Origin of the sequence: Limnobacter sp. UBA7229 (assembly GCF_002473065.1) — a bacterium.
Classification (GTDB): Bacteria; Pseudomonadota; Gammaproteobacteria; order Burkholderiales; family Burkholderiaceae_B; genus Limnobacter; species Limnobacter profundi.
In genome coordinates this window covers 1-42,687 of record NZ_DKTN01000021.1, presented here as the reverse complement: position 1 = coordinate 42,687, position 42,687 = coordinate 1, and the positions used below count along the sequence as shown (strand labels likewise).

At 52.4% G+C, this 42,687-nt stretch carries 35 protein-coding genes; 14 read left to right on the top strand and 21 right to left on the bottom strand.

The features are described 5' to 3' along the window. Positions 1 to 83: 83 nt before the first annotated feature. From B4C79_RS11745 to B4C79_RS11710, 8 genes are all read right to left on the bottom strand, one after another. The gene (locus B4C79_RS11745) at positions 84 to 2,312 is read right to left on the bottom strand and encodes a RelA/SpoT family protein (RefSeq protein WP_171098301.1); all 2,229 of its coding nucleotides are present in this window, start codon (positions 2,310 to 2,312) and stop codon (positions 84 to 86) included. Positions 2,313 to 2,371: 59 nt separating this feature from the next. Continuing rightward, a complete protein-coding gene (gene minE, locus B4C79_RS11740; protein WP_008251787.1) occupies positions 2,372 to 2,626 on the bottom strand; it encodes a cell division topological specificity factor MinE in 255 nt (84 codons plus the stop codon). A gap of 4 nt (positions 2,627 to 2,630) precedes the next feature. Next, complete coding sequence (gene minD, locus B4C79_RS11735; protein WP_008251789.1) at positions 2,631 to 3,443, bottom strand: septum site-determining protein MinD; 813 nt, start codon at positions 3,441 to 3,443, stop codon at positions 2,631 to 2,633. 10 nt (positions 3,444 to 3,453) lie between these two features. Further along, a complete protein-coding gene (gene minC, locus B4C79_RS11730; RefSeq protein WP_291741814.1) occupies positions 3,454 to 4,275 on the bottom strand; it encodes a septum site-determining protein MinC in 822 nt (273 codons plus the stop codon). 118 nt (positions 4,276 to 4,393) lie between these two features. Further along, positions 4,394 to 4,600 (bottom strand): DNA-directed RNA polymerase subunit omega, encoded by a 207-nt coding sequence (gene rpoZ / locus B4C79_RS11725; RefSeq protein ID WP_008251793.1) that lies wholly within the window; start codon positions 4,598 to 4,600, stop codon positions 4,394 to 4,396. 9 nt (positions 4,601 to 4,609) lie between these two features. Next, positions 4,610 to 5,257, bottom strand: a complete 648-nt coding sequence (gene gmk, locus B4C79_RS11720; protein ID WP_291741821.1) for a guanylate kinase — start codon at positions 5,255 to 5,257, stop codon at positions 4,610 to 4,612. 70 nt (positions 5,258 to 5,327) lie between these two features. Then, positions 5,328 to 6,230, bottom strand: coding sequence for a hypothetical protein (locus B4C79_RS11715; protein ID WP_291741824.1), 903 nt, complete (start codon positions 6,228 to 6,230; stop codon positions 5,328 to 5,330). 82 nt (positions 6,231 to 6,312) lie between these two features. Next, positions 6,313 to 7,242: a YicC/YloC family endoribonuclease gene (locus B4C79_RS11710; protein WP_291741827.1), complete on the bottom strand. Its 930-nt coding sequence runs from the start codon at positions 7,240 to 7,242 to the stop codon at positions 6,313 to 6,315. A 71-nt stretch (positions 7,243 to 7,313) separates the two neighbouring features. Between B4C79_RS11710 and dinB the strand changes: the two genes are divergently transcribed. The 4 genes from dinB to hemW are packed head-to-tail and all read left to right on the top strand — an operon-like array spanning position 7,314 to position 11,289. Continuing rightward, positions 7,314 to 8,522, top strand: a complete 1,209-nt coding sequence (gene dinB, locus B4C79_RS11705; RefSeq protein WP_291741837.1) for a DNA polymerase IV — start codon at positions 7,314 to 7,316, stop codon at positions 8,520 to 8,522. A 38-nt stretch (positions 8,523 to 8,560) separates the two neighbouring features. Continuing rightward, on the top strand, positions 8,561 to 9,292 hold the full coding sequence (rph, locus tag B4C79_RS11700) for a ribonuclease PH (protein WP_171098314.1): 732 nt from the start codon (positions 8,561 to 8,563) through the stop codon (positions 9,290 to 9,292). Positions 9,293 to 9,315: 23 nt separating this feature from the next. Then, positions 9,316 to 9,945, top strand: coding sequence for an RdgB/HAM1 family non-canonical purine NTP pyrophosphatase (rdgB, locus tag B4C79_RS11695; RefSeq protein WP_291751495.1), 630 nt, complete (start codon positions 9,316 to 9,318; stop codon positions 9,943 to 9,945). 39 nt (positions 9,946 to 9,984) lie between these two features. Further along, positions 9,985 to 11,289 (top strand): radical SAM family heme chaperone HemW, encoded by a 1,305-nt coding sequence (gene hemW / locus B4C79_RS11690; protein WP_291741147.1) that lies wholly within the window; start codon positions 9,985 to 9,987, stop codon positions 11,287 to 11,289. Between the two features lie 16 nt (positions 11,290 to 11,305). Here the strand turns inward: hemW and B4C79_RS11685 are convergent, their stop codons facing one another. Beyond that, positions 11,306 to 11,830, bottom strand: coding sequence for a hypothetical protein (locus B4C79_RS11685; RefSeq protein WP_008251809.1), 525 nt, complete (start codon positions 11,828 to 11,830; stop codon positions 11,306 to 11,308). Positions 11,831 to 11,953: 123 nt separating this feature from the next. Here B4C79_RS11685 and clpB point away from each other — a divergent pair, with 123 nt between their 5' ends. Further along, on the top strand, positions 11,954 to 14,542 hold the full coding sequence (clpB, locus tag B4C79_RS11680) for an ATP-dependent chaperone ClpB (protein WP_171098319.1): 2,589 nt from the start codon (positions 11,954 to 11,956) through the stop codon (positions 14,540 to 14,542). 368 nt (positions 14,543 to 14,910) lie between these two features. On the opposite strand, the gene B4C79_RS11675 is transcribed toward clpB, so the two are convergent. After that, positions 14,911 to 15,789: a metal-dependent hydrolase gene (locus B4C79_RS11675; RefSeq protein WP_171098321.1), complete on the bottom strand. Its 879-nt coding sequence runs from the start codon at positions 15,787 to 15,789 to the stop codon at positions 14,911 to 14,913. Between the two features lie 125 nt (positions 15,790 to 15,914). Here B4C79_RS11675 and B4C79_RS11670 point away from each other — a divergent pair, with 125 nt between their 5' ends. Both B4C79_RS11670 and rraA read left to right on the top strand, forming a co-directional pair. Then, positions 15,915 to 16,919, top strand: coding sequence for an AraC family transcriptional regulator (locus B4C79_RS11670; RefSeq protein WP_171098324.1), 1,005 nt, complete (start codon positions 15,915 to 15,917; stop codon positions 16,917 to 16,919). Positions 16,920 to 16,997: 78 nt separating this feature from the next. After that, positions 16,998 to 17,489 (top strand): ribonuclease E activity regulator RraA, encoded by a 492-nt coding sequence (rraA, locus tag B4C79_RS11665; protein ID WP_171098327.1) that lies wholly within the window; start codon positions 16,998 to 17,000, stop codon positions 17,487 to 17,489. A 5-nt stretch (positions 17,490 to 17,494) separates the two neighbouring features. On the opposite strand, the gene B4C79_RS11660 is transcribed toward rraA, so the two are convergent. Further along, the gene (locus tag B4C79_RS11660) at positions 17,495 to 17,944 is read right to left on the bottom strand and encodes a hypothetical protein (protein WP_171098329.1); all 450 of its coding nucleotides are present in this window, start codon (positions 17,942 to 17,944) and stop codon (positions 17,495 to 17,497) included. A 360-nt stretch (positions 17,945 to 18,304) separates the two neighbouring features. On the opposite strand from B4C79_RS11660, the gene aceA reads away from it, so the two are divergent. Beyond that, complete coding sequence (aceA, locus tag B4C79_RS11655) at positions 18,305 to 19,621, top strand: isocitrate lyase (RefSeq protein WP_008251824.1); 1,317 nt, start codon at positions 18,305 to 18,307, stop codon at positions 19,619 to 19,621. 192 nt (positions 19,622 to 19,813) lie between these two features. Here the strand turns inward: aceA and B4C79_RS11650 are convergent, their stop codons facing one another. The 5 genes from B4C79_RS11650 to B4C79_RS11630 form a co-directional block, all read right to left on the bottom strand. Beyond that, the gene (locus B4C79_RS11650; protein WP_291741052.1) at positions 19,814 to 21,436 is read right to left on the bottom strand and encodes a methyl-accepting chemotaxis protein; all 1,623 of its coding nucleotides are present in this window, start codon (positions 21,434 to 21,436) and stop codon (positions 19,814 to 19,816) included. A gap of 133 nt (positions 21,437 to 21,569) precedes the next feature. After that, complete coding sequence (locus B4C79_RS11645) at positions 21,570 to 23,267, bottom strand: cation:proton antiporter (protein WP_291741051.1); 1,698 nt, start codon at positions 23,265 to 23,267, stop codon at positions 21,570 to 21,572. Positions 23,268 to 23,374: 107 nt separating this feature from the next. Then, complete coding sequence (locus B4C79_RS11640) at positions 23,375 to 25,003, bottom strand: methyl-accepting chemotaxis protein (protein WP_291741050.1); 1,629 nt, start codon at positions 25,001 to 25,003, stop codon at positions 23,375 to 23,377. A 109-nt stretch (positions 25,004 to 25,112) separates the two neighbouring features. Then, positions 25,113 to 28,439, bottom strand: coding sequence for a PAS domain S-box protein (locus tag B4C79_RS11635; protein WP_171098337.1), 3,327 nt, complete (start codon positions 28,437 to 28,439; stop codon positions 25,113 to 25,115). A gap of 137 nt (positions 28,440 to 28,576) precedes the next feature. Then, positions 28,577 to 29,479 carry a LysR family transcriptional regulator gene (locus B4C79_RS11630; RefSeq protein ID WP_105028643.1) on the bottom strand — a complete coding sequence of 301 codons (903 nt, stop codon included), beginning with the start codon at positions 29,477 to 29,479 and terminating at the stop codon, positions 28,577 to 28,579. 103 nt (positions 29,480 to 29,582) lie between these two features. Between B4C79_RS11630 and B4C79_RS11625 the strand changes: the two genes are divergently transcribed. Both B4C79_RS11625 and B4C79_RS11620 read left to right on the top strand, forming a co-directional pair. Next, complete coding sequence (locus B4C79_RS11625; protein WP_105028644.1) at positions 29,583 to 30,251, top strand: haloacid dehalogenase type II; 669 nt, start codon at positions 29,583 to 29,585, stop codon at positions 30,249 to 30,251. Between the two features lie 101 nt (positions 30,252 to 30,352). Further along, entirely contained in the window at positions 30,353 to 32,221 is a 1,869-nt protein-coding gene (locus B4C79_RS11620) for a hypothetical protein (protein ID WP_291741046.1), read from the top strand. 42 nt (positions 32,222 to 32,263) lie between these two features. Here the strand turns inward: B4C79_RS11620 and B4C79_RS11615 are convergent, their stop codons facing one another. Continuing rightward, positions 32,264 to 32,473, bottom strand: a complete 210-nt coding sequence (locus tag B4C79_RS11615) for a cold-shock protein (RefSeq protein ID WP_008251850.1) — start codon at positions 32,471 to 32,473, stop codon at positions 32,264 to 32,266. A gap of 254 nt (positions 32,474 to 32,727) precedes the next feature. On the opposite strand from B4C79_RS11615, the gene B4C79_RS11610 reads away from it, so the two are divergent. Further along, complete coding sequence (locus tag B4C79_RS11610) at positions 32,728 to 33,528, top strand: GNAT family N-acetyltransferase (RefSeq protein WP_008251854.1); 801 nt, start codon at positions 32,728 to 32,730, stop codon at positions 33,526 to 33,528. 20 nt (positions 33,529 to 33,548) lie between these two features. Here the strand turns inward: B4C79_RS11610 and ppx are convergent, their stop codons facing one another. Beyond that, complete coding sequence (gene ppx, locus B4C79_RS11605) at positions 33,549 to 35,048, bottom strand: exopolyphosphatase (RefSeq protein ID WP_291741191.1); 1,500 nt, start codon at positions 35,046 to 35,048, stop codon at positions 33,549 to 33,551. Between the two features lie 144 nt (positions 35,049 to 35,192). Between ppx and ppk1 the strand changes: the two genes are divergently transcribed. Next, positions 35,193 to 37,331: a polyphosphate kinase 1 gene (gene ppk1, locus B4C79_RS11600; RefSeq protein WP_240965906.1), complete on the top strand. Its 2,139-nt coding sequence runs from the start codon at positions 35,193 to 35,195 to the stop codon at positions 37,329 to 37,331. Positions 37,332 to 37,408: 77 nt separating this feature from the next. Next, a complete protein-coding gene (locus tag B4C79_RS11595) occupies positions 37,409 to 38,077 on the top strand; it encodes a hypothetical protein (protein WP_291741189.1) in 669 nt (222 codons plus the stop codon). A gap of 27 nt (positions 38,078 to 38,104) precedes the next feature. Here B4C79_RS11595 and B4C79_RS11590 read toward each other — a convergent pair whose 3' ends face one another. Then, positions 38,105 to 40,399, bottom strand: coding sequence for a RelA/SpoT family protein (locus B4C79_RS11590; protein ID WP_291741188.1), 2,295 nt, complete (start codon positions 40,397 to 40,399; stop codon positions 38,105 to 38,107). Positions 40,400 to 40,429: 30 nt separating this feature from the next. Next, positions 40,430 to 41,290, bottom strand: coding sequence for an alpha/beta fold hydrolase (locus tag B4C79_RS11585; RefSeq protein WP_291741187.1), 861 nt, complete (start codon positions 41,288 to 41,290; stop codon positions 40,430 to 40,432). An 84-nt stretch (positions 41,291 to 41,374) separates the two neighbouring features. On the opposite strand from B4C79_RS11585, the gene B4C79_RS11580 reads away from it, so the two are divergent. Further along, positions 41,375 to 42,142: a 3-hydroxybutyrate dehydrogenase gene (locus B4C79_RS11580; protein WP_291741185.1), complete on the top strand. Its 768-nt coding sequence runs from the start codon at positions 41,375 to 41,377 to the stop codon at positions 42,140 to 42,142. A 352-nt stretch (positions 42,143 to 42,494) separates the two neighbouring features. On the opposite strand, the gene B4C79_RS11575 is transcribed toward B4C79_RS11580, so the two are convergent. Further along, positions 42,495 to 42,687, bottom strand: a 193-nt coding sequence (locus B4C79_RS11575) for a hypothetical protein (RefSeq protein WP_291762625.1), incomplete at its 5' end; no start/stop codon positions are given.

Genomic DNA, 42,687 nt, shown 5'->3' with positions numbered 1-42,687 from the left:
ATCAACAGGTTTTCTGGCGAGAGAGCGAAATCCAAGCCGAGTGGGCTACCAAGAAAGCGGCGAGAGATCGGAACCCAAGCCGATTAGTGTGTCGCCGTGTCTGCCACGGGCAAACGCACTTTCGCAAAAGCCCGGCCCTTCACACGGGTCACACGCTCCACGTATTCAAGCCTGCGCAGCGCCATCAAAATGCGCGCCAAGTGCACACGGTCAGTCACCTGAATGGTGAAATGCAACAGTTTGCGGTAAGCCGTTTCATCACTCATCGTCAGGTTGGTAATGTTGGCTCCGGCATCTGACAAAGTGGCCGCAATCGTGGCCAGTGCGCCTTTCTCGTTCACCGCCTGCAAATCTACATTCACATCGAAGGGGCGGGTAATTTCAGGCGACCACTGAACATCGGTCCAGCGCTCAGGTTCCTTGCGAATCTGCTTGCGGGCTGTTTCGCATTCGTCGGTGTGAATGATCAAGCCTGAGCCCTTGCGCACGTAGCCAATAATATTGTCGCCAGGAATTGGCAAGCAGCAGGGCGCGCGTTGAACCGACATGCCTTCACCACCGTGAATCATGATAGGCGCACGGGCTTCACCCACGTTGCCTGAAGGTGCATCCACCCTCGCATCAGCACGGCCCATGGCGATCAGTACACGGCGCGCCACAACTGGCGCCACACGGCGGCCTGCGCCAATGTCGGCCAGCAATTCGTCTCGGGTGCTCACTTGCGAGTCTTTTTGTAAACGGTCCCACACCTCGTTGGTGAGGTGCTCAAGCTTGATCTGGTCGGCTTCAAGCGCCTGTTCCAGCAATCTGCTGCCCAAGCGCACGGTTTCCTCAAGATTCATGGACTTCAAATAGTGCCGAATCTCGGAGCGTGCCTTTCCTGAGCGCACAAAACCAAGCCAAACCGGATTGGGGCGGCTGTGGGGTGCAGTAATAATTTCAACCACATCGCCACTTTTCAAAATGGTGCGCAGGGGTTCAATCACCTGATTCACACGTGCAGCCACACAGTGATTGCCCACATCTGTGTGCACTGCATAAGCAAAGTCGACTACGGTTGCGCCACGGGGCAGGCTCATGATCTTGCCGTTCGGGGTGAACACGTACACGGCATCCGGGAACAGGTCCACCTTGATGTGTTCCAGAAACTCGGCCGAGTCGCCGGTTTGGTTTTGAATGTCAAGCAGGCTTTGCAGCAGGCGGTGGGTTTGCGTTTGAATGGTGTTCAGCGCTTCGCCTTCGCCTTTGTACAGCCAATGCGATGCCACACCTTTTTCGGCCACCTGGTGCATTTCTTCGGTACGAATTTGAAACTCGACTGGCGTACCGTACGGACCCAGCAAGGTGGTGTGCAGGCTTTGGTAACCGTTCAGTTTTGGAATGGCGATGTAGTCTTTGAACTTGCCTGGAACTGGTTTGAATAACTGGTGCAGCATACCCATGGCCATGTAACAACCAGGCATGTCTTTCACCACCACGCGGAAACCATACACATCCAGCACCTGAGAAAAGCTCAGGCGCTTTTCAATCATTTTGCGGTAAATGCCGTACAAGGCTTTTTCGCGGCCATACACCTGGCATTCAATGTTCGCGTCGCTCAGGCACTTTTCAACAGCTTCCAGAATTTTGCCCACCACTTCACGGCGGTTGCCTCGTGCTGCCAACACCGCTTTTTTCAGCACTTCATAACGCATGGGGTAAGCATGCTGGAAGCTCAGTTCTTGTAGTTCGCGGAAAATTTCATTCAAGCCCAGTCGGTGGGCAATGGGGGCGTAAATTTCGAGGGTTTCAAGTGCAATGCGGCGTTTTTTGGCGGGGCTCATAATGTCGAGCGTTCGCATATTGTGCAAACGGTCAGCCAATTTCACCAAAATAACCCGCAGGTCTCGGGCCATGGCCAGCAGCATTTTTCGGAAGTTTTCAGCCTGGGCTTCTTCCCGGGAAGAAAACTCCATTTTGTCGAGCTTCGAAAGCCCGTCGACCAAATCGGCCACCGAGCCACCAAAGCGCTCAATCAGGTCTTCTTTGGTGGTGCCCGAGTCCTCCATCACATCGTGAAGCAGGGCGGCTTGAATGGCCTGGCTGTCCAGGCGCCAGCTGGCGCAGAGTTCAGCCACCGCGATGGGGTGGGTTACGTAGGGTTCACCCGTGGCGCGAAACTGCCCCAGGTGCGCAACGTCAGAAAACTTGTAAGCCTCGCGAACGCGCCGAATCTCAGCCTCGGGCAGATAAGTCGAGGCTAGTCCGATAAGCTGTGCGATAGAGACCACATCGGGTCGGTTTGGCTCAGGTTGAAGTTCTCTGGCTTGCATTGCCCCCCGCATTTTGTACCACTGTTACAACTAAAACTACGATCTTCTATTGTGCAGTCTTACTTCTGGTCCGGCAAGACGATATTGACTTCCAACATCTCCATATTGCCTTGTTTTTGAAGGTTAAACTTCACGTCTTCCTGATCAATCTTGACGTATTTTGCGATCACCTGCATCAATTCGTCCCGCATTTGGGGCAAAAAGTCGGGTCCATCCTGGTCTATACGCTCGCGCGCAATGATCAAGGAAAGTCGTTCTTTTGCAACATTGGCCGATTTTTTCTTTTCGCCAAACAACATGCTCAGTAGTGACATGGCCTTAACCTCCGAACAAACGCTTCAGCAGACTTGGCTTTTCATAGTCTACGAATCGCAAGGGTTTGGTTTCACCGAGGAAGCGTGAAATGCAATCTTGGTAGGCCAAGGCTGCGTCGTTTTCCTCGGCATGGATCACCGGCATGCCCTGGTTGGACGCCTGCAACACGGTCTCACTTTCAGGAATTACGCCCAGCAAGGGCACGCGAAGCAGATCCGCCACATCGGTGTAGCTCAGCATTTCGCCATCTGCGGCGCGCTTGGCTGAGTAACGCGTAATCAACAAGTGTTCTTTCACAGGCTCGCCGCCTTCCTTGGCGCGTTTGCTTTTTGCTTGCAAAATGCCAATGATCCGGTCGGAATCGCGAACCGAGGACACTTCCGGGTTGGTCACCACAATGGCTTCGTCGGCGAAGGTCAGTGCCATCACGGCGCCACGCTCAATGCCAGCCGGGCTGTCGCACACAATGTACTCGAAACCCATCTCGATCAGGTCTTTGATCACCTTTTCCACGCCTTCCTCGGTCAAAGCGTCTTTGTCGCGTGTTTGCGAGGCGGGAAGGATGGACAGCATCGGGCAGTGTTTGTCTTTGATCAAGGTTTGCTGCAGGCTCGCTTCGCCATTGATCACGTTGACCAGGTCGTAGACCACCCGGCGTTCGCAACCCATGATCAGGTCCAGGTTTCGCAAACCCACGTCAAAGTCGATGACCACTGTTTTAAAACCACGCAGGGCCAGGCCTGCGGAAAAACTTGCGCTGGTGGTAGTTTTACCAACGCCACCCTTACCGGATGTAACAACAATGACTCGACTCACAAATGGTCTCCTAGCGGATGTTGATGGCTTTGAGTCGCAATACTGCCGGCTCAGTGCCATGGTCAAGATGAATTAATGTGGGTTTGGAGCGGTTTTCCTCGGGAAAGCCGCCTTCGAAAGTTAAGTAGTAACCAGCAACGGCCACCAGTTCCGCTTCGAAACAAGTGGAGATGATTCTGGCTTGGGTATCGCCTGCGGCGCCCGCCAAGGCGCGACCACGCAACACTCCGTAAACGTGCACATTGCCATCGGCGATGACTTCGGCGCCGGCTGACACCTGACCCATCACGATCAAGTCAGCCCCTTGGGCATAAATTTTCTGTCCACTGCGAACTGATTGATCAATCACCATGGTTCGGCGGGGGTTGTCAAAACTGGGTACAGCCGGGTGGCTGACCGGTGTGCAATCGGTCTCAGCCGCCGTTTGTGTCTCGGTGATTGCTGCTTCAGGTGTTTCAGGCTGTGGTGCCGATTTCAATTCCGCTTCGGGTTCAGGCTGATCAGCATCTGCGGTTTCGAAACGAACCCCCAGTTCTTCTGCCTGCGCTTCAAGGGCTTCGCTTTGGCCACGCACCTCAGCCAACAGCACGCCAGCAGCCCTCAGCATTTCTGCGTAGGTTTTCAATTCGATGCCATGCTCGGCCAGTTCGGTATCGTTCCAGCCAGAAAAGTCGAGCACCGCAGGCTCGGCGGAATACACACCGGGCGTTGGGCCCAAGCGCTTCTTCAATGCCTCAATACTTTCTTGCAGCGGAGCGGGGCGCAAAGCGAATGTCACTGCCTTGATTTTGGCAAATTTGATGTCCAGCAATGCTGAGGAAGGTTTGTTCAAGGTAATCGAGGTCCGGGAATTCTGAGTTTTCAGCCAGCTGAGTTTTCAGTCAATTTTACGAACAAAGCCCGAGCCGTGTGCCGGTCTCGGGCTTTTTGAGATGCGCAATTGCCCGATATTAGATGGGCACGCGTTTCAGCATTTCAATACCAATTTCCCCAGCTGCTATTTCACGCAGTGCGGTCACGGTGGGCTTGTCTTTGTCAGATTTGACTTTGGGTGTATGGCCTTGGGCCAGCATGCGGGCGCGGTAAGTGGCGCACAGGGCCATGTCGAAACGGTTAGGGATCTTTTTCAAGCAATCTTCAACGGTGATGCGGGCCATCTGGTGTCCTTAAAGTCCAATACTTTTGAGTTGCGCCCCGTGGCGCGCCATTTGCTGATTGAAACGGCAACGGGATGCGAAGACGATTGATTTCAGCTCCAAAAGAGCCTGTGTGAAATCATCGTTAAGGATAACATAATCAAAGCGTCTCGCTTGCTCGATCTCGAGTTGTGCGGCACCCATTCGCTTCAAAATGACGTCTTCGCTGTCTGTGCCACGCCCACGCAGCCTTTTTTCGAGTTCTTCCATGCTGGGTGGAAGAATAAAGATGGACACCACGTTGTCCACCTTGCGCACCACTTGCTCGGCACCTTGCCAGTCGATTTCCAGAAGTACATCGCGGTCAATGGCCATTTGCCCTTCAACCCAGGCGCGGGATGTGCCGTAGTAATTGCCGTGTACATGGGCCCATTCAAGGAAGCCGTCCTGATCGCGAATGGCTTCGAACTCGGGTTGGGAGATGAAATGATAGTCCTTGCCGTCTACCTCGCCGGGGCGGGCATTGCGGGTGGTGTTTGAAATGGACAGCCCAATGCCCTGAACTTCAGCCAGAAGCGCTTTCACCAGAGACGACTTGCCCGCGCCAGAAGGTGCACTGACGATAAACAGGCTGCCGGAATACTGTGGCGGGTGTTGGGGTTGGGCCAAGGCGGTCATGAAGCGCTCGAACAAAGATCAACAAGCCGTGATTCTATGGGATTTCCTCTAGACTCGCCATGTCGAGTGCTTATTCAGTAGGCTTCGTATGCTCGGTCAGAACAAACCACGGTTTTGTAGAACTTTCATCGCCGAATCCACTTCCTTTGCTGACTTTGTAGCTTGAAATGGGGGCGGCGATCAACTCCCGTTCATTGGGCCGCAAGGCATTTGACACGGAAATGTCTTTAGCCAGCTCGGATTCAATTATGCAGCTGACAGCACCAAATACACTTGGAATCAGTGGAGTCGACGCATCCTCGCGCTTGCACATGCTTAAAAAGTAGTCGGGCACAAATGGCTTTCCAGTTTTTTCGGCGTCCACCAAGGTCTGAAACATGGGGGATTTCGGGTTCAGATTGTGTTGGGCCTGGGCGGACTGAACCGGCAAGGCATTCAAAAGGCTGACCAGTATCAAGCTTCTTTCTCGCATGTCCGAGTGCTGCTGTGGCTCGCCCTTGAACTCCCCACGCAAAAATTCGTTCATGGCTTGTGAATATCCGTCTGTTGCAATGTAGTCCCGAAGCACGCAGCGCTCAGCTGCACTGACCGGTAGTGCTTGCAGGCCATCTTGGGGCGCGTTTGGCAAGGTTTGTGGAGCTGAAAGCGCCTCAATCCGCTCTTGAACAGACAAGGTGTTTTCAAATTTGTATTGCTCACCCACTTTGACTTTTGGAATTTCACCCTGACTGGAATTGCCAATTTCCAATCGACCGCTTTTGATCAGGTCCATATCAGCCAGTTTTTCCTGACCAACCCGGTATTGCGCGAGATCGTAGCGTTGCAGCCGCAGTGTGGGGTGGCACAACAAGGCTTGTGCCGCTCGCTGCTGCCCTTTGGCGACCAAAAGCAGACCGGCAAGGCGCGGGTCTGTGGCTGCATGGGGTAACACGCACTTAAGTAGTTGATTGAGAAAAGAGACAGGCGTGGTCATTGGGCAGGGTCTCGAACAAGGATATGTTCGATTGGGTGCCCAGGTATTCAGATTGGTTCAGTTCAATCCCAAACTCGGTCGTTCATTCAATATTCTGAATTTGCTCCCTGAACTGTTCAACCAACACCTTCAAGTCAATTGAGGCCTGCGTTTGCGCAATTGCGTGTGCTTTGCTGCCCAAGGTGTTGGCCTCGCGGTTCAATTCCTGGGTTACAAAATCCAGCCGTTTGCCAATCACCCCGCCTTTTTTCAGAATACGGCGCACCTCAGTGAAGTGCGTTTGCAGCCTCTCGACTTCTTCTTTTACATCAATGCGTACGCTGTGCAAGGCCACCTCGTGTTTGATGCGTTCTTCAAGGTCTTCCACGGTCAGGTGGCTGGCTTTGTCCGAAATGATTTTGTCGAAAGCCTCGGTCATGCGTTCCCGAATCTTGCCCTCATAGTGGGCCAAAAACTGGGGCAACATCGGCAGCAGGCTGTTGACAATCGCTTCCATGCCATCCACTTTCTCCAACAGCACTGCCGCCAGGCCTGCACCCTCACGTTCGCGGCTTTGCTTCAAGGCATCAATGGCCTGGTCGCACAAGGCTGAAATGGTCTCTTGCAGTTCTTCGCCGCTCAGGCTGTTGTCTTCGACCACACCAGGCCAATTCAGCACCTCGGTAATGCGAAAGCCGTTGGCCTTGGGCAAGGCGCTTTGAATGCTGGCCTCAACTGCAGCCAATTGTTTGACTTGTTCCAGATCAACCTTCGGAATCCGTTTTTCACCCTCTGCACGTCCCCAGGAAATCCGGCATTCCACCTTCCCACGGCTCAGCGCGTTCATCAGTTTTTCGCGAATCAGTGGTTCCACCATGCGCAGGTCATCGGCCATGCGAAAGTTCAGGTCCAGAAAACGGGAATTCACGCTGCGCAACTCCATGCTCAGGGTGCCAGCACGGGTGGTGCTTTGTGCATTGGCAAAGCCTGTCATGCTGTGTACTGCTGCGGTGTTTTTGCTGTCCTTGCTCATTTGCGGCCTGTGCGTGTGTGTCGGTGGTGCATGGATTGTAAACTCTGGGCTGGTGCTTGTTTTCTTCGGGGGTGTTTTTGTCGGGTCGAATCATTGCCCATTTGGACATGGACGCCTTCTACGCCAATGCCGAATTGGTGCGCAACCCGGCTTTGCGGGGTTTGCCCGTGGCTGTTGGGGGGCGCCGAGGCATGCAGCCGCTGCCAGGGCAACAGTTTCCAACACTGGCTCAGTATGAAGGACGCGGGGTGTTGACCACCGCCAACTACGAGGCCCGTGCGCTGGGTTTACATTCGGCCATGCCGACCATGAAAGCCGCCAAGTTGGCACCCCATGCGGTATTACTTCCTGCCGATTTCGACTGGTACAAAACCCTGTCAAGGCAGTTCAAGACCGCTGTGCGGGAATTGGCACCCAACGTTGAAGATCGCGGTATCGATGAAATCTACATTGATTTGACCGGGGAAACCGGGGGGGATTTCGAGGCGGCCATTGAACTGGCGCGCCACTTGAAGGCTGCGGTAACCCGGGCCACTGGCGGCATGACCTGTTCAGTGGGTTTGTCGGAGAACAAGTTGACCTCCAAGATTTGCTCCGACTTGCAAAAACCAAACGGCCTAAGTGTGGTGCGTCCCGACCAGTTTCAGGAAATAATCTGGCCGCTTCCGGTGGGCAAAATCAACGGTGTGGGGCCCAAGGCTCAGGAAAAGCTGAAAGCCATGGGTGTCAACAGCATTGCCGAGCTGGCTGCTCAACCTGTCGATTTGCTTAGAGAACGTTTCGGCGAAAGTTATGGGCTTTGGATGCATGAAAGTGCCCATGGTATTGACCGGCGGGAAGTCACTTTGTTTTCGGAACCGAAAAGCATCAGCCGTGAAACCACGTTCGAGAACGACATGCATGTGCGTAGGCAACGCGACAATTTGACGCAGGTACTTGAGCACCTTGCGGACAAGCTTTCTCAAGACCTGGCCCGAAAACAGCGGTTGGCAAAAACCATCGGCGTGAAAGTACGTTTCGCGGATTTCAAATCGCTGACCCGCGATACAACCACGGGTTTGACTGTCCGCACAGCGGATGAAGTTTTGCAAGCCGCTCGAGCTTGCCTGAAGAAAATTCCGTTTGAAGACAAAGGAGCCAGATCAACCATTCGCCTGTTGGGAATCAAAGCCAGCCATCTGATTACCCCTGCGGAGGATGCGCTTGAAAAGGCTGCCGAGGAAAGCAGGCGAACCAAAGGGCAAGCCCAATTGTTTCTCGACCTTGAAGATGCGCCATAATGCGTGCACTACGAAAGAACACGCACTGGAGAATTTGAATGAATGCCACCACAGCCCGCCCTGACGGGCGAAGCCCCCACACCTTGCGCAATATCAGCCTGGAGCGCAATTACACCAAGCATGCCGAGGGTTCAGTCATGGTGCGTTTCGGCGACACCCATGTGTTGTGCACCTGCAGCGTTGAAGACAAGGTGCCGGGCTTTTTAAAGGGTCAGAATCAGGGTTGGTTGACTGCCGAATACGGTATGCTGCCCCGTTCTACCCATTCCCGAATGGATCGTGAGGCGGCCAAGGGCAAGCAAAGTGGCCGTACGCAGGAAATTCAGCGTTTGATTGGCCGTGCCTTGCGCGCAGCAGTCGATTTAAACAAGCTGGGTGAACGCACCCTGAAAATTGATTGCGATGTGATCCAGGCCGATGGCGGCACACGCACGGCATCGATCACGGGCGCCATGGTCGCTGTGGCAGATGCAATTGGCAAACTGGTGGCCAGCGGCGCTTTGGCTGAAAACCCGATCAAGCAGTTCGTAGCGGCTGTGTCGGTGGGAGTGGTCAATGGGCAGGTGGTGCTTGACTTGAATTACGACGAAGACTCCACCTGCGAAACCGACTTGAATGTGGTGATGACCGAGAAAGGTGGCTTTGTAGAAGTGCAGGGCACCGCCGAGGGCGATGCCTTTAGCCGGGACGAATTGAATGGCATGCTGGATTCGGCTGCAGCCGGAATTGCTGAGCTGGTTCGCCTGCAAAAAGCGGCTTTGCAGGCGTAAAAATTAATTTGGATTACAAAGCGATGGTACCGAACAGCGAATGGGTATTGGCCAGTGGCAACAAGGGCAAACTGCGGGAATTTCAAGACCTGTTTGCCCCTTGGGGCGTGAATTGGGTGGCCCAAGGTGAACTGGGTGTGCCCGATGCCGAGGAGCCCTTTCATACCTTTGTGGAGAATGCCCTCACCAAGGCGCGCCATGCAAGCCGCCTTACAGGCCGCCCCGCGCTGGCCGATGACTCGGGCTTGTGTGTGCCGGCCATTGGGGGGGCACCGGGCGTGTTGTCGGCCCGCTATGCCACTTTGTTTGGTCAAGAAAAAAGCGATGCCAACAACAACGCCTGCTTGATTGACAAGCTCAAGGGTGTTGAAGACCGCCGCGCGTATTTTGTTTGCGCCATGGTGTGGGTGGCCCACGCCGACGACCCCACACCCACCATTGCTCAAAAAATGTGGTGGGGTGAGGTCATTGACACACCACAAGGTGAACACGGTTTTGGTTACGATCCTCACTTCTGGTTGCCAGAACACCAGTGCACGGCGGCGCAAATGCCCAAGGAACTGAAAAACCGTTTCAGCCATCGTGCCCAGGCCACCCAGGCCTTATTGCAGGAATTGCAGCAGCGGCTGGGTTTGAAAAAGGCGATTGTGTAAGTGGGGCAGGGCGAGGAAAAATCAGGCAAGCCGGCATTCATGGCTTCAACCACGGCTTGCAACCTGGTGGGCCGTGTCTTCATGCCCAGTGAACTTCGATTTGCCGCCATGCCGCCTTTGGCTCTTTATATTCACCTGCCTTGGTGTGTGCGCAAATGCCCTTACTGTGATTTCAACAGCCACTTGGCGCCGGAAAGCAAGCTGCGTGAAGTGGGTGTACCGGTGGTGTCCGAGATACAGCGCGTCGACATGAATCCATCGATCGCTGGTGAGCAGGGTTTTGCAGAGTCGCTGCCCTTGGACTTGCAACGCCGTTACCTCAATGCCCTGATTGCTGATCTTGACCAACAGTTGCCCAAAATCTGGGGCCGTAAGTTGTACTCAATTTTCATCGGTGGAGGCACACCTTCCCTGTTTGCGCCCGAGTTGATTGATGAATTGTTGGGCGCGGTGCGTGCACGTTTGGGCATGCCGCAAAGTGGCGAAATCACCATGGAAGCCAACCCCGGAACTTTCGAACAAGCCAGGTTTGAAGGGTTTCGTAAAGCAGGTGTTAATCGCTTGTCGATCGGTGTCCAAAGTTTCTCGGATTCTCACTTGAAGGCCTTGGGACGGGTGCACAACCGCGGGCAGGCCTTGGCCGCAGTGCGCAGTGCCGTGGCCTTGTTCGATGAAGTGAACATTGATTTGATGTATGCCTTGCCCCATCAAAACGTGGAGCAGGCACTGGCCGATGTGGCGCAGGCTGTGGCGCTGAACAGCACGCACTTAAGCCTGTACCAGTTGACCATGGAGCCCAACACGCTGTTTGCCGCAAAACCGCCGCCTCTGCCCGATGACGACACCTTGATCGATATTGAAGAGGCTGTTCACAAGGCTGCGAAGGAGGCAGGCTTTGAGCAATACGAAATTTCGGCCTTTGCCAAACCCGGACACCGCTGCCAGCACAACCTGAATTATTGGGGGTTTGGCGACTACTTGGGGCTGGGTGCCGGGGCGCACGCAAAAATAAGCTACCCCAACCGCATTGAACGGGAAACCCGCCACCGCAACCCCATGGCTTATATGGAAGAAATGGAGGGCGCTGCGCAACCGCTGGAGGTGCGCACCCTGGCCGTGAAAGAGTTGCCATTCGAGTTCATGCTCAACGCCTTGCGCTTAATCGATGGTGTACCCGAAAGCTGGTTCGTGGAGCGTTGTGGCAGGCCATTGAGCGATTTGCAAAAGCCTTTGAAACAGGCATTGACCAAAGGTTTGATTGAAACCCAACCTGGCTTGTTCAAGCCCACTGAATTGGGCTTTCGTTTTCTGAATGACCTTCAGGAAATGTTCTTGGCCAGTTAAGCGCTTTTAGTCCGGTTCAGTTCAAGTGGCGCGTTTCTGGCCGCTCGATAATGCTGGGCACACTCTTGAAATGCAAACCCCAATCAGCCTGCCCGCAGGTTTTGATCAACAAGTCAGCGAAGCCGTGCTGCAACTGTTCGGCCATTCGCATCTCAAATCCCTTGCCACTGCCTGCAACCAGTTTCAATACCAAATCGGTGTTGTGCGCTTCGCCACTGGGGCGCAGTTCAATTTGGGTAATCAGCAGTGGGTCAGCACCCAGCGGCGTGGTGGTATTTTTGTCTTGAAACGGGCTTTTGAAATCAGCGGAATACAGCGATACTTCACGGCTCATTTCCAGCAGTGCTTTGCGGCCCGCCTCGTTCAGCGGTCTGTCGCTGGCCAGTAGTTTTTGCATCATCTCGTCCAGGCTGGGTATCAACATGCGCACCATGCGGCGCGTCAGCCATACCCTTACCTCTTGGTTTTCAGCCGAATTGATTCGCATCAGGATGCGATCATGCTCGGGCGCGTAAGCAACTTGGAGTTGTTTGATTTGCATGGCAGCGTACTTGAAAAATAGTGCAAGTCATTTGTGTTGGCGTTATCTTGAAATCACCACGCTCGCCCACACATACGGTTCATGGGTATTGTGACTCAAAATTGTTAAGAAGGGTTTGCACACATGCGTTTAGATCGACTCACCACCAAGTTTCAGGAAGCTTTGGCCGACGCCCAAAGCCTGGCTGTGGGAAAAGACAACCCCACAGTTGAACCTGCACACGTGTTGTTGGCCATGCTCAAGCAGGGCGAGGGGTCTGTTCGAGGGGTGATCAGCAAAGCGGGCGGTAACCCGCAGGTGTTGGTCAAAGGCGTTGAGGCCGAGGTGAACAACCTGCCTCAAGTGGCGAACAATGCCGGTCAAATCCAGATTGGCAGCAAATTACAAGCTGCCTTGAACCTCACCGACAAAGAGGCGCAAAAGCGTGGCGACCAGTTTATTGCCAGTGAGCTTTTTTTGCTGGCTTGTTTGCAAGACAGCACCGGCTTGGCCAAGGTCATGAAAGAGGCGGGCTTGAATGCCCAGTCGCTGAACACTGCAATTGAGCAGGTGCGCGGTGGCGCAGCTGTCGACAGCGCCGATGGGGAAAGTCAGCGCGAAGCTTTGAAAAAATACACCATAGACCTCACTGAACGTGCCCGCATGGGCAAGCTAGACCCTGTCATTGGTCGCGACGACGAAATTCGTCGTGCCATTCAAATTTTGCAACGTAGAACCAAAAACAACCCGGTACTGATCGGCGAACCTGGTGTCGGAAAAACCGCTATTGTGGAAGGCTTGGCGCAGCGTATTGTCAATGGCGAGGTACCCGACACCTTAAAGAACAAGCGTGTGTTGGTATTGGACATGGCCTTGTTGCTGGCCGGTGCCAAGTACAGGGGTGAATTTGAAGAACGCCTGAAAGCCGTATTGAAAGACGTGGCCGCTGATGAAGGCCAAACCATTGTGTTTATCGATGAAATTCACACCATGGTGGGCGCGGGTAAAGCCGAGGGTGCAATTGATGCCGGCAATATGTTAAAGCCTGCACTGGCCCGCGGCGAATTGCATTGTATTGGCGCCACCACGCTGGATGAATACCGCAAGTACATTGAAAAAGATGCAGCACTTGAACGCCGTTTCCAGAAAGTGCTGGTGGGCGAGCCCAGTGTTGAAAGTACCATTGCCATTCTGCGTGGTTTGCAGGAACGCTATGAGTTGCACCACGGCGTGGACATTACCGACCCCGCCATTGTTGCGGCTGCGGAGCTTAGCCACCGGTACATTACCGATCGCTTCCTGCCCGACAAAGCCATTGACTTGATTGATGAGGCTGCCGCGCGAATCAAGATGGAAATTGATTCCAAGCCTGAGGAAATGGACAAGCTCGATCGTCGGATCATTCAGCTGAAAATTGAACGAGAAGCTGTGAAGCGCGAGCAAGACGACGCCTCTAAAAAGCGCCTCGCCCTGATCGAAGAGGAAATTGTTCGTCTTGAGCGTGAGTATGCAGACCTCGACGAAATCTGGAAAAGTGAAAAAGCAGCAGTGCAGGGCAGTGCGGCCATCAAGGAAGAAATTGATCACATTCGCGCAGAAATCGAGCAGTGGAAACGCAAGGGCGATTGGCAAAAAGTGTCTGAACTTCAGTATGGCAAATTGCCCGATCTGGAGAAAAAGCTGAACGACGTGAAAGACAACGAGGGCGGCGAAAAAAAGCCGAACAGGCTGTTGCGCACCCAGGTGGGCACTGAAGAAATTGCAGAGGTGGTTAGCCGCGCAACCGGCATTCCGGTGAGCAAAATGTTGCAAGGCGAACGCGACAAATTGCTGCAAATGGAAGCGGCCCTACACATGCGCGTAGTTGGGCAAGATGAAGCCGTTACTTTGGTATCAGACGCCATTCGCCGTTCTCGTGCGGGGCTTTCCGATCCCAACAAGCCCTTGGGTTCATTTCTTTTCCTGGGCCCCACAGGCGTGGGTAAAACAGAATTGTGCAAAGCCTTGGCGGGTTTCCTGTTCGATTCGGAAGATCACCTTGTTCGCATCGACATGAGCGAATTCATGGAAAAGCACACCGTAAGCCGATTGGTGGGTGCACCCCCCGGCTATGTGGGGTACGACGAAGGCGGTTACCTGACCGAAGCCGTGCGCCGCAAACCTTACAGCGTGATTTTGCTGGATGAGGTTGAAAAGGCCCACCCCGATGTATTCAACGTGCTGTTGCAAGTGCTGGATGATGGCCGCCTGACTGACGGACAAGGCCGCACGGTGGATTTCAAAAACACAGTGATTGTAATGACCTCAAACTTGGGGTCGCTTGAAATTCAGCGTTTGGCGGGTCAGGATGGCGAAGTGATTAAAGCAGCGGTCATGGAAGAGGTGAAGCTGCACTTCCGTCCGGAATTCATCAACCGTGTGGATGAGCTGGTGGTGTTCCACGCTTTGGACAATGCGCACATTGCGAATATCGCCCGCATCCAGTTGCAGCGTTTGCAGCAGCGCTTGGCCAGCCGCGACATGCGCCTGGAAGTCAGTGATGCCGCATTGGCCGAAGTGGTCAAGGCAGGTTTTGACCCCTTGTATGGTGCAAGGCCTTTGAAGCGAGCCATCCAGCAAATCATTGAAAACCCGGTTTCAAAAATGATTCTGGAAGGCCGGTTTGGGCCGAATGACGTGGTACCAGTGGACTTCAAGGAAGGGGCGTTCACTTTTGAACGGGTGGTTCACTGAGTGCAGCTATTTGAAATCGCATAGCTGTGCTCATCGAAGTCGCGTGGCTTCTTTCTTCGAAGTCGCGTGGCTTCTTTCTTCGAAGCCGCTAAACTCCGCGCCTGAGAAGCCTTGCCCCAGTCACTTACTCGCGACGTTCAAGACCCGCCCGCCGTTCCCCGTTTGGAATGGATTAGACGCGAAGCGGCTCCGCAAGACGCGTTAGCGTTTGCGGCATCCATTCCGAACGGGGTCAGAACGGCCACCGCCGCAATATTCACGTTGGGCGGGGCTGTCGAGAGAAGTGACTGGGGCCAGGCTTCTCCAGCGCGAGTATTGGTTCTTGCGCTGCACAGTGAACAATACACAGGCCTCGCGATGCCCACGTATCAATGCGCTGCAGCGTACATTGCCTCGCCAGCCTCGACCGGGTTACCTGTCTTGTTGAAGGTTTCAAGCCACACCCCATAGTTATGAACAGTGGGGTCTTGCCATGGATGAAAGCCTGGTTTGAAGTAGTTCAACAATTTGGGCAATAGGCTGCTGTACAGCCCCTTGGGTCCCAACAGCCACACCAGGCCTTTCGAGTACATTTTGAACCGGGTCCAGCCCTTGAAACCATCGGTGCCCAAAATAATCCATGTGAACACCAAGGTGTGGAGCGTGAAGTTGAACATGGCGTGAGCCATCGCAAGGCTTCGCTTGAAGTAACCTACTTTGGCCACTTTCTGCATGACATCAAATGCCACGGCCTTGTGTTCCATTTCTTCCACTGCATGCCAGGCCAGCATGGCACGAACCCGATGATCCGCGCCCGCCATCACCTCTTTGCGCGCAAAAAACATCTCGGCCATCATGGCCGTGAAATGCTCCAGTGCGGCTGTCATGGCCAGGTTGTATTCAGGCGAAAGCACCTGCAAACGGCGGTTCATGATTTTTGTGATTACATGCAACATTTTGTCCACCGGTACGCCTTGTTCCTTCAGGCGCTTGTTGTAGTCGGTGTGTACTTTGCCGTGTTGACCTTCCTGAAAAGAAAAATCTTTTACCGCCTTCAGCAACTCAGGATCGGTAATTTTGTCTTTGAAATTCCGCACGCTCGAGATGAAATAGCGTTCGCCGTCCGGAAAACTCATTTGGACACCATCAATCACGCGGGTTTTGAACGCGTCTCCATCCATCCAATAGCGTGGAATGTCTTTGTCGGTGATTCCAAAATCCAGATCTTTCCGGACCACGATGTCTTCTTTGAACGATGTTGTTGTCATGACTGCCTCCTGCTGCATTGTGTGAATAAAGATTACCGAATCACCACAACACACGATATGATTTGAAATGACAAAAAAGGAAGAATTCGCGACAGATTTAATCTGATCACGCTACAGGGGGTTTGGTGGAAACCATCAATTTTCAAATGCTTGCAAGCCTGGCCAACGCCGCGCGGCGCTGCGACATTGATTTGAACAGTGTGATGCAAGAATTGAAACTGGAAATTGACATGAGCGGGGACCCACGCCGGCGCATGTCTTTGTCGTGCTTCAGTTCCTTGTTCTCTGCGGTTGAGGCACGCAAGCCCAGCCAACACTTTCCCCTGGTGTTTGGTGATTCTTTCAACTTCGATGGCTTGCCCGAGTTGGCCACTTTTGTGACAAGCGCTTCAACCCCACAAGAGGCCATGCGTGTGCTGGACTGGTCGCCCAAGCTGTTGCACCCCAATTTGCACTTCATCACGCTTGACCTGGGGGACGAGGCTGCACTGGAAATCAAGGTGTCCGATCCGGAAGGTGTGAACGAAGACCTGCCCGGTTTTGTTGAAGCTTCCATGTCAGCCGTATTGAAGTTTATTCATCTTCTCAGCCCCGGTTCACACTTGATCAAGCGGATTGAGTTTCGCCATGCGCCTTTGACGCTGGAATCTGCTTATCAAGAAGTGCTAAAAACCACGGTGTTGTTCCAGCAGGCCCACAACCGTTTGGTGGTTGATTCTTCTGCACTGGATTTGCCTTTGCCAGGAGGAATTCCTTCAGCACACCACAAGGCGCAGGCTGTAATTTTGAACCGCCTGTTGCCGGATGTTGAGGAGCAAACCCTTGAAAAACAGATCAAGCGCTTGTTGAAGTCGCGCTTGAGTATGTTAAGTGAACCAATACAGACGATAGCCGACGTGCTGCACATTCACCCCCGCACCTTGCAGCGAAGGCTTAAAAGCGAAGGTAAGTCGTATGCTGAAATTCTGGGGGATGTTCGCCACGAACTGGCCTGCGAGATGTTGAAAGGCTCGGTGCTTGACATTGAAACCATCGCTGCGAACCTTGGCTATTCCGATCGCCGCAGCTTTACAAGCGCATTTCTAAAATGGCAGGGTATCTCCCCGAGGGAATTCAGAAATCAGCAGTGAAACCTTTCGGTCATGTTTAGTGCCTGAATTTCATGTTTAAATTTTGGCTATTCATTCACTTAATTTTCGGAGCTTTCCATGACCCCTACCACTGATCTTTGCGATGCCAACGAGGACAAAATTGCCGCAGGCACTTTGCGTGTTGTTGAGCCGATGTTTCAAAGTTGGGGCATGAAAAGCAGTTTTATGGGGCAAGCCCACACTTTGAAAGTATTTGAAGACAACTCACTGGTGCGCAGCGCCCTTGAAAAAGACGGGCAGGGCAAAGTATTGGTGGTCGATGGCGGTGGAAGCATGCGTTGCGCCCTGGTGGGCGGCAACTTGGGCATGCTGGCTGAGAAAAACAATTGGGCGGGCATTGTGGTGTATGGCTGCGTGCGCGACACCCTGGAGCTGGATGAATGTGATGTGGGAATTCGTGCCTTGGCTGCGCACCCCATGAAAAGCCAGAAGCGAGGCATTGGTCATGAGAACATCGAAGTGGCCTTGAGTTTCACCACTGTGCGCCCCGGCAATTGGGTGTATGCGGATGAGGACGGTGTTTTGATTTCAGAAACAGCCTTGAGCTAATTGTTTCAGGACAGGTCTCCGGTCAAAAAATTTGGTGGCCTTGTTTCATCGGTTTGAATCAACGAAGTTCGACTTATCCGAATGGCGCCAGTGCCAGAAACTATTGATATTTCATCGTAGCCTTTTTTCACGATGGGCAGCGTGCCATAAGTTTTTACCAGCGAATCAACGATTTCATTGGTGCTTTTGTCCACGCCGGCCGTCACGCACAAGAATTTGCTGGGATTCGGGATCAGTTGATAAATTCGATCAACTGATTCTTTAATCTTGTGCAATTGATCCGGTTGTATGTGAGCCACCAAGGCCTTGCCATCGGACTCGCGCCACAAGGCCAGGCCCACGCAAAGCGCGCACCCTGTAGTGCCAATCCGAACTGAATGGTTGTGGTTCGCGGCAGATGAGATCAAGCCATATTGGTTCTGACCAACCATGTGGGATGGAAGCGAGCGAGTCATGTGGATGTCCGTTGGTTGTTTTTTTTTGAGTGGTTCGGCAAGGCCAAAATGTTCACACGAACCATTTTTAGTAGGTTGCGCCGCATGATTTAGAGTGGATACTCTTTTTCATTTAGAGAAAAAGTATTTCACATCGTGATTAATTTAACGTAAGTAATTGATTTTAAACAATACGAAAAAAAGTCTTGTATAAGATATAACTCTTGTTGCTCTGCGAAATGATCTGTAAGATACGGCTCATCACCTGATCGACACCACTTGCCCAAGTGATACCCGCGAAGCTGCACCCGCAGGGCACCGCAAGTAGGCCATCAAGCGAACCGTTTTCTTTTTTCTCTATTGCCTTCTGAGGACATCACTATGAAATCTTTTGACCAACAGGTTCAAGAACTCAACAAAGACTGGGAAACCAACCCACGCTGGAAGCTGGTAAAGCGCGGCTACAAGGCCGAAGACGTGGTACGTCTGCGTGGTTCACTGCAGCCAGAATACACACTGGCCAAGCGCGGTGCTGAAAAGCTGTGGGAAAAAGTAAACGGCACAGCCAAAAAGGGCTATGTAAACGCTTTTGGCGCGATCACTGCTGGCCAGGCCATGCAGCAAGCCAAAGCTGGTCTGGAAGCCGTTTACCTGTCAGGCTGGCAAGTTGCTGCTGACGGCAACAGCTCCGAGACAATGTACCCAGACCAGTCTTTGTATGCATACGACTCTGTGCCAAAAATGGTTCGTCGTATCAACAACACATTCCAGCGCGCTGACGAAATTCAGTGGAAAAACATTTGCGACGGCAAAATGAAAGCTGAAGACGCAATCGACTACTTCCTGCCCATCGTTGCTGACGGTGAAGCTGGTTTCGGCGGTGTACTGAATGCTTACGAACTGATGAAGAACATGATTGCTGCGGGTGCAGCTGGTGTTCACTTCGAAGACCAATTGGCCGCTGTGAAGAAGTGCGGTCACATGGGTGGCAAGGTGTTGGTTCCAACCGCTGAAGCGATCCAGAAGTTGATTTCTGCTCGTTTGGCAGCCGACGTAATGGGTGTTCCTTCAATCGTTCTGGCCCGTACAGACGCTGAAGCCGCCAACCTGTTGACTTCCGATTTCGACGAAAACGACAAGCCATTCCTGACTGGCGAGCGCACTCCTGAAGGCTTCTACCGCGTGAAAAACGGTCTGGAACAGGCCATCAGCCGTGGTATCGCATACGCACCTTATGCTGACTTGGTGTGGTGTGAAACAGGCACGCCCGACATCGGTTTTGCCCGTGAGTTCGCGCAAGCCGTTCTGGAAAAGAACCCAGGCAAGCTGTTGAGCTACAACTGCTCACCCTCTTTCAACTGGAAGAAGAACCTGAACGACAGCCAAATCGCTTCCTTCCAGGAAGACCTGTCTGCCTTGGGTTACAAGTACCAATTCATCACATTGGCCGGTATCCACGTCAACTGGTACAACACATTCAAGTTCGCAAACGCCTACGCTCAAGGCGAAGGCATGAAGCATTATGTCAATATGGTTCAAGAACCTGAGTTTGCAGCACGCGAACAGGGTTATACTTTCGTATCTCACCAGCAGGAAGTTGGCGCAGGCTACTTCGATGATGTAACCACTGTGATCCAGGGTGGTGCTTCTTCAGTAACAGCCTTGAAAGGCTCTACAGAAGAAGAACAGTTCCACTGATTTGCTGGTTGAACTGAATTTGTCGGCAATCTTGGCAGTCTCCCACCCCAAGAGGGGTGGATAGATTGACCGACTGAGGGGGAGAGGAGACAAGCTCAAAAAATCAATTCAAGAGTATTTTTCCCCTTGCTGGGCCTTTACAAAAGGCCCAACAGCGAGTGCTGAAGCCCGGTAAGAAACTTGCCGGGCTTTTTATTTGAATGTACTGATCGCATGCACAAGCACATTCGATACGGATTGAAGTTGCTGTGCTACCCGGGTGTTGTTTTGTGCAGCTTGGGTATTTTCTTCGGTCATTCTCGCCACTTTCTCCACACTTTGGCTAATCTGTACACTCACCTGCGACTGTTCCCTCATGGACACGGCAATGGTTGAAATTGCGTCTGAAACCCGTTCAGAATGGTTTTTGATGTCCAGGATAGTCATGTTCACTTGATTGGCCTGGCTCAAGCCAGCCTGAACCAGTTTCACAGAATTACCCATACTGCCGACCGCACCTTGAGTCATGCGTTGAATGTCATAGATCATGTCCGAGATCCGATGCGTTGCGGTCTTGGTTTGTTCTGCAAGTTTTCGAACCTCGTCCGCAACCACTGCGAATCCACGGCCCTGGTCCCCGGCTCTGGCAGCTTCAATGGCTGCATTCAAGGCCAGCAGGTTCGTGTGTTCAGCTATTTCAGTGATGGTTGAAATGATTTCTGAAATATCATTCGAACGTGCCTCGAGTGTTTGTACTGTCAATGCGCTTTCATCAACCGAGTGGGCGATTCGTTCAATTCCACCCACGACCATTTTCAAAGTGGCAATGCCATTTTCAGCAGCATTTCTAGCAGTGTGTGCCGTGTCGCTGGCCTGAGAAGTATTCTCCGAGATGTGCGAAATGCTGACGGTGAGTTCTTCAACTGCCGCAGCCATGGTCGAAGTGGCCTCGGCTTGTTCGTCACTGGACTTGGCCATGGACTGCGACAGGCTAGACACCTGATTTGAGTTGTCATCCAGTTCCTGTGCTGATTGGCGAATGCCGTTGATCAATACCCGAAGATTATTCTGGGCTTTGGATATCTCTTGCAACAGTGTGTCGATTTCATCTTTGCCTTGAGTGTGAACGGTGCGCCCAAGCTGACCGTTTGCCAATTCCCGAATATGCTGGTTTGCTTTGGCGAGTTTGGTTCTGAGCAATTTCCCAAGGCGAAGCATGATCATGACACCCGCGAGCAAGGACAAGACAACCACTGAACCTACCGCCCACAGAGAACTGGTGTAGGTTTGAACAGACTGGGCAGTGCGATTCTCAAGCATGGTTTTTTCGGCAGATTCAACCTGATCCAGCAAGGCCTGCATTTTATCCATGATGGGCTTGCCAGACATGGCTGCAAAGATGTCCAGAAAATCAGCCTGATCAAGTTCACCCTTGTCCAGGCTTTGACGCAGTTTGATGGTTTCATCGATCGAAAAAGTCAGCCATGGCGAATAGAGGGTTTGCAATTCCTCAACCCAGACGAATGATTCTGGCAGTTCATTTTTGCGTTTTGACAGATAAGCAAGTTCTTCCTGATAGCGTTTTTTGCCAAATTGGTATGTCGACAAATAGGAGTCATCGCCAGTCAGCAAGTATCCCCGTTGGCCCGATTCAATGAAAACCAGACTCTCACGAATGGTGCTGACATGTTGCAGTGTTTTGAAACTGTCGGTGTTGTTCAGCCCACTGACTTGAATGCGTTGCATGTTCCACAAGCCCAAGCCCCCTCCAATGGCGACGCAAGCGATCAACAAGGCGAAGCCCGATACTATTTTTGACTGTATGGTTTGAAGCATCGAAATTCCTGAATGACAAAGATTGAAATTTTGTCAATTATCAGCAGTTCGGTTGACTTTCAAAACCTTGAAATGCGGGGTGGTTCTGAACCCCGCAATTCAAGCAAATTCACGAATTTGAAACAAAAATCAATTAGGCGTTTGAAGGCTCTGGCCGGGTTTTGATGAGGTCGTGAACGATGGCATCGCTCAATGTGTCTTCCCAGCGGTACACATGTACATCGGGCAGGGCGCCCAGCATTTGTTTTTCCTCTTTCGAGTACGCCTGCACAAAAATCTGAATTGCCGGGTTCAGCATTTTGGCGTTTTCGATCATCTGGCTCAGCCCCGGGGTATCGCCAGTGGCAATAACAAGGCTATTTGCGTTGGTGGTGTGCGCTTGAACCAAGGTCACTGGGTCTGCATATTCGCCAGACACGGCAGCCTGTCCATTCTTTCTCAGTTTGGCCACCACCTCGCGGCTGGTATCAACAATCACCATGGGTACATTTTTTTTCTTCAGTGATTTGGCAATTCGTTTGCTCAACTCGGTGTGCCCCACCAACACCACGTGTTTACCAAGGTACTTGCCATCGGTTTGCTCAGGTAGCTCTTCCATGCTGTGGCTGCGTGCATTCAAATTGCGAACCCATTGATAACGCCTGACCATGCTGTCGTTCAATTTGGGAATCAGGGAAAACACAACCGGGTTCAGGGCAATCGACAAAATTGCGCCGGAAACGACCAGGCTTTGTACCTGTAAGTCCACCAGACCCAGATACAAACCCAACCCAATCAAAATGAATGAGAACTCACCAATTTGTGCAAGGCTGGCCGCAATAACCAAAGCGCTCTTGAGGGGGTACTTGAACAGCAGGACCAGTGCGCCAGCAGCCAGCGATTTGCCCAGCACGATAATGGCCACCACAGCGAGTACGCGCAGCGGGTACTCAACAATGACATCGAATTGAAACAGCATACCCACTGACACAAAAAACAGCACAGCGAATGCGTCTCGCAATGGCAGGGATTCCTCGGCAGCGCGGTGGCTCAGTTCAGATTCCCGCATTACCATGCCCGCAAAGAAGGCACCCAGTGCGAAAGACACATCAAACAGGCCAGCAGCGACAAAAGCCAGGCTGATGGCCAGTGCAATGACTGAGAGTGTGAACAATTCACGGGAGCCTGTTTTCGCAATGTGCCAAAGCATCCAGGGAATAACACGCTTGCCCACAACCAGCATCAAACCCACGAAAAGCGCCACCTTCACCAAGGTGAAACCGATGTCGAAGATCAGATTGGTTTCCGGGTCCAGGGTTCCGCCTTTCAACAAACCTGCCAGTGGCGGAAGCAAAACCAGAATCAGTACCATGGCCAGGTCTTCAACCACCAGCCAACCCACTGCAATTTGACCGTTTGCACTTGTTAGCATGCCGCGGGCTTCCAGGGCTTTTAGCAACACCACCGTGCTGGCCACCGACAAAGCTAGGCCAAACACCAGGCTCTGGCCCATGGGCCAATCCCAGAAATAGGCCACTCCCATGCCCAGTAGCGTTGCAGCCGTCATTTGAACGATGGCGCCCGGCACGGCAATCTTCTTCACGGCCAGCAAATCATTGAGCGAAAAGTGCATGCCCACACCGAACATCAGAAGCATCACACCGACTTCGGCCAATTGATTGGTTAGTGCGGGGTCCGCTACAAAGCCAGGGGTGGCTGGGCCAATCAGGAATCCGGCAACCAAATAACCCAACAAGGCGGGAGCCTTTAGTTTTTCTGCGATAAAACCGAAGATGAGCGCAAGGCCAAAACCAAATGCCAGGGTGGCAATCAGGGAAACGTCATGGGGCATGATGGGGGTATTCCAAATAGTATTGTTCTAATGATAACAAGTGCGTATGGAACGCACTTGATTCATAGACAAAGACTTTGCCCCAAAGTTGCGTAGAGGAATGCGGCTTATTCTGTTTTGAATACTTTGACCGCATTCATCATCGATTGCGACACGCCAGACAAATGTGCAGCCACCTGTGTATTCTGCTGCGCGGCGGCTGTATTTTCTTCCGTCATCTGTGCAACACGCTCTACGTTGCGGCTGATCTCGATGCTGACATTCGATTGCTCTTTCATGGACACCGCAATCGCTGCAATCGCCTCTGAAACCCGATCCGAGTCAGACTTGATTTTCTGGATGGTTGTATTCACCACATCGGCTTGGTTAATTCCTTCCTGTACCAGTTGTACCGAAGTATCCATGGACTTCACTGCGCCTTGTGTGATGTTTTGAATTTCAAATACCATGCTGGAAATTCGGTCGGTGGATCCCTTGGTTTGTTCAGCCAGTTTGCGTACCTCATCCGCCACCACGGCAAAGCCCCGACCCTGTTCACCTGCCCGGGCAGCTTCGATGGCCGCATTCAATGCCAGCAGATTGGTGCGGTCAGCAATCTCGGTGATCGTGGATACGATTTCCGAAATGTCTGCCGATTGTTTCTCCAGTGTTTGAACCGCTTGCGCACTGGTTTCTACGGCCTGTGCAATTCGCTGAATGCCTGCAACCACCTCACCCAAAGTCACCATGCCATTGTCGGCCGATTCGCGTGCCGCATTGGCGGTGGCTGTTGCGTCGTTTGAATTCTCGGAAATTTGAGAAATACTGACGGTCAATTCTTCAACCGCAGCAGCCATCGACGAAGTGGCGTCGGCTTGTTCCACACCCGCATTGGCCATGGTTGTTGAAGACTCTTGAACTTGTGTTGCGCTGCTGCTGAGCTCAAGTGCCGATTGGCGGATGCCATCAATCAATTTTTTCAGGTTGCCCTGTGCTGTGGCCAAGGCGGCCAGCAATTGGTCTACCTCATCCTTATTTTGGTGTTGGATGGGGCTGTTCAATTCACCATTGGCCAAAGCATTGATGTGTTTGCCTGCAGTGCCCAATTTGTTTTGAAGCAGCTTAACCAGACTGATGGTGGCAAAAACGCCCACCACGAAGCTTGCAATCAAGGCCGCTGCCACTGACCACAAGGCTGTTTGATATGTTGCCTGAGCCGCTTGTGTGCGAGTTTTCAGCAAATTCAGCTCTTCTTGTTCAATCTGCCCAATCAGCTCGCGCATTTTGTCCATGATGGGTTTGCCCGACAAAGAAATGAACCGGTTCATGAACTCGGTCTGGTCGATCTCTTGATTGTTCAGCGATTGGCGCAACTCAATGGTCTTCTCGATTGAAAGATTCAGCCAGTTCGAATACATCTCCCGCAGTTGCTTAAGTCTTTCGGTTTGTGCACGATTGTCTGAAGTGAGTTTGATCGCTGCTGCAAAGTGCGTGTCGATTTCTTTTTTGCCCTCGGTGTAGGGCTCAAGGTAGGTGGGATATCCAGTGACCAGAAACCCGCGTTGCCCGGTTTCAATATTGGTCATGTTTTCCCGAATAAGGCCAACTTCCCGCAGCACTTCGTGGGTGTGCTCGTTGGCCTGAGCCCCATCCATTATTTCTTTGGCGTTAATCAACCCGAGCGCACCTGTCAGCAGGCCCAGGGCAATCACGAGAGCGAAGCCAAATCCCAGTTTGGCACGTATGGTATTGAACATGGCACTTCCTTTGTGGTGGTTTGCTTGTTGTAGTTCAGCAAGTATCACCAATGTTCACAAAGTGAAGTATCTCTAGTTTTGGGGGATTCCCCTTTTGAGTGTTTTGATATTAAAGCGATTTTGTGGATTGTTGCCCTTGAATATCCAGCAGTATCCGAATCAGGGTCTCTTTCTTGAATGGTTTGATGACGTGCTCGCACATGCCCGCATTCAGAATGTCCATTCGATCCTGTTCGCTGGCTGATGCAGTCACAGCAACAATGGGTGGTGCCGCATTGCCCAGTTCTTCAAGAATCCTGGCAGTGGCTTCATAGCCGTCCATTTCCGGCATTTGCAGGTCCATCAACACCATGTCGTACCGTTCAGAAACGCACGCTTGCACGGCCTCCTTGCCGTTTTCCGCCAGGTGTACCTGCGCACCCCATTTTTTCAACATCTCCGAGGCCACCATGCGGTTCAGTTTGTGGTCATCCACCACCAGCACACGCTTGTTCAACATCGGTGGAACTGCTGGTCCAGTGTCAGCGGGTGCTGCCAGCGTTTGCAATTTCAAGGCCTGCTGGTCTTCAGCCCTGATCTTGAATTCCGGCTCAACGCAATTGACCGTGAAATGGAAAGTTGTACCCACACCGGGCGTGCTCTCCACCCAAATTCGACCACCCATCAGTTCTACCAGATTCTTGCAGATCGACAGGCCCAGTCCGGCCCCGCCGTAGCGGCGCGATGAACTGTCATCCACCTGGCTGAAAGGCTTGAACAGCGCTTCACATTGCTCCTTGTTCATGCCTATGCCGCTGTCTTTCACACTGAATTGAAGTTGCTTGCCATCGGCTACGCTTTGTACCTGCAAATGAATACGTCCTTTCTCTGTGAATTTCAGAGCATTGGACAACAGGTTGTTCAGAATTTGTGCCAAGCGAAGGCGATCGCCTTTCAGGCTGACTGGGCAGTTTGCATCTTTGGTGCAGTACAACTGAATCGCTTTTTCTTCTGCACGGTAAGCAAATAAATCGGTGGCCTTGCTAAGGACCTGGTCCAGCAGAAAACGATTGTGGCTCAGTTCCAGCTTATTGGCTTCAACCCTTGAAATATCCAGAATATCGTTCAAAACGTTCAGCAATACATCAGCAGCAGAGCCAATTTTGCTGAGATAGTCGCGTTGTTTGGCCTGCAGGTCGGTGTCTTCCAGCAATTGCAGCAAGCCCATGATCGCATTCATGGGCGTGCGAATTTCATGACTCATATTGGCCAAAAATGCACCTTTGGCCTTGCTTGCTGCTTCAGCTTGTTGGGTGCGCTCGGTCAACACATGGTTAATTCGTTCAAGTTCACGTTGTTGCGCCTTGAAGTCGGTAATGTTGGTTGAAATCGAGAAAAAGCCTTCAACCTTGCCGTACAGTACATCCGGAATCAAATGCACCAACATGTCGGCATAGCCGCCAGAGGGCAGTGGTTTTCTGCGTTCGAAACGCTGCTTTTCGCCTTTCAGTACGCCCAGCACATAGTGGTGGTCATGAATAAACAGTTCTTCACCCAGCACCTTGCGCATGTGTTGCCCACGCATTTTGTCTGCTGGAATGCTCGACCATTTTTCATGGTTGCGGTTGGCAAAATGGCAACGCAAGTCAGTGCTCCAGTACGACACCAATCCCGGTAAGCATTCAGACAGGGTTCGCAGAAAATGTTCCCGCTCAATCAGGGTTGCCTCATTGCGCTTACGTTCAGATATGTCCTGGATTTGGGAAATAAAGTAGATCACCCGGCCTTTGTCATTGCGTACAGCCGACACCGAAAGATGCACCCACACCACATGTCCTTCCTTGTGTATGTAGCGTTTTTCAAGTTGGTAGTTGTGGCGGCGTCCCTTCAGTACATCGCGTACCAGGTGGGTGTGTTGCATGGTGTCTTGCGGGTGGGTAATCGCATCAAAACTAAAGCCCAGCAACTCCTCTTCGCTGTATCCCAGAATTTCTGACAATGCCTTGTTGACTTGCAGGAATTGACCTTTGAAGTCCAGCATTGCCATGCCAATTGCCGCCCATTCAAACGAGGAACGGAATCGGGCTTCTGCCTCGCGCAAGGCATCTTCAAATTGGCGTTGTACAGTCACATCCACATTCACCCCAATCATTCTGAAAGGAATTCCTTTGGCGTTTCTGTGGGTTTTTGCACGGGCTTGTATGTGGCGAATACGCCCGTCACTTGCCCGGCGAATGTTGAAGTTGAATTGAAAGGTGTCCTGGTTCTTCGAGGCCTCGAGCAACACGGTGCCCAGTTTATTGACATCCTCTGGAAGCACGTAACTCAGCCACTCTTTGTAGGACACCAGTTCCTGTTCATCTTTCACGCCGTAAATTTTGCGCATGGCGCTGTCCCAGCGAATGAACTTGTCCTGAATGTTGTATTCCCAAACTCCAATACCTGCACTCTCGGTGGCCAATTGAAAGCGTTCGTCGTTGAATTGCTGGTCAGCCTTGGCTTTTTCTTTCGCCAAAACCTGTTGAACCTGATAGGTCATGCTGGCCTTCACCATCAGCACTGCCAGTATGCAAAAGGCCAGGTAACCCAGAAAAAGGCTAATGGTTTGTTCTCGCCACTGGGCTTTCATGGGCGCCGCATCGGCCCAGGTGATCAGGTACAGGGGAATGGGCGTATTTAACTGGTCGGAATTTGCCAGTGACAGGCTTGCGAAATAATGGTCTTTGAACAAGCCGTGTTCAATCAAATTGCTTGCCGCCTGCGTTTGGTCTGCCAGCGTCCGGAGGGACTCGAAATAAGGCAATTGTTTGCCCACAATTTTTTTGAACTCAGGTTGCACAAGTAGCACCGTGCCATCTTTAAAGGCAATACCGCTGCGCATGTGTTCGCCCAGTTGAAGCGAGGCCACTTTGCGCTCCAGGTACCGTGCATTGAGTCTGCCTTGAATTACACCCAGCATTTCGCCTTGCGCGTCTTTAACCTGGTAGTTGATCACCAGCACCAACTGGCCGTTGGCATTGAAAGAGTTTGAAAAGGATACGAGCCTTTCGTTGTGCAAAAGTCTTGCATTGGGTGTGAAAGCGGCTTGGGTGTTGATCAGGTCTTGGTCTACCCTGGTTTGTCCCACGATGTTGCCAGCAGAATCACGGGCCACGATGGTCTCCATGGCGGGCAGCGCACTTTTCAGCAATTCAAGGCGCTTGTGAATGTTGTTGCCGTTGTTGATATCAATACTGTCCGCCAGCTGCAGGGTGGCTTCGTCAAATGATCGAACAACTGCACTGAATTCGTCGTGCAGAATATCGTGAAGCAATCGAAGCTGGGTTTGGGTATTTTGTTCAGCCGAATCATTGATACGGCGCAGGTCAGCAGCAGCCATTGCAAGCAAGGCAAGGCCGAGCACGCAGAGCATGGCTCCGGCGAGAATCCATTGATATCGGATTTTGCTTGTAGTCACCTGATACAACCTGTGGCAAGTGGAAAAAGTAGAGCTGATTGTTCGGGGCATATCACCCCACAGCTATTTTGTTACACCTGCCTGCGCATCAATTTGTGGATTAAAGGGGCCTTTTCGCGGTTTATTGCACTCAAGTTTCAGGTATTCCAGTAAGAGTCAATGCTGTAGCGGTGCTTGAGAAAATCGATCCACAAGCGCACGCGCAAGGGCAGGTGCTTCCTTTGGGGGAACACCGCGTAAATTGCATTGGGTGGCGCAATAAAATCGTCCAGCACGGTTACCAACTTGCCACTGCGCAGGTGTTGTTGTACTTCCCAGCGGCTGCGCCAGGCCAGGCCCGCATCGTTCAAGGCCCAATCGAGAATGGACGAACCGTCATTGCATGCAAGGCTGCCGCTCACCCTGATTGGAGTGGCTTCACCCTGAATGGTAAACAGCCAGCCACTCGGGGCGCCCGAGCTGACCAGGTTCAGGCAGTTGTGATTGGCCAGGTCACTTGGATGCTGCGGCCTGCCGTGCCGTTGAAGGTAGGTGGGCGTGGCAACCACCAGCCGCTGGTTGTCAGCCAGTTTCACACCCACCAGGCTGGAGTCGGGCAGCACCCCAATTCTTACAGCGCAGTCCATGTTTTCATTCAACAAATCAACAACCCGGTCTGACAGATCCAGTGACACGGTTACTTCAGGGTGCTCACGTACAAAGTCATGCACCAGAGGTGCCACATGCTGCCTACCGAACCCGCCAGGTGCAGACACGCGAAGGTGCCCGCTGGCCTTGATACCGCCCAGGCTGACACTGGCCTCGGCGTTGGACAGGTCGTTCAATATTCGCTGACAGTCCTCGAGAAACGCCGAGCCTTCATAGGTCAGGTTCAAGGTCCGGGTTGTGCGAAGCAAGAGCTTGACCCCCAGTCGCTCTTCCAGCGCATCCAGGCGTCTGCTAATGACGGCTGGTGCCACACCTTCTTCTCTGGCAGCAGCAGAAAGGCTGCCTTTGGTCGCCACCGCAGCAAAGGTCGTGATTTGTTTAAAGTGGTCCATGCTTTTGCTTAAAAAGTAAAAATGTCTTCAATTAATTGGAAGAGTATGGTGGTTTTATTCAATAAACTAAAGACTACTCAATCTGTAGGGCGAGGTGTAAGGAATGGCGACTCCAAAATTGGTTCTTTTTGATGCCTATGGCACCTTGTTCGATGTGTATTCTGTGTCAAGCACTGCCGAGCAGATTTTCCCCGGGCACGGCTCGGCCCTCTCGGTGTTGTGGCGTGATAAACAAATTGAATACACCCGCCTGCGCGCCATGGCGGGGCGCTACAAGCCTTTTTGGGACATCACTATTGATGCCTTGCGTTATGCCTGCGAGGCACTCAAGCTCGATTTGACGGAGGAGCGGCAACGTCGGCTGCTGAATGTGTACTCAAGCCTGGCTGCGTACCCTGAAAACAGGGCAGTGTTGCAGGCATTGAAAAGCCGCGGCATCAAAACTGCGATTCTGTCCAATGGCAATACGGAAATGTTGAATGTGGCCGTGCGTGGTGCCAACTTTCAGGGCTTGCTGGATGCGGTGTTGTCAGTCGATGCACTGCAAACTTTCAAAATTCACAGTGCTGTGTATCAAATGGGTTTGAATCACTTCGGCGCAAAGGCCTCGGAAACCCTGTTTGTTTCCAGCAATTGCTGGGACGCGTGCGGAGCCACCTGGTTTGGTCTTCCAACGCTGTGGGTGAACCGCGCCGGTTTGCCTTTGGAAAGGCTGGACGTGGAACCCATGGCCACCGGTCGTAATTTGAATGATGTTTTATCCCTCGTGTGAGGGAGTGAGAGCTCTGGTTTTTGCCAGCTGACTTGATTCGTGTCACCTTAATAAAAAAACACTGTCAGTCCTTGTCTTGAATTCAAGCAAAGGAAGTTGTAATGGCTGGTTCTCCACCATTGGTTTTAACCCATACACACGCAGTTGCGCCTGTTGAATTAAAATACTCGCCCGCGACAGACAATTTCTCTTTGCCAAATTGCCGGGCCCACACCATTCGCAAGGCGAATTACAAATCGCTTGGCAATGGGCAACTGGTTCGCACAGGCTGGCAATCCAGGCTAAGGGCCTGGGTTGAGGGCAACAATGCAGACCAGCGCTACCACCGGGCGGCTTATGAAAGCAGCCAGCGGGTGTCGGCGGCACTTTTCTCGGAACATTACAAATGCGCAGTCGAGGGTAAACCGGAGAATGTCTCAGACAGCCCTTTGGTCAAGGCGCGTTTTTACCGGCAAGACAATTTGCGGTTTAATCCGCAGCTGCGTGATCCACGGTTTGGTTTGTCCAAACAGGATCAACGCGCAGTCAAGCTCTCCAGATGGGCCCATTACGCCAATGGGGTTACCGAACTGGGCGCAGCACCCACCGGGTTGTTGCTCAAGGTCAGCAAAATATTGTTCACGCCAAAGCGCGATGACAAATCATTTACAAGCCAATTGCGTGTTCTTGCGGTATTGCCCGTGGTCGCGGGCATTGTTGCGCTCTTCTCCCGCGGGGTATTCACTGAAGGCATGCACAGGGCCTTCAACAATGTGAAACAGGCTTTGCAAACCGACATGCGCGCGCTGGCTTGCAGCTTCAGTGCCATATCCGCGGTGTCTGCTTTGGTATCGCTGGCCTTAGGGGCAAGCAGTTGCATGGTCGGTTCCAAATCGAAATTGAGCAGTGCGATAACAAACCTGATTCAGTTCAACAAGGACAAGCACCTTCACCGAATTTATCTGTTGCTCAACGACGTGAACAACAAACCCGGTGCGGTTGCTGTGCTTTCAAGGGCTTTGCGGCAAAAAATTGGGCAGAACCATCGCACGGCCGAGGGAACTCCAATTCTTCTGGATCGTTTGTTGAACGATGTTCATGGCAGACAAAATGAAGTGCAAATCAAGCAGGCCATTGAAAAGACGATTGGGTCTTATCTGACAGAATTTAGCCCCTCGGGCAGCACGCAAGGCCGTTTTCTGGATCCCAAGTCTGACAAAGCCGAACTGTTGGCCCGTGAGAATCATTTTCTCGCTTTGACCAATCTGATTGAGCATTCTGCCATTCATGCTGATCCACATGACAATTTCAAGGACATGCGCCATCACATTGAAAGTGGGGCAGAAAGTTTTCGAAAACTTGTTTTGAAGGGGACTGGTAATTTGCTCAACGTGCTTGCTTGTGCACGGAAAGACACACAGGATTCAGGCTCTGTGTTGAAGCACCCAGCGACAGGACTGCGTTACAGCGCAGAGAACATGCTGAACAACGCGCACCAATATGGGCCTTTAACCCGTGGCTTGGCCAAGTTCTCAGAGGGCTTGCGGGTTTTTAACCACGGTGTATTGTTGTCTCTTAACTACCAACTGACTCGCCCAATCGCCAAGCTGGCGGGATACATCACCGAGGCCGCGCTGAAACGGCCCAACTCCCGTGTAACCAGCTTTAGCATTGGCAGGGCAATCGCCAGTTCGATCTGGGCCGCTGTCGATGCGTTCTTGATACTTTCTCTCGCAGCTGGCAATGGAGTGGCTTTCGGCGGGCCCGAGGCAGGAACCAAATTGAAGTTTCCGCTAAACATACCGCTTGGGTCTTTCAGCTTGGGAATTTCCATTATCAGCACGGCTGCACAAATGCTGGTGGTGGCTATACCTGCCGCTATTTTGATGGGTGCTGCAAAAGGCGCTTGCTATATCGAAGGGTGGAATGGCAATGTGGCACGGCCCCTAGAATTGGCTGGAAGCAAGAGAAAAGCCGTGCAGTGGGCATAAAAAAAGCCGCCCTGGGGCGGCTTCTTCACGTAGGCGCGAGTATTACAGCGCTGTTACGTTTTCAGCTTGTGGGCCTTTCTGACCTTGAGTCACAGTGAAAGACACTTTCTGGCCTTCAGCCAAGGTTTTGAAGCCGTTGCCCTGAATGGCGCTGAAGTGTACGAACACGTCAGGACCGTTTTCACGGGAAATGAAGCCAAAGCCTTTGGATTCGTTGAAAAATTTAACTTGACCGGTTACGGTATCAGACATAGCAATATCCTGGATTTCTGAATTGAACAAAATAGCTAAAAAACTGGGTGAAATTCGAGAAACAGAACTATTGCTTAAGCGGTTTGCCTGAATTGAACTGACCTGAAGTAGCGCCAAATTTTTTTTGCTGAAGTCAGTTTAGGCTTTTCCTCAGGCTTGTCAAGCAACATTTTCAGTTCAGTCACCTTTTCTTCATATTTCTTTTATAGCTCTGTCACATGCAGTCCGTACATTTCGTGTCATCGAAATGACAAATGGACCCTTGGATGGAAGCGATCAAGCACGATGTCACCAAGCAAGATGCCTTGAGAAATGCCTTGTACCTAAGTACGCCCGCGCGTGCACAGGCCCCTTCGTTGGAGGTTTGTCTGGCCAAAACAGCTGCTGAGGTGCTGGAAGCCCAAAAACTACGTTTCAATATTTTTTCTGAAGAATATGGTGCAGATCTGGGTAGTAACGGGATTGATCATGATGTGTTTGATGCCTACTGTGATCACCTTCTTGTAAGAAACAGCCAAACCGGCGAGGTGGTGGGTACCTACCGCATTCTCGCGCCAGAAAATGCGGCGCGCTTGAAGTGCTGGTACTCTGAAACCGAGTTTTTCATGAATCGCATTGAACGGCTTCGCAAAACAACGGTGGAAGTGGGCCGCTCTTGCGTACACCCCGATTACCGCAATGGCGCGGCCATCATGTTGTTGTGGAGCGGTATTGCGCAATACATGAAACTGGGCGGCTACAAACACCTGATTGGTTGCGCCAGTGTGAGCCTGCGGGACGGTGGCCACCAGGCTGCCAGCCTGTTCAAGCAGCTTGAGCCGCACCTGGCCGAAGCCAGTTGCCAGGTATTCCCCAAGAACCGCTTGCCAGTGGAACGCTTGCGTTGCGATGTGGAAATTGAACCACCACCCTTGGTGAAGGGTTACTTGCGCCTTGGCGCAGTGGTGTGTGGCGAGCCAGCCTGGGATCCCGATTTCAACACCGCTGATTTCATGATGTTGTTGTCGATTGACCGCATGAGCCCACGTTACGCCAGGCACTTCGGCTTCATCTAGGCGGGTTTGAAGGGCCCGGCCTAGCGTCGGGTCAATAATTCAAGTTGCAGCCCGATTCGTTGCCACTGTTCAACCTCGGTTTCAAGGCTGTATTGCGTCAAGGGGTGGGTGATCAGCCAGTTTTTCGGCACGCTCATTTGAATGCCTTGTTCGAGCAGTTTCACCTTGAGCTCTGGCAAAGCCTCGACTTCCCGGCGGCGCAAAAAAAGCGCGGCGAGGCGCAAGCACATGGGCGCAGCCCAATGTACAGCGGTATTGGCAATGTCGCTGACCTTGCCCAGTTTCCCGTTGTGGGCCAATACCCAAGTGGATAGCAGCTGTTGTTCCCGTTTTGAAAACCCGGGCATATCGGCATTGCTGAGAATGTATGCCGCATGTTTGTGGTGGCCGTTGTGACCAATCGACAAACCAATTTCATGCAACATGGCTGCCCAATGCAGCATGGGCAGTTGTTCTTTCAACTCGGGCAGTTGCCTCATCAGTTGCTTGAACAACAATTCTGCAAGTACTTTGACTTTGCCGGCATGTTTGCTGTCAATTTTGTAGCGGTGAAGAAACTGGGCCACTGTAATTTCGCGCATGTCTTCGTTGTGCTGGCGGCCCAACATGTCATAGAGCAAACCTTGGCGCAGCGCGCCGTCAGTCACATCCATGTGCTCGATTTCAAGTTCTTCAAATACTGCACTCATCACAGCCAGGCCGCCAGGCATCATGGGCAGGCGATCCACTTTCAATCCCTCAATGGTGATGTTGTCGAGGTGGCCTGCGGCTGAAACATGTTCGCGAATCAGGTGCAAACCCTCGGCAGACATGCCATGTTGCGTAAATCCGTTGGATACACATATTTCAGCCAAAGCCCTTGCCGTGCCTGAAGAACCAATAGCGTGGGTCCAGCCCATGTCCAGCATCTGGCGGCGCAGCACAGCCACTTCCTTGCGGGCTGCCATTACCGCGTTTTTCATGGCGCGGGGGCTGATACTGCCATCGGCGAAGTACTGTTGTGCCGTGCTGACACAGCCAATGTACAAGCTCTCCATGGCCTCGGGCTCGTAGTCCTCACCGATAATGAATTCAGTAGAGCCACCACCAATATCGACCACCAGGCGTTTGCCCTGACCGATTGGCAACTGATGGGCCACGCCGCAGTAAACCAAGCGGGCTTCTTCCACGCCTGAAATGACATCAATCGGGAAGCCCAGGGCCGCCTCGGCCTTGCCGATAAATTCCACAGCATTGCGAGCCACGCGTACCGCGTTGGTGGCCACCGCGCGTACCTCTCCGGGTTTGAAAGAGCGCAGGCGTTCTCCAAAGCGGCTCAGTGCACCCAGGGCGCGTTCTTGGGAAGCATCGTCCAGGTACTTTTGGGCGTTCAGGCCCGCACCCAAACGAACGGGTTCGCGCAGGGTGTCGATGATGTAAATTTGAGATTGACCGTTGAGTTCTTCTACGCGTGCAACAATCATGCGAAAGCTGCTTGAACCCATGTCTACGGCGGCAATCAACTGGCGTTGCTTGGACATTGTTTGTTCTGTGTTTCAGGTCAGGCGCTAGGATGCCACAAATGCAGCACACTGGCTTTGTTTGTGGTCATTTGACCACTTTCAAATGTTTGTCACAATTTTGAAATAACATTTGAAGAGTTTCACTTATACATGGAGTATTGCTTGAAAGTTGCCGCTGTCTCTGATGTAGCACCGAACAAAGAACTGTATTTAAATCGCGAGTTGGGTGTTTTGGCGTTTAACCGCCGGGTTTTGGCCATGGCAGAAGACCAAAGCGTGCCTTTGCTGGAGCGTTTGAAGTACTTGTGTATTGTGTCCAGCAACATGGATGAATTTTTTGAGATTCGGGTGTCGGGTTTGCAAGAGCAGATTCGTCAAAACCCTGAGTTCATGGACAAGGATGGCCTCAGCGCACTTGAAACCCTGCACAAGGTATCCACTGTCTCGCAAGAAATTGTAGAACAGCAGTACCGTTTGCTCAATGAATCGGTGTTACCAGCCATGCGGGACGAGGGCATTGCCCTGATGACCCTGGCCACCTGGAATGAAGAGCAGGCCCATTGGGCCCGCCAGTATTTCAGGCACGAAGTATTGCCGGTGTTGACGCCCATCGGGCTTGACCCAGCTCATCCGTTTCCGCGAGTGCTGAACAAATCCCTGAACTTTGCCGTTGAATTGACGGGTCATGACGCATTCGGGCGCGCATCGAATGTGGCGATTGTGCAGGCACCCAGGGCTTTGCCACGTCTGGTTCGAATGCCATCAAACCTGTCTGGTTACCAGCATGGTTTTGTGATGTTGACCTCAATTTTGCAAGCCTTTATTCCGGAACTGTTCCCGGGCATGGAGGTGCATGGTGTGTATCAGTTCCGTGTCACCCGAAACAGCGACTTGTATGTGGACGAAGAAGAAATCACCAACTTGCGTGTGGCTTTGCAGGGTGAATTGTCGCAACGACACTTTGGGGATGCGGTACGTCTGGAAGTCAGCGATCAAACTTCGCCCGACATGACTGCCCGCTTGTTGAAAGAGTTTGGACTGCCCGAACAGGCCCTCTACAGGGTCAACGGCCCCGTGAATCTTGTTCGGCTGATGCAGTTGCCCGATTGGGTGGATCGTCCCGATTTGAAATTTACGCCATTTGCTCCGGGTCGCCCCGACGCGCTGGTGAAGCAGCCCGATATATTCAAGGCGATTCAAAAAGGTGATGTGCTGTTGCACCACCCCTATCAAAGTTTCAGCCCAGTGCTGGAATTCATCAAAAAAGCAGCGACCGACCCCGATGTGGTCGCGATCAAGCAAACCATTTACCGCACCGGCACTGAATCGGTACTGATGGACAGCCTGTTGGCTGCCGCGCGCAGTGGCAAGGAAGTGACAGTGGTGTTAGAGCTGATGGCCCGTTTCGATGAAGAAGCCAACATCAACTGGGCCTCGAAGCTGGAGCGCGTGGGTGCACACGTTGTGTATGGCGTGGTTGGCCAGAAAACACACGCGAAAATGTTGATGGTGGTTCGCCGTGAAAAAACTGAAACAGGCAAGGTGATGCTGCGCCGTTATGTCCATTTGGGTACAGGCAATTACCACCCAAAAACGGCACGTTTGTACACCGACTTCGGCTTGTTTTCCTGCGATGAATCGCTGGGCCACGACGTGCACGAGGTGTTCAATCACCTGACGGGTTTGGGCCGTGCCCGCAAACTGAACAAAATATGGAATTCACCATTCAACCTGCACAGCAATGTGGTGATTGCAGTGCGCAAAGAAGCCGAACTGGCCAAGGCCGGCAAAAAGAGCAGAATCATGGCACGCATGAATGCCTTGCTGGAGCCGCACCTGATCAATGAACTGTACGCCGCATCACAGGCTGGGGTGAAAATTGATCTGATTGTTCGGGGAGTTTGTGCGCTGCGCCCAGGCGTACCGGGCTTGAGCGACAACATTACCGTGCGTTCAGTGGTTGGCCGTTTGCTGGAGCACAGCCGCGTATTTTACTTCAGCAACGACGGTGAAGAAGAGGTGTACATTTCCAGCGCGGACTGGATGGACCGAAACTTCTTCCGGCGCGTGGAGCTGGCCGTGCCAGTGACTGACAAAAAATTGAAGAAGCGGGTAATTGATGAGGGTTTGAAGGCTTTACTGGCGGACAACATTTTGGCGTGGACCATGGACTCCAACGGCAATTATGTCCGCCGAAAGCCGACAGGCGCACGTCGAATGAATTCACAGAATTATTTGTTGAGTACACTTGCGGCCAGTTTTGTGGAGCAGAGCGAACCTGTTTCAAGCAATCCTGTTTGATTGATTAAATTAAATGGAACTACGTTAAAACAAAACGTTACCGAGGAGTCCTTTTTACCTAGTTAAAGGACATCCAAATGACCGCAGTTTCAAGCGTGAATATATCTTCTCAATCGTCTGTTGACGCCCGTAGTCATACGGCTCAAAGTCGATCGGCTCGTTCTCCGAGTCTGTTGCATTTGGTCAAAGCCGCGGGTGTTTTAGCGCTCGCTTTGTCTGGTGGCGCGCAGGCCGCTGGTGTTCGGAGTTTCCAGAATGACCGGCGTTTGCTGCAATCGGCTGACCAGCCAACCGTACCGGAGCCTTACGATTACGACTCGATTTGTAAGTCAGGCATTCTGGATTCCTACGCAGAGGGTTTGAATTATGAGGATTGCATCACACAGGAAAAAGCGTCGATTGATTCAATTGAGAAAACAAAGCCTTTGGCAACACTCAAAAAGTGTTATCAAGTCAGTGGTTACCTCGCGGCGGCATTGACGGGAGTTGGTTTGCTTTCATCCATGACATGCAGCAATGCGGGGACGATAGTCGGCAGTGTTAGCGGTTCACTGGGCATTACGGCATTAATTCCAACTGCCGTTTGCGGCGGTATGTATGCTCATATTGACGGTCGTTTGAAACAATCCAGGGAAGTCGCTGAGAAATGTTGTCGTTTTTTCCCGAAAAAGGCGGACATCAAAGCAATGCAACCTGCACCCGCACCCAAGCAAGGTTTGCCTTCTCCTGAGGGTAATAAGCCCTGATGATTTATCGGATTGGCATTGTGGGTACTAACGCCGCCGTACTTCAAACACCCCGTTGATTTCCAGCAGGTGAGTCAGTGCCCCACGCAACTGCTCACCGCTGCTGACCTCGGCGGTGAATTGCATTTTGGCAATGCCGCGTTGGGTTTCAGTTTGTACGCCAATCACGTTGATTTTGTCTTTTGAAAATACTTCTGTGATGTCGCGCAACAAACCCTGCCTGTCGTTCGCGGTTACTGCAATGTCCACGGGGTAGTGCAAACCCGAGGACTCTCCCCAAGTGGTTTCAATCAGCCGTTCGGGTTGGCGGCGCATCACCTCGGCCAGGTTGGAACAACCCAGCCGGTGAATAGACACACCTTTGCCGCGGGTAACAAAACCAATAATCGGATCGGGTGGGGCAGGGCGGCAGCATCGCGCCAGGTTGGTCATTAGTGTGCTGACACCCACCACCAGCACGCCCGATTCCTTGCCTGCGGAGTTACCAGAAGAACCCGGTTTGCGTTTGTTGAGTATTTCAACCTGTTCTTCCTCGGACAAAGGTCCGGCGGGTTGCAGGTCGGCGCGCAATGCGTTTTCAATGGCGCGGGGCCTTATTTCTTCACGGGCCAGCGCGACGTACAAATCGTCGGGTTTTTCGTAACCCAGCTTTTGGGCCAATAGCTCGAGGTTTTGTGCGGTCTGCCCGATGCGTTGCAGTTCACGTTCAGCAATCGCACGGCCGCGTTCAAGTGTTTCCTTGCGTTCTTGCTGGGCGAACCACTGTTTTACCTTTTGACGAGCACGGTGGCTGATCAGGTACTTTTGCGTGGGGTTCAGCCAGTCGCGCGAGGGACCGGTGGCCGCATCGCCGCGAGCACTCACAATTTCAACCGTTTGGCCATTGTCCAGGGGCGTGTTCAGTTGCACCATTTGCCCGTTGACCTTGGCACCGCGGCAACGATGGCCCAATTCGGTGTGCACGTGGTAGGCGAAATCCAGTGGCGTGCTGCCAGTTGGCAATTCAACCACTTTGGCTTGCGGTGTGAATACATACACGCGATCGTTCAGCGCGCTGGTTTTCATTTCCTGCGCCCAGTCGCTGGCTTCACCCATGGTGTCGGTGACGTCTTTTTGCCAGGCCAACAGTTGTCGCAACAAGGCAATGCGCTCTTCAAACTGGCCCTCTGCCCGGCTTTCGCCGGTGTAGCCGTCCTTGCCCGATTCTTTGTAGCGCCAGTGCGCCGCCACACCATATTCAGCAAACTGGTGCATGGCTTCTGTGCGAATTTGCACTTCCAGCGTTTTGCCCGTTTCGTCCTGTACCACGGTGTGCAAGCTTTGATAGCCATTGGGCTTGGGCTTGCTGATGTAGTCGTCGAATTCTTCAGGTATGGGTGTCCACAAATTGTGAACAATCCCCAATGCGGTGTAGCAGTCATCGACTGTGTCTACAATCACACGGCATGCGCGCACGTCGTACAGCTTGTCGAAGCTGATACCCTTGCCTCGCATCTTGTTCCAGATGCTGTAAATGTGTTTTGGACGCCCACTGATTTCACAATGAATGCCAGCCAGCAACAAATTTTCCTTGATGCTGGTCATGGCCGATTCAATGAATGCTTCACGTTCGACGCGTTTTTCATCCAGCATCTTGGCCACGTTTTTGTACGTGTTGGGTTGCAAGATGCGGAACGACAAATCTTCGAGTTCCCACTTCAACTGCCACAGCCCCAACCGGTTGGCAAGGGGGGCATAGAGATCGAGGGTTTCCTGTGCATGCGACACCGCATAAGGCCACAGAGGGCCTTTCTCGTTTTTGATGTCCTCGTGGCTGGTGAAGTGCCTCAAGGTTTGGAGTCGGGAACACAAACGGATCATGATGACGCGAATGTCGGTGGACATGGCCAGCAACATTTTGCGCAAGGTTTCAATTTGGTCGGCCCACCGCAGGGTTTCAATGGTGGTGCGCGTGGCGCTGGGCCCTACCATGGATCGCATTTTGAAAAGCTTGCGCAGGCTGGCCAGCATGCGGCCCACCTCATCACCAAACTTTTTCTCCATTTGGCTTTCAAGGTGTTTGTCAAAAAACACCAGTGGCCCCAAGGCACCTGCAATGCGGGTGTTGGCATCGGCACGCAACTCCGCCAACAGGTCGGCCACAGCCAACATGTGTTGAATAGCGGGTTCTTGGGTGTCCAGAATATGGTCAGCCGCGTGAAGCCTTGCGTAATTCAGTGCTTCTTCGACTCGGGCCGCGTCAAATTTGTTCAACAACACCAGGGCTGGCGCAGAAGCGCTGCCTTTTTTCTCGGAGCCCAGTGTTGATGAAACTGAAACCATGTGTATTTGGGTGGATTCGTTAAGACCAGTTTAAAACAAAAAATCGCGAACAATATTAATTTGCTCGTTCTGCATGAAAGTAGGGGCATGGCCAACGCCGTGCACCTCGATAACGCGTGGCTTGGGACCACGTTGACTCATTTCCGCCACGGTCTGTTTTGACAGAAGATCAGAATATTCTCCGCGCACCACCAATGTGTCGGCCTTGATGGCGTCAAATGCAGCCCACAGGGCTGTTTCATGCAGCAAGGTGGTGGATTCTGACAGGTTTTGAAACGCCTGGCCGATCGCTGGGTCATAGTGGGGTTGCCAATGTCCGTTTTTTTCGAGCAGTACCGAGTCGCACAATTCATTCCATTGCGATTCAGTGTGGGGACCAAAAGGTTGCGATATGGTGCGAATGTATTGCCTTGCCTCTTGAAGTGTTTGAAATTCAAAGGGTTTCCCCACGTAGTCGCCAATGCGCTGCAGCGCGCTAAAGTTCAGGCTTGGGCCGACATCGTTCAGTATCAGTTTTCGAATGGGATTATTGGGCAAGCTTGCGTAAGCCATGCCGATCAAGCCGCCCATGGAAGTGCCAAACCAATCCAGCGTACCGGCATTCAAGCGGGCGACCAGGGCCACGCAGGCACTTACGTAGGTGGGCACGCCGTACAGGGCAGCATCGGGCAGCCAATCGGATGTTCCCCGACCGGGCATGTCGGCAGCAACGACGCGCAGGTTTTTTCCAAGCTCTTGGGCCATTGTTTCAAAGTCAGCACTGCTGCGGGTTAGGCCATGAACACACAACAACACATGTGGGTTGTCGGGATCGCCCCATTCGCGGTAGGCTAATTTGTGTAAACCATGTGGACTTAACCATTGCACCGTGTGCAAGCGCGCTGTCAGCATTGTTCAATACCCTCCATTAAATTGTTTTAATCAGTATTTCAGAGTTTCATTATCGAAAGAGGTTCATCCGTGGATTTTAAGAACATGAATGCGTTGGTCACCGGCTCAACCAGTGGTATCGGTTTGGGCATCGCCCAGCGTTTGGCGGCCAAGGGTGTGAATGTGATGTTGAATGGTTTTGGCACACCAGAGCAAATTGAAGCGGCCAAACAAAGCGTTGCAGCGTACGGTGTGAAGGTGGGTTACCACGGTGCCGATTTAACCAAAGTGGCCGAAGTGGAAGACCTGGTAAAAAGCACTGAGCAGTTGTTTGGCCAAGTGGATGTGCTAGTAAACAACGCAGGTATTCAGCATGTGTCCCCGGTTGAAAGTTTTGATCCTGCCAAATGGGATGCGGTAATCGCCATCAATCTGAGTGCGGCATTTCACACCACTCGCTTGGTGTTGCCGGGAATGCAGGCACGCAACTGGGGGCGAATTGTGAATATTGCGTCGGCCCATGGTTTGGTGGCCTCGGCCAACAAGTCGGCCTATGTCGCAGCCAAGCACGGTATCGTGGGGCTGACCAAGGTAGTCGCTTTGGAGAATGCAAAAACAGGCATTACCTGTAACGCGGTGTGCCCAGGCTGGGTACTAACACCATTGGTGCAGGCACAGGTGGATGCACGTGCGGTGCGGGAAGGTGTCTCTGTTGAAGAAGCGAAAGTAGGTTTGTTGAGTGAAAAACAACCTTCGCAAGAGTTTGTAACGCCAGAGCAGTTGGGTGGTTTGGTGGTGTTTTTGTGTTCCGATGATGCGCAGGAAGTGCGGGGCGCTGCGTGGAACATGGACGGCGGGTGGGTGGCGCAGTAAGCGTCGCGTTTTTTTACCAACTCGGCATGGGTTACCTGTTCCGCACAGAAAACCGCTTGATCCCTTTTTGAATTGATTCTTGCTCACCGAGCTCGGCAAAAGTGCGGGCCGAGTCTCGGTATCGGCATGAAGCCGACCGCCGCGAATCCACTCAAACGGGGCGGTTTTCTTGAAGTGCGCCCCAAGCAATCCCACTGCCGAGTTGGCTCAAACCCGCAGAGTGCGCACATCTGCAAGTTCAGCTCGTAGCCACTCCCGTGCGGCGCTTCTCCGTCACCAAGCGACTCACCGCGGTGTTCAATGGTCAATCGGCACTGGCTAATCTCCCTCACTATGCAACTCACGGCTGATTTCATCGCCCAATCGGCGGCGGTGTTTCGATCGCCTCGCCTTCAAGAAAACCTGCCCGTTTGAATTCACCCGCCACGGTCGGCCTTAGGCCAGCACCGAGACTCGGCCCGCCCTTTTGCCGAGCGAGGTGAGTCAGGGTGAATATCAAAAAGGGAAATACAGGTTTTCTGGCGAGAGATCGGAACCCAAGCCGA

Bases quoted from the DNA above. Each gene is read 5' to 3' on its own strand.
- B4C79_RS11745 (WP_171098301.1), bottom strand. From the start codon at position 2,312: ATGCAAGCCAGAGAACTTCAACCTGAGCCAAACCGACCCGATGTGGTC.
- minE (WP_008251787.1), bottom strand. From the start codon at position 2,626: ATGTCACTACTGAGCATGTTGTTTGGCGAAAAGAAAAAATCGGCCAAT.
- rpoZ (WP_008251793.1), bottom strand. From the start codon at position 4,600: ATGGCCCGCATCACCGTTGAAGATTGCTTGAAAAAGATCCCTAACCGT.
- gmk (WP_291741821.1), bottom strand. From the start codon at position 5,257: ATGACCGCCTTGGCCCAACCCCAACACCCGCCACAGTATTCCGGCAGC.
- B4C79_RS11715 (WP_291741824.1), bottom strand. From the start codon at position 6,230: ATGACCACGCCTGTCTCTTTTCTCAATCAACTACTTAAGTGCGTGTTA.
- B4C79_RS11710 (WP_291741827.1), bottom strand. From the start codon at position 7,242: ATGAGCAAGGACAGCAAAAACACCGCAGCAGTACACAGCATGACAGGC.
- rph (WP_171098314.1), top strand. From the start codon at position 8,561: ATGAATGCCACCACAGCCCGCCCTGACGGGCGAAGCCCCCACACCTTG.
- rdgB (WP_291751495.1), top strand. From the start codon at position 9,316: ATGGTACCGAACAGCGAATGGGTATTGGCCAGTGGCAACAAGGGCAAA.
- hemW (WP_291741147.1), top strand. From the start codon at position 9,985: ATGGCTTCAACCACGGCTTGCAACCTGGTGGGCCGTGTCTTCATGCCC.
- B4C79_RS11685 (WP_008251809.1), bottom strand. From the start codon at position 11,830: ATGCAAATCAAACAACTCCAAGTTGCTTACGCGCCCGAGCATGATCGC.
- clpB (WP_171098319.1), top strand. From the start codon at position 11,954: ATGCGTTTAGATCGACTCACCACCAAGTTTCAGGAAGCTTTGGCCGAC.
- B4C79_RS11675 (WP_171098321.1), bottom strand. From the start codon at position 15,789: ATGACAACAACATCGTTCAAAGAAGACATCGTGGTCCGGAAAGATCTG.
- rraA (WP_171098327.1), top strand. From the start codon at position 16,998: ATGACCCCTACCACTGATCTTTGCGATGCCAACGAGGACAAAATTGCC.
- B4C79_RS11660 (WP_171098329.1), bottom strand. From the start codon at position 17,944: ATGACTCGCTCGCTTCCATCCCACATGGTTGGTCAGAACCAATATGGC.
- aceA (WP_008251824.1), top strand. From the start codon at position 18,305: ATGAAATCTTTTGACCAACAGGTTCAAGAACTCAACAAAGACTGGGAA.
- B4C79_RS11650 (WP_291741052.1), bottom strand. From the start codon at position 21,436: ATGCTTCAAACCATACAGTCAAAAATAGTATCGGGCTTCGCCTTGTTG.
- B4C79_RS11645 (WP_291741051.1), bottom strand. From the start codon at position 23,267: ATGCCCCATGACGTTTCCCTGATTGCCACCCTGGCATTTGGTTTTGGC.
- B4C79_RS11640 (WP_291741050.1), bottom strand. From the start codon at position 25,003: ATGTTCAATACCATACGTGCCAAACTGGGATTTGGCTTCGCTCTCGTG.
- B4C79_RS11630 (WP_105028643.1), bottom strand. From the start codon at position 29,479: ATGGACCACTTTAAACAAATCACGACCTTTGCTGCGGTGGCGACCAAA.
- B4C79_RS11625 (WP_105028644.1), top strand. From the start codon at position 29,583: ATGGCGACTCCAAAATTGGTTCTTTTTGATGCCTATGGCACCTTGTTC.
- B4C79_RS11620 (WP_291741046.1), top strand. From the start codon at position 30,353: ATGGCTGGTTCTCCACCATTGGTTTTAACCCATACACACGCAGTTGCG.
- B4C79_RS11615 (WP_008251850.1), bottom strand. From the start codon at position 32,473: ATGTCTGATACCGTAACCGGTCAAGTTAAATTTTTCAACGAATCCAAA.
- B4C79_RS11610 (WP_008251854.1), top strand. From the start codon at position 32,728: ATGGACCCTTGGATGGAAGCGATCAAGCACGATGTCACCAAGCAAGAT.
- ppx (WP_291741191.1), bottom strand. From the start codon at position 35,048: ATGTCCAAGCAACGCCAGTTGATTGCCGCCGTAGACATGGGTTCAAGC.
- B4C79_RS11595 (WP_291741189.1), top strand. From the start codon at position 37,409: ATGACCGCAGTTTCAAGCGTGAATATATCTTCTCAATCGTCTGTTGAC.
- B4C79_RS11590 (WP_291741188.1), bottom strand. From the start codon at position 40,399: ATGGTTTCAGTTTCATCAACACTGGGCTCCGAGAAAAAAGGCAGCGCT.
- B4C79_RS11585 (WP_291741187.1), bottom strand. From the start codon at position 41,290: ATGCTGACAGCGCGCTTGCACACGGTGCAATGGTTAAGTCCACATGGT.
- B4C79_RS11580 (WP_291741185.1), top strand. From the start codon at position 41,375: ATGAATGCGTTGGTCACCGGCTCAACCAGTGGTATCGGTTTGGGCATC.